This is a genomic window from Sinomonas humi, from assembly GCF_000802235.1.
GTDB lineage: Bacteria > Actinomycetota > Actinomycetes > Actinomycetales > Micrococcaceae > Sinomonas > Sinomonas humi.
Genome location: NZ_JTDL01000087.1, coordinates 56187 through 106252, shown reverse-complemented (window position 1 = coordinate 106252; position 50066 = coordinate 56187). Strand labels below are relative to the sequence as shown.

Here is a 50066-nt window from a genome sequence, read left to right as displayed (position 1 = left end):
CCATGGCCGGGAAGTTGAACGGGCTGATGATGCCGACGACGCCGAGGGGGGCCTTGAGCGAGTGGACGTCTACGCCGGTCGAGACGTTCTCCGAGTGCTCGCCCTTGATCAGGTGCGGGAAGCCCGTGGCGAGCTCGACGACTTCGAGGCCGCGGGCGATCTCCCCGGCGGCGTCGGAGACGACCTTGCCGTGCTCGGAGGTGATGATCTCGGCGAGTTCGCCCTTGCGCTCGTTGAGCAGCTCGCGGATCCGGAACAGGATCTGCTGGCGCTTCGCCATGGACAGGTCGCGCCAGGCGGGGAAGGCCTTCTGCGCCGAGGAGACCGCGGACTCGATGTCCTGCGCGGAGGCGAGGGAGACCCGCTTGGTCTCGACGCCGAGGGCGGGGTCGAACACGGGCGCTGTCCGCTCGCCGGCAGAGGGGTATTCCTTGCCCCCAATCCAATGCGGGACGACGGGCAGGTTATGGGTTGCAGACACGGTGCTCTCTCTTTCCGAAAAGTCGCGCTGGGAGTGTCTCTCACGGTAGGGGAGGCGGCCGACTGTCCGTGATAGACGAATGTCCTTTGAAGGCCAGTTGTTTCGCCATCTGTCACCACCGCTGGCATTGGCTTGCGACCTTAGCCTCAGACCCATGAAACGTCGCGACCTATTTCAGACTCCCGTAGTCTCCCGCTCATCACTTCCTGCCCTGGCCGCTGCCCGTGCGGTCAGCCACACAGGCGAGCACTGCCCCTCGACGGGATGGTGGGCACCCGGACCGCTCGGGTCTGGGGACAGTGCACCCAGGTTCTTCACGCGGGGAAGCATCATGCCGACCTGGGCGGGCGGCCCCTCTGCATGGAGACTTCTTTCGTCTCAGCGGTGACCCGCGCCCGTACGGCAAAAAGGGACTAGACGTGTCCTCGGTCACAGGCTTAGGGTAGAAGGCATCGACAGATTGCCTGACAATCAAACAAGAAACGGCACTTAGGACACAGTCGTCCTCAGCTGCCAGCTATCCCTTCCAGCAGACCGTTCGTCCCTAAAGAGGGTTTAGACCATGACCAGAACCAGCAAGATCGTCCTTGCAGTGCTTGCAGTCCTCGTGCTCTCCGTTGTCGGGGGGTTCCTCGGGAGCGGCTTGCGGGGCAATCCGGCCCAGGCGTCGTCGGGCACTGATGCGTCGCAGGGCTCGTTCATCGACGCTATCAAGAAGCGCGGGGAGCTGCGCGTGGGGGTTGCGATCGCCCCGCCGATGACGGTGCAGAACTCCGACGGCTCGCTCGGGGGCGTGAACCTGATCCCGCTTCAGGACCTCGCGAAGCAGCTAGGGGTCAAGCTCACCCCGGTCCCGGCCCAGTGGAGCAACATCGTCGCCGGCCTGCAGGCAAACCGCTACGACTTCGCGGCCAACCTCGACCACACGGTCGAGCGGTCCCTCGCAATCTCCTTCACCGATCCCGTGTACACCTACCCCGGCGTGCTTGTGGTCAAGGCCGACTCTCCGTACACGAGCGCGGACCAGGTCATCAAGAGCGGCTCGCAGATCGGCGTCTCGCAGGGATCGGCTCTGGAGACGAGCATGAAGGGCCTGACCCAGAACGTGACCTCTATGGACACGTACTCGAACATCCTCTCGGCCCTGAAGGCCGGCCGGGTGGTGGCGGAGTTCACCGACCTGCCAACCGCGGAGTCCCAGGCGCAAGCGGACAAGAGCGTGAAGATCATCGTCCCGAATCCGTCCCTCTACTCCGGCTCCGCCGCCTACGGGGTGCCGGCAAGCATCGACTCCCGCTCACTGCAGATTGTGAACATCGCGATCGAACGCGCCCAGGCGAGCGGCGAGCTGACCCAGGCCTACGCCAAGGTGAACTACTTCGAGGTCGGCAACCTCGGTGACCTCGAGAAGAAGTAAGACCTCCTAGGAGCTGAGGAACCGATGAACTACAACTTCGACTGGGACGCGGTCGCCAAGGCCTTCCCGTCCATGCTCGGCGGGCTCGGGACCACCTTGGAGCTGACCGTCATCACGATCGCGATAAGCATGGTTCTGGCCGTGCCGCTCGCGGTGGCCCGCATGGCCAGGATCGAGGTCATCCGATGGGCAGCGCAGGGCTATATCGAGGTCTTCCGCTGCACCCCGATGCTCGTCCAGCTGTTCTGGATCTTCTACGCCATGCCTGCCCTGACCGGGGTGACGCTGCCTGGGTTCACCTCGGCCGCGATCGCCCTGACGGCGAACCTGACTGCGTTCATGGCCGAGGCCTACCGCAGCGGCTTCCAGGCCGTCCCGGTGGAGCAGGTCGAGGCCGGGCGGATGCTCCAGCTGAGCCGGTTCGAGCAGCTGCGCTACATCATCGTCCCGCAGGCCCTGCGCCAGCAGCTGCCGGTGATCCTGTCGCTGAACATCTCCCTGTTCAAGGACACGGCGCTCGTCTCGACCATCGCGGTCTCGGACCTGATGTTCGTCTCGAACACCAACGCCGCCGCCTCCTACCGGTCGCTGGAGATCTTCACCGCCGCGGCCGTGATCTACTTCGTGATCGCCTTCCCCGCTTCCCTGGTCACCAGCGCCATCGAGCGCAGGATGCAGAACACCGCAGCCCCGAGTCCAAAGAAGAACAGGAGTGTTCTGGCAGGGATGGTCCCCGGATCACGACCGGCGGTGAGCGCATGAGTCATGCAGCAGCCCCTCAGACCCAAACCCGACAGCAGAAGGACAGCGAGATGGCCGAGCCCGCACTCACAGCCGCCTCCGGCCCCACGGAACTTCCTTCCTCCGGCAACGGGCAGGCGCTCGTGGCCGCACGCGGCCTGGAGAAGAGCTTCCACGGACGACTCATCCTCAAGGGCGTGGACTTCGACATGCAGGCCGGTGACATCACCGTGATCATTGGCAAGTCGGGTTCCGGCAAGTCGACCCTCCTGCGTGCCCTGGCCGGGCTGACCGATCCCGACGACGGGCAGATCGCCTTTGATGGCAAGATCGTCTTCGCTGAGAAGAAGCGGACCAGGGAATGGAACACTGTCCGCTCCGAGGTCGGCATGGTCTTCCAGTCCTACACCCTCTGGCCCCACATGAACGTCCTCGAAAATCTGACGCTGGCACCGAAGAAGAAGCTTGGCCTCAAGCCTGCGGAGGCTCGGGACCGGGCCGAGGCTGCCCTGGCGGAGGTCGGCATGGCCCAGCACATCCTCAGCCGCCCGACCCAGCTCTCCGGCGGCGAGCGCCAGCGCGTCGCGATCGCCCGGGCTCTGATGATGAAGCCCAAGCTCCTGCTCTGCGACGAGATCACCTCCGCCCTCGATCCGCCTGTCGCCGCTGAGGTCCTGGACGTCCTGCGCCGTCTGAAGGAAGAGGAAGGGATCGCCGTCGCGCTCGTCACCCATGACATGGCCTTCGCCTCCAAGGCAGCGGACCGCGTCGTGTTCTTCCACAACGGCGAGATCGCGGTGAACACTACTCCCGAGAACGCCTTCGAGAACTGCGACAACCCAGACCTGAAGAAGTTCGTCGACGCCGTCCGCTTCTAAGAGCCTCGGCGGGAGCCGAGAAAGGAATTCAAGTGCACACCGTAGTGATCGGCGGAGGAGTCATCGGCCTCACCCAGGCCTACCACTTGGCCCGCGAGGGCGAGTCCGTCACAGTCCTCGACGCGAGGGGCACTGGTCTCGGAGCGGCCGAGGTGAACGCGGGCTGGATCTGCCCCGCCGAGGCCGCCCCGGTCCCGGGCCCCGGCGTCGTCCTCCAATCGATGAAGTGGATGCTGCGGCCCGACAGCCCGCTCTACATCAGGCCATCCCTTCGGCCTTCATTCGTCAAGTTCATGCTCGCGATGTGGGGCAAGTCGAATGCCAAGGACCAGCGTGCCGGCTTCGAGGGCCATCTGAGTCTCGCCCAAGGATCGATCGAGACCTTCGACGAATACCGGTCCGACGGCATGGATTTCGAGATGCACAGCGAGGGCCTGCTCATGGCGTTCACTGAGAAGGAGAACCTCGAGCATCACCTCGACAACCTCGACCTCGTGCGGTCCTTCAACCTCAACCCCAAGGTGCTCGTGGGCGACGACGTCAGGAACCATGAGCCGCTTCTCACGGACGCGGTCTACGGCGGGATCTACTTCCCACTTGAGCGGCACGTGGACCCCGGGGCGATGATGCGGGCCTTCCACAAGCGGCTGCTCGAACTCGGAGTCGAGATCGTCGAGCACGCTCCGATCGACGGCGTCGAAACGTCCGGGAACAGGGTCACAGCCGTTCGCAGCGGCGGACGGCGGTTCGACGGCGACCGCTTCATTCTCGCCACGGGCGCTTGGAGCGGCCCCGTCTCGAAGCTCTTCAACGAGCCGCTCCCGGTTCGCCCGGGCAAGGGCTACAGCTTGGAGGTGCCGCGCTACGGTCTCCGCAGCGCGGTCAACCTCTCGGATGCCAAGGTCGCCGTGACCCCCTTCAAGGAGCGGCTCCGGCTCGCGGGAACCATGGAGTTCGGCGGACTCGACGAGAACATCAACCAGGTCCGGGTCGACGCGATCCTCCGCGCACCCCAGAAGTATTTCCGGGGATGGGAACCGCCGTCGTCGCCCGTCATCGCTCGGGCAGGTATGCGTCCCATGACTCCGGACGGGATGCCGATCATCGGCCGCCTCGGCCGGCTCGAGAACACCTACGTCTCCACGGGCCACGGGATGTTGGGCGTCACCCTCGCACCGGGCACCGCCCGCGCCCTCACCGACCTCATCCTCCACGGCAGGACAAGCACCGCCTTGCGGCCCTTCTCCCCGTCCCGATTCCGGCGCCGCGGCCTCTGAAATCCGCCGCCTGAAAATTCACAAGCATCGAAAGGAAGAATCGAATGTCTGCACGCAGCAAGAAGGAACTCCGCGGCATCCTGGCCGCGGTCACCACCCCGTTCACCTCGGACGGTGCCGCGATCGACGAGGAGGCATTGCGAGGCCAGGTCGAGCGGCTCATCGCGGCGGGCATCCATGGCCTCGTCCCGACCGGGACCACTGGTGAGTTCACGACTCTCACGCCCGAAGAGTACCGCCGCGTGATCGAGCTCTACGTCGAGAGCGCGGCCGGACGGGTCCCGGTCGTCATCGGCGTCGGTTCCCTCTCCACCCGAGGGGCGATCGAGCTTGCGCAGTATGCCGAGGAGGTCGGCGCCGACGCCGTCATGCTCGTCCCGCCGTTCTACGACCCGCTCGACTTCGCCACACTGAAGGCCTTCCTCTCCGACGTGGCCGCGTCGATCTCGATCCCGATCGTCTACTACAACGTCCCCGGCTGCACTGGGATCAAGCTCGGAGCCTCCGAGATCGCCGAGCTGGGCGACATCGAGGGCGTCGAGTATCTCAAGGACACCTCGGGCGATGCTGTCGCCCTGGCTGATCTCCTCGCGTCTCGCGGCGACCGGATCAAGGCGTTCAACGGCTGGGACACCCTGACGTTCTTCGGCATCGCCAGCGGCGCCGAGGCGTCGGTCTGGGGCACCGCCGGCGTCGTCCCCGAGCTCGCCGTCGAGTTCTGGGAGGCCCTGGCAGAGAAGAAGGACCTCGAGCGCGCACGCGAGCTCTGGAAGCACCTCTGGGCCATCAGCGACTTCCTCGAGTCCGTCAACTATGTGGCGGGAATCAAAGCCGGCCTCGAGCTCATCGGCCAACCGGCCGGCCCCGCCCGGCTCCCGATCCAGCCCCTCCCACAGGAAGAGCGCGAGCGCTTCGCGAAGATCCTCGATGCTGCTGGCGTGCTGTCGGCACCGGCAGCCGCGTGACCTTCCAGAAGAACATGTCTGCCCAGCTCGCCCTCGACGCCATCGAAGTGCATGCCGAGGGCGAGCCCGGCCGGATCCTGACATCCGCCGCCGGGCTCGTCCAGGGTGGCACCATGACTGAGAGGCTCCGCTACTGCAGGGAGAACCTCGATTGGCTGCGCCGGCTCATGCTCCACGAGCCCCGCGGGTACCCTGGCCTCTGCGCGGTGATCCTGACCGCGCCGGTGAATCCAGGCTCGGACTTCGGCATCGTCGTGCTCGAGCAGGGCGGCTTCACCCCGATGTCCGGGTCCAACACCATCTGCGCGGTCACCGCCGCCGTCGAGACCGGGATCGTCCCGGCAGAGGGCCCTGAAACCACCGTGACGATCGACACCGCCGTCGGCACCGTGCAGGCTGTTGCTCATGTCTCGGAGGGCAAGGTCCTCTCGGTGACCGTCGTGAACGTCCCTGCCTTCGTCGTCGAACTTGATTTCCCACTCGAAGTCCCAGAGCTCGGCACCGTGCCCGTGGACATCGTCTTCGGCGGACAGTTCTTCGCGCAGGCCCGTGTCGCGGACGTCGGACTCGAACTCGATCCCGACAAGGGCAGGGAACTCGCCCGGGCCGGGGCGCTAATTAAGATGGCCGCACTCGAGCAGGTGAATGTGGTCCATCCCCTCACGCCCGAGGTCTCAGGCGTGAGCCTCATCATGCTCCATACCGGGGATAGGGAAGCGGGCAAGCAGGACAGGAACACCGTCGTCCTCTCCAACGGAAAGCTCCTTCCCCACGATCCCTCGACGTGGACCGGAGCTCTGGACCGCTCGCCCTGCGGGACTGGCACGAGCGCCCGAATGGCCGCTCTCCATGCACGCGGCCAGCTTGGGATCGGCGAAGACTTCCTCCATCAGAGCATCATCGGCAGCCGCTTCGTCGGGCGCCTCACAGGTACGACGACGGTGGGCGAGAGGCCCGCTGTGCTTCCGACCATCACGGGCCGCGGTTGGGTCACGGGGCGCAGTCAGTGGCTCCTCGACCCGAGCGATCCTTTCCCGGATGGCTACACCCTCGGCGACATCTGGGCCCCGCAAGGTCCCTGACTCGCCCCACCACGACTGAGAAGACTGAAAGCAGGAGCTGTGAGCCAGTTCATCAATGGCAAGGTCTGCGAGAGCACGACGAACGAGAGGTCCAGAGTCATCGACCCGTCCAACGGCGCGACGGTCGCAGAGGTGAGCCTGGCGGGCAGCGACGAGGTCAAGCTCGCCGTCCAGGCCGCCCAGGACGCCTTCCCCGCCTGGTCCCGGGCCACCCCAGCCGAACGCTCGGCGGTCCTGGCCAGGTTCGCCGCCGTCCTCGAGGAGCATGCGGAGGAGCTGGCCCAGCTCGAGACCCGCCAAGCCGGCAAGCCGATCCGCCTCACCCGCGAGTTCGACGTGCCCGGCACGATCGACAACACTGCGTTCTTCGCCGGCGCCGCCCGCAACCTCGAGGGCAAGGCCACCGCGGAGTACTCCGCCGACCACACCTCCTCCATCCGCCGCGAGGCCATCGGCGTCATCGGCTCGATCTCCCCCTGGAACTACCCGCTCCAGATGGCGGCCTGGAAGATCCTCCCGGCCATCGCCGCCGGGAACACCATCGTCCTCAAGCCAGCCGAGATCACCCCTCTGACCAGCGTCGCGTTCGCCGAGGCCGCCACCGAAGCAGGCCTCCCCGACGGCGTGGTGAACGTCATCACGGGCCGCGGCTCCACCGTCGGGGCCGAGCTCATGCGCCACCCCGACGTCGCGATGCTCTCCTTCACCGGATCGACTCGGGTCGGGCGCAGCGTGCTCGAGGCGGCGGCGACCACGGCCAAGCGGGTCCACCTCGAGCTCGGCGGCAAGGCACCGTTCGTCGTGTTCGACGACGCCGACCTGGAAGCCGCGATCCACGGCGCCGTCGCCGGGAGCCTAATCAACTCCGGCCAGGACTGCACCGCAGCGACCCGCGCCATCGTCCACCGATCGCTCTACGAGGACTTCATCGACGGTGTCGCCGAACTCTACGGCAGGGTGCGTCTCGGCCCCACCATGGACCCCGCCACCGACATGGGCCCGCTGGTGTCGATGAAGCACCGGGACGAGGTCGCCGGGATGGTCGAACGCGCCCGCGGCTACGCCCGCGTCATCGGAGGCGGGACTCCCGAAGGCGAGCTCGCCGCCGGCTCCTACTACCGACCCACGCTCGTGGCCGACGCGGCTCCCGAGAGCGAGATCTTCCGCGACGAGGTCTTCGGCCCCGTCCTGGCCGTCACCCCGTTCGAGGACGACGACGAGGCCCTCGCCCTGGCCAACGACACCCCGTACGGGCTCGCCGCCTCGGCCTGGACCAAGGACGTCTACCGCGCCCTGCGCGCCACCCGCGAGATCCGCTCCGGGTGCGTGTGGATCAATGACCACATCCCCATCATCAGCGAGATGCCCCACGGGGGCATGAAGCAGTCCGGCTTCGGCAAGGACATGTCCACGTACTCCTTCGATGAGTACACCGCGGTCAAGCACGTCATGTACGATCTCACCGCCCAGAAGGCCAAGGCCTGGCACCGCACCGTCTTCTCCCTGGAAGGACAGCAATGACCGAATCGTACGGACTCCAGCGGTTCAGTGGCCGGACAGCCCTCGTCACCGGCGCCGGTGGCGGGATCGGCTCGGCTATCGCCCGCCGGCTCGCCTCCGAGGGTGCGCGCGTCCTCGTCTGTGATGTCAATGAGACCGCAGCGAAGCAGGTGGCCGAGGACATCGCGGGTGCAGGACTCCTCGCCGAGCCACTCGTCTTCGACCTCCTCGATGCTGAGGCTTGCGCCAACGCCGTCCAGGATGTCGTCGACCGCCACGGCCGGCTCGACGTGCTGGTGAACAACGCCGGCATCAACCGGCGGGGCGACCTGCTCTCGCTGACCCAGCAGGACTGGGACCTCTCCTTCGCCGTGAACGTCGACGCGCTCTTCCACCTGTGCCGGGCAGTGCTCCCGCACATGATCGAGGCAGGCGGGGGCGCCGTCGTCAATACCGCGTCGCAGTGGGGCATCTACCCTGCGCCGGGCCACATCGCGTACAACGTCTCCAAGGCTGCCGTCGTCGCGTTCACCAAGAACCTCGCCCGCGACTACGCCCCGCACAAGATCCGGGTCAACGCCGTCGCCCCCGGAGAAGTCCACACTCCCATGCTCGAATCCGGTCTAGCCCAGTCGGGCCGCACGGTGGCCGACCTCGACGCGCTCGTCCCGTTCGGACGCATCGGCAAGCCCGAGGAGATCGCCGCGCTCGTGGCGTTCCTGGCATCCGACGAAGCGCCCTACATCTGCGGCTCGGTCGTGGAGATCACCGGCGCGCAGGCGGTGGCCTGATGGCCGACGGAATGCTCGACGGACGCACCGTACTGGTGACGGGTGCCTCGCGTGGGATCGGTCGTGCTACCGCGGTCGTGGCACACCGGGAAGGGGCGCACGTCGTCGTCCACTACGGGTCTGCCAGCTTGGCCGCTGAGCAAACTGCCGCCGAGCTGGGCGATCGGGTGACCCTCGTCCAAGGCGACCTGCGCGACCCCGTCCAGCGGCAGGTTGTCTGGGACGAGGCGGTGCGGGCCACCGGCGGCGTGGACGTGCTCGTCAACAACGCCGGTGCCTGGCTGCCGTCCGAGGTGGACGACGCAGGGCTGTGGGCAAAAGGCTGGGAGGCGAACCTCGAGCTGAACCTTCTGGCGCCGGCTGACCTCTGCCGCGAAGCGATCCTGCACTTCCGCGCCCGGGGAGGGGGCGTCGTCGTCAACGTCGCGAGCCGCTCTGCCCACCGGGGTGACGACGCCGAGCACCTCGCCTACGGCGCCGCCAAGGGCGGCCTCCTCGCGCTCACCAAGGGCATCGCGCGCGGGTTCGGTGCGGAGAATATCCTCGCCTATGCAGTGGCGCCCGGCTGGGTTGCGACCGACATTGCGGCAACTGCCGGCGCGGACGACGACGGCGCAGCGCGCCTTCCGCTGGGCGAGATCACCCCTCCGGAAGACGTCGCCGAAGTGATCGCGTTTCTCGCGTCAGGGCGATCGCGGCACTCGACAGGAGCCACCATCGACATCACCGGTGCCGACTACGTCCGCTGATTCGGTTTTGGGGCCTGGCGCGCGCTTTCGACTCTGACGCGCGCACCACTGCTCTCAGCTAGGGGTGCGTTTACCTCTAGGCAACGCGCCGGAGCCAGCCGTGGCGGTCGGGACGATCCCCGTATTGGATCGCGAGGAGGTGTTCGCGGAGATCGAGCGTGTGCAGCCCGGGGTTGCCGGTGCCGACGGTGATTTCGAATCCGTCGGCGCGCAGGGAAACGATCGGGGTGAGTGCCGCTGCGGTGCCGGTGGCGAAGATCTCGGTGATGGTGCCCGCTGCGCATCTTTCTTGGACCTCTGCCAGCCCGATCCTGCGCTCGACGGGGGTGAGTCCGTGCTCGGGTGCGAGTTTGAGGATGCTGTCGCGGGTGACCCCTTCGAGGATGGTACCGAGGGCGGGGGTGATGAGCTCGCCGTCGGAGGTGGCGATGAAGAGGTTCATGGTGCCGGATTCCTCGAGCCATTCGTGCTCGGCGGCGTCGAGGTAGAGGACTTGGTCGCAGCCGTTCGCGCGGGCTTCGGCCTGCGCGGCGAGTCCGGTGGCGTAGTTCCCGCCGCATTTGGCTGCGCCTGTCCCACCCTCCGCCGCGCGGGTGAGAGTCCTGCTGACCCAGAGGGAGATGCCAGTGGGGCCCTCAGGGAAGTAGGCCCCGGAGGGGGAAGCGATGACGCAGAATTTGGCCTCCATGGCCGCCCGCACGCCGAGGAATGGTTCGGAGGCGAACATGAAGGGGCGGATGTAGAGGCTGTGCTCCTGTCCGTGGCCGGGGACCCAAGCCTTGTCGGCGCGGACGAGTTCGGTGACGGCGTCGAGGAAGAGGTCCTCGTCCAGGACCGGCAGAGCCAGGCGCCGCGCGGAGCGGGCGAAGCGGGCGGCGTTCGCCTCGGGGCGGAATAGCCAGATGCTGCCATCGGCATGGCGGTAGGCCTTGAGCCCTTCGAAGATCTCCTGGGCGTAGTGGAGCACGGAGGCAGCTGGGTGGAGTCGGAAGCCTTCCAGCGGGCCGACCTTGAGGTCGTGCCATCCCCGGTGGCTGGACCAGGAGGCGGTGGCCATGTGGTCGGTGAAGTGTTTTCCGAATCCGGGATCGGTCAGGGCCTCCTCCCGGTCGCGGGCAGCGGGGGTGCAGGAGGGCAAGGTGGTGAAGGCGGTCAAGGCTGGTACTTCTCTTTCGGGTCGGTATGTGGCGGCACGGTGCGGAGCCCACGCAGTGCGTGGGCTCCGCATCGATGCCTCGTCAGAAGGATGCGCCGGCCGGCACAGTGGGGCTGTCCCCGGTTGCCTCCGCTTCGCCAGACGTTGCCTCGGCCCCCTGGAAGAACTTCATAGCCATCCAGCCGTGAGTCAGGCCGCCACCGGCGCGCAGGGCGGAGGCGATCATGACGGTCTCGGCGAGCTCGGCCTCGGTAGCACCGGCGGTGTTGGCGGCCTTGGCGTGCGCCTCGAGGCAGTAGGGGCACTGGGTGGTCAGCGCGACGGCGACGGCGATGAGCTCCGTGTACTTGGCCGGGATCTCACTGGCAGGGTTCTCGAAGACGGCGCTGTCGAGGGCCTGGAAGGCCTCGACGGCGGCTGGGGCGCCGAGCCGGAGATTGCGGAAGAAGCGCTTGTCGGTGTGGTCGTGGTAGCTCATTCGGCGTTTCCTTTTCGGTGGTTGGGATTTCGAGGTGGTCGGGAGGTGAGATCTGGGTTCAGCCGGTGACCGGGTCGGTGAAGAGGTCCTCTTCGTCCGAATGGGACACGTTCCGGCGGCCCCGATCGCGGTAGATGCGGTAGGCGATGAAGACAACCAGGACCCAGGCTGCTGAGATGAGCAGGGAGACCTGCATGTCGGGCAGGATCGCGATGCACACCAGCACCACGGCGACGAACACGAGGGCGATGTAGTCCGCGTATGGGTAGAAGGGTGCCTTGTACTTGATGGCCTCGGCCTGGCCGTTCCGAATACGGAGCCTGCGGAAACGTAGGTGGCTGATGACGATCGAGGACCAGGCACAGATCAGCCCGAAGGTGGTGACCGAGGAGAAGATCTGGAAGACATCGTTGGGTATGGCCGCATTGAGGACGACGCCGGCGAGCATGATCACGAAGACCGTCAGGACAGCCCGGGAGGGGACCTGCTTGCCGTTGACCTTGCCGAGGAAGGCGGGCGCTTTGCCTTGGAGGGAGAGGTTGTAGAAGGTGCGGCTGTTGGTGAAGATGCTGGAGTTCACCGCGGAGAGCACGGCGGTCATCACGACGAGGTTCATGATGGTCGCGGCGGCAGGGATGCCGATCCTGACGAAGACGTCGACGAACGGGCTGCCCTTCCCTGTGAGGGAGGTCCACGGGTAGATAGCGACGAGGATGGTGATGGCGCCGACGTAGAAGAGCAGCAGGCGCCAGAAGGTCGCGTTGACAGCCTTGGGCATCGACTTCTCCACATCCTTCGCTTCTCCCGCCGCGAGCCCGAGGTTCTCGATGCCTCCGAACGCGAAGGCGACCATGACGACGGACAGGACGGATCCGCTGATTCCGTTCGGGAAGAATCCGCCGTGGGCGGTCAGGTTCGCGAACCCGACGGGCTGGCCACCGTTGCCTAGGCCGAAGAAGATCATCGCGAGGCCGAAGACGATCAGGGCGACGATGGCCAGGACCTTGACGATGGCGAACCAGAACTCGGACTCGCCGTAGAACTTCACGCCGACGACGTTGATGGCGAAGAGGACAAAGACGGCGATGGCCGCAGTGACCCAGATCGGCACCCCGGGCGCCCAGTACTGGATGTATTTGCCCAGGGCGTTGAGCTCGGCCGCGCTCGAGGCGAGGAGGAAGATGAAGGCATTCCAGCCGTTGAGGAAGCCCATGAACGGGTGGAAGTATCGGCTGGAGTAGGAGATGTAGCCGCCGGAGACTGGTTCTTCGACAGACATCTCGCCTTGGGCCCGCATGACGAAGTAGATCGCGGCGGCGGCGACGAGGTAGGTCAGGATGATCGCGGGGCCAGCGGTCTGGATGGCCCAGCCGGACCCGTAGAAAAGGCCGGTCCCGATGGCACCTCCAATGGCGATCATTTGGAGGTGCCGGCTTTTCAGGTCCCGCTTTAGGTTCTCTTTCTCATATGCCGGAGTACGGTCTGCAGTGCTCATTCGCGCTCTTCTTCCTTGAAGGGGGCTGATGAATTGAGGAATTCTGGCAGTGCAATTGAGATTTCCGTCGGTGCGAGGGTCGCCAGTCAGCTTGTTTCGGTCGGGAGGTAATAGGTGTTTCCTTACAGGCTGTTGACGGCGTTGGTCAGCCGGTGGATGGCTTCGTCGACAGTGCTGCGGGGGCAGCCGAGGTTCACGCGCATGTAGCCGTGACCCTCGGCGCCGAACTTCTGGCCCTTGTCGAGCCAGAGGCGGGCCTTGGTGAGCATGAACTTGTCCAGCGCTTCGGCGTCCATCCCGAGCCCGCGGCAGTCCATCCATGCGAGGTAGAGGGAGTCCGCGGGGAGGACCCTGACTTGGGGCAAGGTCCCGTTGATGCTCTCGGCGAAGTGGCTGTGGTTGTCGCGGAGGTAGGCGAGCATCTCCTCGAGCCAAGGTTCTCCGTGCGCGTAGGCGGCTTCTGCTGCGACCATGCCCAGGACGTTCACGAGCGGGAACATGTTGCGCTCGTACTGCCGTGCGAGCTCGTCGCGCAGGCGCGGGTTGGGGACGAAGACGTTCGCGCTCTGCAGGCCCGGAAGGTTGAAGGTCTTGCTCGGGGCGGTACAGGTGATGCTGTTCTGGGCGAATTCCTCTCCGAGGGAGGCGAATGGGATGTGCCGCTTGGCCGGGTTGATGATGAGGTCCTGGTGGATCTCGTCCGAGACCACGAGCACACCGTGCCGGGCGCAGATCTCGCCCATCGTACGCAGCTCGTCCTCCGACCAGACGTTCCCGGTCGGGTTGTGCGGGTGGCTGAGGATGAAGAGCTTGGTGTCGGGGCGGATAGCGGCCTCGAAGACGGCCGCGTCGAACCTGTACCCCTCATCGGTGCGGGCTAGCGGCGCAAAGGCGAGGTGTCGGCCGTTGAGCAGGACATCGTTGTGGAAGTGCGCGTAGACCGGGGGCTGGATCAGGACCGAATCGCCCGGGGCGGAGAACGCCTGCACCGCGGTCTTGAGGGTCGTGATGATCCCGGCCGTCTGTAGGATCCATTCCCGCGAAATCTCCCAACCGAAGCGCTTGGCCTGCCATCCGACGACGGCGTCGAGGTAGCTCTTGGGGGCCCCGCCCGGGTAACCGAACACGCCGTGGTCGACGGCCTGGTGGAGGGCCTCCAGCACAGCCTGGGGTGCTTTGAAGTCGGTGTCGGCGACCCACATCGGGAGCGGTTCCGCCGCAGCCTCGTCGGGCGCGAGCAGTTCGTTCTGGAACGCCCACTTCATTGAGTTGGAGGTGCGGCGTTCGACGACCTCGTCGAAGATCGAGGATCCCTGCGTCTCAGTTGGAGCGGCCAGCGTCATTGCGGAGTTGATGCCCACGGATTTGTTCCTTGCGTAGTTGCCGTTCTGCGATGCGTCCACGGTATGGCGAGACGGGTGCAAGGTGTTCGCGGATTCTGTCGCTTCACATCGTACTCATGCTACTTTTTTTCGATATGGACCGCCTTGACCGCGAAATACTTGCATTGCTTCAAGAGGATGGGCGAATTACGTTCACCCAGCTCGCCGAGAAGGTGCGTCTGAGCCTGTCGAGCTGCCAGCGGCGCGTGCGCGATCTGGAGGCAAGCGGGGTCATCCGCGGGTACCGGGCAGTGGTGGATGGTGCCTCGGTCGGATTCGGTTTCGAAGTCGTGGCCTTCGCTACCCTCTCCCGGCCCGACGTGCTCGAGGAATTCGATGCGGCGATCGCGGAAGTTCCCGAGATCGTCGAGGCACAGAGGCTGTTCGGCGAACCGGACTACCTCATCCGCATCGTGGCAGCGGATAGGGACGCGTATCAACGGCTGTACGACAAGGTTCTCAGCCGCCTCCCCGGGGTCCGAGGGCTCAACTCCACGATCGTGATGAAGCAGGTTGTCGCTCCCCGGGCCCTCCCCGTGGTCAGGCACTCCTTCGGCTAGACCGCCGGCCGAGGGAACGATCCGATGCATCTCCGCGGGTGGGGCCCGTTCGAGCGGGCCGTCACCTGGGGCTGATTGCGCGGCTGTTTCGCGTGGCCAGAAGGCCAATGAGCGGAAGAAGGGCCACGATGGCGATCGCTGACAGTGCAGAGAATCCGGTCGCGGCCAAAAGCGGGCCCGCGAGGAACGCGGCCGTCGCGCCGCCGAGATTGGAGAGGGCGTCTACTCCGCCCTGCGCGGATGCACGTCTCTCGGGGGAGACGACGGCGCTGAACAGGGCGGAGCCGGCCACGTTCACGAACGACCAGCCCACGCCCAGCAGGATCATCGATACCGTCATCCAGAGCATCTGGTCCGGTTCGGCGATGCCGGCTGCGAGCGATGCCAGCAGGACCAGGATTCCAATGGCGATCGTGGCGCGGTGCCCGGCCCGGTCGGCGAGCGCGCCGACCAAGGGTGAGAGGGCGTACATGCCCGCGATGTGAAGGCTGATCGTGATTCCGACAACGGTGACCGAGCCGCCGTCGTTCGTCACATGGACCGGGGCCATCGTCATGATGGCGACCATCACGATCTGGGCCGTGACGATGGCGACGACGGCGAGCCTCGCCTGTGGGTTTTCCCGGATCTCGGCAAATATCCGCCTGGCCCCGCCCCGAAGCCGAGCCGTAGCCGGGCGCGGCCCCGTCGTCGTCGTCTTCTCGAGCAGGAGGAGTGGGTCGGGGCGCAGCCAGACGAACACGGCGGTGCCCGCGAGGGCAAGGCAGGCTGCGGCGATGAGGAACGCGCCCGCGTAGACGGTGAGTCCGGTCGCGCTGGTCATGTACTGAGCCGGCACGCCGAGGTTCGGGCCGAGCACATTCCCGATCGTGCCGACCCACACGACGAGGGCCAGAGCCCGTGCCCTGTGGTGCGGTTCAGCGAGGTCGGTGGCCGCGAAGCGCGCCTGCAGGCTCACTGCGGAGCCTGCTCCGATCAGCAGCAGCCCGACGAACAGGCACATGATCTGGTCCCATTGCGCTGCGATGACGAGGAGTGCGCCACCGCCCGCGGCAGCCCACCAGCCGCCCGCGAGGGCGAGCCGCCGGCCGAACCTTGCCGCGAGAGCGCCCAGCGGGAGGCCAAAGAGAGCCGCGCCGAGTGTGCTCGCGGTGCGGGCCAGTCCTGCCCAGGCGGGGTTGGCGGTGACCTCGCCGGCGAGCAGGACGCCGATGGAGGGCGCGACGCCGACCCCGACGGTGCCGACGATCTGCGTGACCGCCAGTACGACCAGCGTGTGTCGCTGAGCGGCCCGAGTGGTCGCGGGCACCGGAAGCGCGGAAGCACCACTGGGCTCCTCATGCTGTCGGATGGCTCGCACGCGAGTGTCCTCCTTCTCGGATCGGGACTGTGGTGGCATTCGTGGACTGTACTTCCTGCGGGCTGAGGAGCCGGACGATGTCCTTCGCGGCGCGGGAGCCGGCCCGGATTGCGCCTTCGATGTGTCCCGCGTAGTCGGTCGCGGTTTCTGTGGAAGCCCATTGCACGCGACCGCCAGCGAAGCCGTTCTGGAACACGGGATGGCCGTAGGTTGCGGTTGAGGCGTAGGGGGAAGGCGCCGCGGGCGAGGTGCGCTCGTCCCGGCTCCAGTCCGCGGTGAGCACCGAGACCGGCTTGCCGGCCTGAGGACCGAACAACCGCGTGAGCTGGCTGCGAAAAGCGGTCTCGAGATCGTCGGACCGTACGAACGCGTCCGAGGCGGCGAACGCAAGCAGCGCGGCGGGCGATCCGCCGGGACCGCTCATGTCGTGGAACTCTCGGAAGGGGCCCTCACTGCTGAAGGCAGTTCCGGAGAGGCCGCGTTGTCTCCAGAAGGGCTCGTCGAAGACGGCGACTGCCTTCACCGTTCCGCCCATCCAGACCGCGGTCTCGAGCGCGACCTGGGCAGTCGGGCCGGGCAGCGGTGGGGTGAACTCGATCGCCTCGACGGCCAGTGCAGGGGTGACGGCGATGATGGCCGAGCGTGCGGCCTGCGTTCCGCTATCAGCAGTTACGACGATCGTGCCGTCATCGAGAGACTCGACTGCCCGCACCGGGTCGGCCAGATGGAGGGCGCCGTGAGGGAGGCGGTCTGCCAATGCGGCGGCGAGGGATTGGGCGCCTCGCGGGAAGCGCAGGCTGGGAGCACCGCCCGTGCCGCCGGCGCGGACAGGGGCTGTGCCCTGCCGGTGGAGCAGTGCGTCCCCGACCGCCTCCTGACGGAAGCCTCCGAGGCCGAGTTCGCGGGCGAGGGCCAGGACGTTGGGCTCGTTCGGCCAGAACCAGGTTGCACCGAGGTCAATCGGGCCGAGGGCGTGCGCGACTGTGTGGGCCCTTCCTCCCACGCGCCCCCGTGCCTCGTGGCACCTCACGGCCAGACCGGAGCGCGTGAGGGCTGTCGTGGCGACCAGGCCAGAGATGCCCCCGCCGATGACGACGACGTCGCAGCGAGGCAGGTCTTCGATCATCGCGCTTCGGTTGCGTCGAGCACGATTCTGAAACGCGGTGCACCGGTCTTGAGGCGGGCGACGGCGTCACCCGCCTTCTCGAGGGGAAGCCTTTCGATCACCGGGCGGACCCCGGTGTTGACGGCGAACTGCATCGCCTCCTCCGTGTCACGGGGACTGCCGGTAAGGTGACCCGTGACCTTGATCCCGTTCAGGACAAGCTGGGATGTCGGGATCGCGACAGAATTGGCGTCTGCGCCGAGGAGGGTGATCTGGCCGTGGACCCTGAGCCCGGCCAGCAGCTCGCTGACCGGCTCTGTAGAGGAGGCCGAATACACGATCAGGTCCGCACCTCCGCGCCGGGCGAGGGCTGCTCCGGGTTCCTCGACGGAGCTGTCGATGTAGTGGTGGGCGCCCAGACGTTCGGCGGCCTCGGCCCGTCCCGCACCGCGCGAGATCGCCGTGGTGTGGTAGCCGAGCCTGGCCGCGAACTGGACCGCCAGGTGCCCGAGGCCGCCGAGGCCGAACACCGCGACTCGCCCTCCGGCGCGGACCCCGGCCTGGCGCACGGCGTTGAAGACCGTCACGCCGGCGCAGCCGAAGGGCGCTGCTTCGAAGAAGTCCAGACCGTCAGGGATCCGCGCGAGGGCATCGGCCGGCACCGTGATCGATTCAGCCCAGCCTCCTGGGTAGGACTGGCCCGGAACTCGACGGTCCGGGCAATGAACGACGTCGCCGTCCCGGCAGAGCACGCAGTGCCCGCAGCTGCCGCCGAACCAGCCCACAGCCACGCGGTCTCCGACCGCCCAGCCCTCCACCCCGTCGCCGAGTTCGGTGATCACGCCTGCGACCTCATGCCCGGGAGTGACGGGGAAGCCGGCTCCGGGATTACGGGCTGCTGCCGTGCCGATGTCGGCGTTGCACACCCCGCTTGCCATGACTCGCACGCGGACCCAAGTCCCAGCGGGCGGCGGCACGTCGATCGTGGACGCCACAAGGTGGCCCCCGGGCTCGTTGACGACGACGGCGGCAGCAGTCAGAGGCACGGCTCTTCTCCGTTCGGGGCTAGCGGGATACCCGGCTTCCCGGCTGATCGCCAGCCTCGGGCTAGCACGAGGCTATCCGCCTTGGTTAGGCGCTGGTAGGCGAGCAGTGTGAATGGACCCATAACCATCGTTTATCTTCGCGAGGACGTCTCGGCCGCGCCGCTTCCGATAATCTGCACATGTGGCCGAGCGCGTGAGCATGGAAGCACTGCGGTATGCGCAGGCTGTAGCCGGGACCGGATCCTTCAGCGCTGCGGCCCGGACCTGCGGGGTGACCCAGCCCGCCCTCTCGAACGGGATTGCCAAGCTCGAGGAGCGCCTCGGTGCTCGGATGTTCGAGCGGTCCCCCCGCGGGGTGCGGCAGACGCCCTTCGGGCAGCAACTGCTGCCGCTGATCGAACAGGCGACCGCGGCCTTGGACCGCATCACGGCCGAGGCTGGACGCCTTAACGGCCACGGGACCGAGAGCATTCGCATCGGAGTGTCGCCACTGATCAACCCGCGCCTGGTCGCCGCCGCGTACAACGCCGTCTGTGCCGGGGGCACCTCAGACCTGCGGCCCCGAGATCTGGTGTTGCGCGAGGCGAACATGCAGGAACTGCAGGATGCGCTCATCGCGGGGGAGTTGGACATCATCCTCGTCCCATCGGTCGTGCCCCTGCCCCGCTTCGCCCACAGGATCGTCGACTCGGAGCCGGTCGTCGTCGTCGGCTCCCACCGTTCGGGGACGGCTCCGGTCCAAGTGGCGGACGTCGCGTCCAACCCGATCATCCTCGTCCCCGACGCATGCGGCCTGACGACCTTCACGCGGGACCTGTTCGACTCCCACGAGCTGCCGGTAAACACCTATCCAGGAGAGGCCTCCAGCTATCGGGTGCTCGAGCAATGGGCCGACCTCGGTCTGGGCACTGCGCTGCTCCCTCAATCGAAACTGACCGTGCAGAGCACCGTGCACCGGGAGCTGATCGATGACGACCACGCTGTGGAGATCTTCTACGAGGCTGTCTGGGATCCCGGGTCTCCGCTGGCCTCGGGCCTAGCGGAACTCGCAGAGCAGCTCGCCGCCATCGGAGCCTGATTTTCCCGAGCACGGGCCGTCCCGAGCCGGCTGCTGCTCGCTGGGTCCCGCCGCCGGGTTGCCCTCGCACCACGGCGGCGGCAACTCCGGCGACGTCAGCGGTGGTGCCGCCTCGACTCAGTGTGTTTCGTAGATGCGGATGTCTGGATCGGCCTTGAGGTATGGCTTCAGGGCGGTGACGACGTCCTGTGTGAAGAGCTCGCTGCTCAGGTAGGACTGGGCGCACTGGACGCTTCCGAACCCGTGCAGCACCTGCACGTCGTCGTCACGCAGCAGCAGCTCCTTGCTCTGCGCCCCCGAGATCGTTTCGAGGAACGGCTTCTTGTACTTCTCGTATACCGCCGCCGCTGAGGGGCGGTCCGAGGGGTCGATGTCGAGGGTGATCTGCAGATAGGCCAAGGGGCTTCCTTCCTCTAAGCAAGCGCATCACAGGCGGGTGCGCGATGCTCCCACCGTATGAATCCGTTCCCCAAACGAGTAGACGAGCGAGCTGAATGCGGCCATACGCGAAGGCTATGGAGCTATGTTGCCGAGGCGATGCGCTAGGCACCGGCGAGCTGCTCCGCCGTCGCTCGGCCGATCGCCTGCCGGACTGCGTCGATGCCGGGGGAATGACCTCCTCCCCGGCGGACTGCGACGGCGATGCGGCGTGCGGGCGCACCCGGGAGGCGATGCGCGCTTACACCGGAAGTGCTACTGGCCGCGAGGGCGAGCCCGGGGACGAGGCCGACGGCGAGACCCGCGGCGATGAGGCGGATGTGGAGCAGTACGTCGGAGGACTCGTGGGCCACGTTGGGCTCGAAGCCCGCATTCCGGCACTCCGCCACCGCCCACCGTCTCGCCTGGGTACCGGTCGGTTCCATGACCCATTCCCGGTCTGCGAGGTCCTCGATTCGTCGGGCCGGGTCCCTGTCCGGCGACAGGAGCCAGAGGGGGTCCCTCCCCACGCTCGTGACCTCGGCCCCTTCGACCGCTGGCAATGGGTGGCCAGGGTACTCCTCCTGAAGCACGAGGTCGAAGTCGCGGGCGAGCATGGCGGGCAAGGCTAGTTCGACGGGGATGTGCGCGACGCTCACGTGCAGGTCGGCATGCGCCGCCCTCAGGGCCAGGAGCGCACGTGGGATCACGGTATGGGCTGCCGTCTGGAACGAGGCCACGCGAACGGTTCCGCGCACGGTCTCCTGCGCGAGGGCGATCTCTGCCTCGGCACTCTCGAGGTGCCGCAGGATGCTCTCGGTGTGCCGAACCAGGATGGCTGCCTCCTCCGTCAGCCTCACGCCCCGCCCGACGGGCTCGAGAAGGGCCACTCCGACCTCTCCTTCGAGGAGTTTCAGCTGGTGGGAGACTGAGGATGGGTTGTAGCCGAGAGCCTCAGCCGCCGCCGCCAGACTGCCTCGGAGGCTTACTTCGCGCAGGATCCGGAGTCGGTTCATGCTGTACAAAGATGCCTCCATCCATGCATAAATTTCATGACTACTCGTTGAAATCATCTTATCGACGTCATCACTTGCGTCTCCGTACTCTCGAAGGAGCGCCGATCCGAGCGCCTAGAAGGAGGAGACAATGACGACCGCGCCCAACCCTCAGACAGAGAAGACCAGACTCCGAATCGACGGGGACCGCCTTTGGGCCTCGCTCGCCGAGCTCGCCGAGATCGGCGCGTACGACGACGCCGCTACCGGCCTCGTCGGCGTCGACCGTCAGTCCCTTACGGACGAGGACGGCGACGGCCGCCGGCTCCTCGTCTCGTGGATGCAGGAGGCGGGCCTTGAGGTGACCGTCGACGGGATGGGCAACATCTTCGGCCGCCGTGAGGGCATCCAGCCCGAGCTCAAGCCCGTGATGGCCGGCTCCCATATCGACACTGTCGCGACTGCCGGTGCATTCGACGGCTGCCTCGGCGTCCTCGGCGCGCTTGAGGTGGTTCGCGCGCTAAACGACGCCGGCATCCAGACCCGGCGCCCGATCGTCGTCGTCGCTTGGACCGAGGAAGAAGGCGTCCGCTTCGGCACCGACATGCTCGGTTCGGCCGTCGCGGCGGGCAGGCTGACTCTCGACTACGCCTACGATCTGGTCGACGAGGCGAGCCTCCGCTTCGGCGACGAGCTCGAGCGCATCGGGTTCAAGGGCATGCGGCCGACGCGGCTCGACCCGCCGCACGCCTACGTCGAATGCCACATCGAGCAGGGACCGATCCTCGCCCAGCGCGGCTACGCCATCGGCGTCGTCACGGGCGTTCAAGCGATCTCCTGGCAGAAGGTCACCCTCCACGGGCGGGCGGCGCATGCAGGGACGACGCCGACCGAGCTGCGCGCCGACGCGGGTTTGGCGGCCGCCCAGATCATCGTCGAGGTCAGGCGGATGGTGAACTCGGGCGAGTACGGCCAGCTGCGGGCGACTGTCGGGCACGTACGCACGTCGCCTGGCCTGCCCAGCGTCGTCCCCGATCTCGCCGAGATCACGGTGGACCTCCGCAACCCGGACGACGCCCTCATGGCCGAAGCCGAGGCCCACCTTGAAGCGTTCCTCGCCGCACTCCCGGAGTCGCAGCCGGGACTTCGCGTCGAGACCAAGCGAATGGCAAAGACCCGTGCCGTGCCCTTCAGCGATGAGATCCAGAACGCGATCGAGGCGTCGGCGAAGGAGCTGGGCTACGACACGATGCGGCTTATGTCCGGCGCGGGGCACGACGCCCAGGAGATGGCAGCTATCGCCCCGACCGCAATGGTTTTCGTCCGCGGCCAGTACGACGGGATCAGCCACAACCCCCGCGAATACTCCACGCCCGAGGACTGCCTCGCCGGCGTCTCCGTGCTCGCTGACACCATTGTGGAGCTGAGCGCGTGAACGCCTCGAGACGTCCGTGGTCCTTCAAGAGCCACGAGCATGAATGGACCTTCCACGGAGAGTTCGCGCCGGCCTGGGAGTTCCATCGCAGCATGCCGGGCTATGCCCCCACGCCGCTTATCGAAGTGCCAGCACTCGCTGAGCGCTGGGGCGTCGCATCCGTGTGGGTCAAGGACGAGTCCAGCCGCTTGGGCCTGCCCGCCTTCAAGGTCCTCGGCGCTTCCTGGGCCGTGAACCGGGCCCTCACCGCTGCGGCGGGACTGCCTCCCGCCCAGACACTGGAGGATCTGAAAGCGGTCGCGGCGGGGAGCGGGGCGACCCTCGTCACCGCCACCGATGGCAACCATGGCAGGGCTCTGGCCCACATGGGCCGCCTGCTCGGCCTTTCCGCCCGGATCTACGTGCCCGGAGGTCTGCCCGAAAGCACCCGGCGGGCCATCCGCGGCGAGGGCGCCGTCGTCGTCGAGACGGGCGTGGTGTACGACGGCGCGGTGGCGCGGGCCGCCGCCGAGGCCACCGAGGGCGACGTCCTCGTCCAGGACACCGCTTGGGATGGCTACGAAGAGATACCCAGCTGGATCATCGAGGGCTACTCGACGTTGTTCGCGGAGATCGACCTGCAGCTTCCCACACCAGCAGGCATCGTGGCGGTCCCTACCGGGGTCGGCTCGCTCCTCCAGTCCGCCCTCGAGCACTACCGTGCCGTGGGCAGGACGACGAGGCCCAGAGTTCTCGCCGTGGAACCAGCGTCCGCCGCCTGCGTGACAGCCTCGCTCGCCACGGGCCATCCTGTCACGGTGGACACCTCGGCACCGACCTCAATGGCGGGCCTGAACTGCGGGACGGTATCCCGCACCGCGTGGCCCGCCATCTGCGAAAGTCTGGACGCCGCAATCGGGGTCACGGACACCGAAGCGGCCGAGGCCCTCGCCTTCCTGCACGAGAAGGGCATTTCGGTCGGTCCCTGCGGGGCGGCTGCACTGGCCGGATTCGAGGCCGCTTGGTGCAGCCGTAACGGACCCGAGATGCTCGGACTCGGCTCGGCGGCGACGGTGGTGCTGCTGAGCACCGAGGGCGCCGCGGCAAACGAAGGAAGGTGATGACGCCCGGGCTCTCCCGGACGCGCCAACCCTGTGCGAGGGTTCCCCCAAGACAAGCGGCCCTCCCCGTTCCCGGGGAGGGCCGCCGCTGAGATTCTCGGACTGAAATTCTCAGTCGTGCTTCTTGAAGGCGTCCTTGACGTCCTCGAAGGCGTCCTTCACCTTTTCTCCGGCCTGCTTGAGGCCTGCGGACGCCTGGTCGCGCTGGCCTTCTCTCGTAAGCTCCGGGTCGTCGCTTGAGCGGCCCAGCGCTTCCTTGGCCTTGCCGCCGAGTTCTTGGGCCTTGTTGCTGGCCTTGTCGTCGAGTCCCATACTGCCCTCCGTTCCAGCAGGCACTTGGCTTGGCCTGCTTCTTCAGGTCGGCGCTCGCGGTGCGACGGGCGCCAGCGCTAGGGATGCGCTGTTCGGCCGTTACCCCGGCGCATCGGATTCAAGCGAACGCTGCGCACGACGACGGCGAACACCCCGATACGGGCTACACCGCGTGGGCCGACTCCCGCTCGCGGACAACGGGTGCCGGCTTGAGTGGCGTGACCGTCAGGGCAACCAGCTGGGCGGTCCCACCCACCGCGTACACCGAGACCCCGGTGCTGGACGGGTCGGGGAAGACCTGTTCCGCAAAAGTCACTTGGCCCCCCTGCGCGAAGACTTCGATCGAACCAGCGTCGAGGTAAATCTCGAGCCGCAAACGGTCGCCGATCAGAGCGACCGGTGCCCGCTCAATGGACGAGAACAGCGGATGGAGTTCTGTGTTCCCGGAGAATCGGCGGTCCAGCGCGAGCTCCCCGCGTTCGACGTCGTAGCACAGTCGTGCGCCTTCCTCAGCCGACCGTCCCTCACCCGACCGCCCCTCGCCCGGCTGCCCCTCGCCCGGCTGCAGGAGCACGAGGCCGAACTCGGAGGCAGAGCCCGCGTCGAACGTCGCCTCAATGAGGCAGGGGATCTCGCGGCACTCCAGGGGGAGAGCGCGGACGCCCTCGGGCACGTCCAGAAGGCCGAGCGAACGGGGCAACCCCGAGGCCTCGAGACCCGGCACGACGCGTTGCTCGAGAACGACCCGACCCGCTCGGGTGCGGAGAGTGGCCTCGCGCGGGAGGGCCATAGACCCGCGCCAGGGGGAGGTCGGCAGGCTCCGTGCATAGTCCCAGTTGTTCATCCAGCCGACGAGGATGCGGCGGTCGTCGGGCGCACTGTTGAACGAGACGGTCGCATAGTAGTCCCGGCCGAAGTCGAGCCACCCGTATTCGGCGGCGGGAGCACCGCCGTCGTCCGCGGATGCGCCCACCCCAACGGAAGCGAACGTGGTGCCGTCGAAGTCGCCCAGGAAGTAGACCCCTGCTGAGCCGCCCTCGCCGTCCTCACGGTGGAGGTTGATGATGAGGACCCACTTCACGTTCTCGGGGTCGCCGTCGACGGCGAGGGGGAACAGATCGGGGCATTCCCAGATCAGCCCCACCTTCGTTGTGGCCTCGAAGTCGCTCAGGTGGGTCCAGTTGCGCAGGTCGTCGGAGCGGTAGAGCACAGCCTTCCGCTCAACCGCCTCCACGGCCACCATCACCCAGTACGAGCCATCCGGCCCCGAATAGCGGAACACCTTCGGATCGCGGAAGTCGCGGGAGCCGCGGTCCAAGACCGGGTTGCCCTCGTGCTTGGTCCACGTCTCCCCGCCGTCGAGGCTGAACGCGAGAGACTGCGCCTGAATCCCGTGATGAGCGGAGTCCTCCGCGTACGCGCTTGTGTAGATCGCGACTAGCGGCGAACTCCCCGGCGCCCCGAAGCCGCTCGTGTTGCCCTCGTCCACCACGATGCTGCCCGAGAAGATCTGCTCCTCGTCGTCGCACAGGATGGCGACCGGCCTGTCATTCCAGTGGACGAGGTCCGTGGAGACGGCGTGTCCCCAGGACATGTTCGCGTGGTTCGTTCCGTACGGATTGTTCTGGAAGAAGAGGTGGTACAGGCCGTCCGCATAGACGAGGCCGTTGGGGTCGTTGATCCACGTCTCGGCGGCCGTGTAGTGGATCTGGGGTCGGTAGGCTTCCTCGCCGAAGGAAACGGGCGAAGGCGATGAGGTCATGGTGTTCTTTCGGATTGGTCAGCGGAACGAGCCCGCGGTGATTCCCTCGACGAAGTAGCGCTGGGCGAGCAGGAAGATGGCAATGCTCGGGATCAGGGCGATGACGACGCCGGCCAGGACGATCGAGACGCTCCCGGTGCCGAAGTTCCCCTGGAGGGAGACGAGGCCGACGGGCAGCGTGAAGTTGTTCGTGGACTGCAGGAAGATGAGCGGGCGGAAGAACTCGTTCCAGTAGGCGGAGAAGTTGAGGACGGCGAGCGTCGCCATCGGCGGGAGCGCGATGGGGGCGTAGATCCGGGCGAAGATCTGGAAGTTCGAGGCTCCGTCAACCCGGGCGGCCTCGGCGAGCTCGCTCGGCATCTGCAGGAAGTACTGCCGCATGAGGAACGTTCCGAAGGCCCCGCCGACCGCCGGGATCACGAGCGACCAGAGGTTGTCCGAGAGGCCGAGGTACCTGATGAGGATGAAGATCGGGATGATCGTGGTCTGCGCCGGGACCATCATGGTCGCGAGGACCATCGCGAACACGGCGCCCTTCCCGCGGAAGCGAACGAGGGCGAACGCGTAGCCACTCATCGTGGAGGTGATGAGCTGGAGGATGACGATCGCGCCGGTCACGAAGACGCTGTTCAGGAAGAACGTCGCGAGCGGGACCTGCTGGAACACGGCCGAGTAGTTCGACCAGACGGGGTTGAGCGGGATCCACTGCGGCGGGTTGTCGAAGGACTGAGCCGGGGTTCGAAGGGAGGTCGAGATCGTCCAGAGGATCGGAAGGACGAAGACCGCCGCGATGACGATCAGGAGGACGAGGCCGAACCCGCGGTACACCTTGCGCCGGCCGGCGTGCGGGATTCGCGCCTTCTGAATGGCCGACGGCGGGGCAGGCTGGGGCTTGATGGCAGTGCTCACGAGTAGAACACCCACTTCCGGGAGATGAGGAACTGCAGCCCGGTCAGGACGAGCAGGAGCACGAACAGGACAACCGAGATGGCCGAGCCGTAGCCGAACTGGATGTTCTGGAATGCGGTGCGGTAGATGAGCATGACGGTCGTGGTGGTCGCGTCGCCCGGACCGCCCTTGGTCATGACGTAGGGCTGGTCGAAGATCTGCATCGCGTTGATGAGGCCGATGACGGCGGCGAAGAAGATCGTCGGGCTGATGAGGGGGAGCTTGATCGAGAAGAACGTCCTGATCGGGCCAGACCCGTCGAGGGAGACGGCCTCGAGGACGTCCTTCGGGAGCGAACCCAGCGCAGCGACGAACAGGATGAAGACGAAGCCGAGCTGCTGCCACACCGCGACGATGACGATCGTCGCCGTCGCCCCGGCCGAGGAGCTGAGCCACGCCACGGCGGGGAGGTGCAGGAGCTGGAGATAGTAGTTGATGACGCCGAAGTGATCATCGAAGAGGTAGCTGAACACGATCGAGATCGACGCCGCCGAGACGAGCAGCGGAAGGAAGAACGCCGTCCGGAAGATCGAGCGGGCCCAGGTGGACTTTCGCTGCTGGACCAGGAGGGCCATGGCGAGGCCGACGACGATCTGCAGCACCACGATGAGCGCGGCCAGCAGGCCGGTCACCCCGAATGAATGGATCACCGATTGATCGGCCGCGAGATGGGTGAAGTTCTGTAGGCCGACGAACTGCGGCGGGCTGATGATGTCCCACGAGAAGAACGAGAGCACGAACGTGAAGACGATCGGCAGGGCCGTGAAGACGAGGATCGAGGCGGCCGAGAGGGAGATCATGAGCCAGCCGAAGGCGCCCTCGCGGCGTGCTGCGCGTTTGCGGTTGCGGACCCTGGCCCCTTCAGGGCCGGAGGCGGCCCTGAGGGATTTGGTGCGGGTGGTGAGAGTGGTCATTGCTAGCTTCCGACTGATGCTGCTGCGGTTTCGAGATCCTGCTGGAGGCCGTCGAGGGCCGACTTGGCGTTACCCGAGGACATGGCCTGGGTGGTGCGCTGGTTGAGGGCGTTCGCCATCGCGTTGTAGTACGGGGGAGCCGGGATGGGGGCAGTGTTGGGGAGCTTGTCGAGGGTGTCGTAGAAGACCTGCCAGTTCTTCGGGCCGGTGGTCGAGTAGCGGTCGGCCGTCATCATGGAGCGGCGTGCCGGCGTCGTCGAGTTCCCCGAGGTGAGGACATCGATCGCCGCCGGTTCGACGAGGGACTTGAGGAATTCCCACGCGAGGTCCTTGTTCTTGGAGGACTCGAAGATGCCGTAGCCGCCCGTGCCGAACAGGTGCCGCTGGACCTTCCACTTGGGGAAGAACTGGACGTCGAACGAACCGTTCTGCATGCCCGCGTTGTGGAGGCCTCCGGCCCAGAAGCCGCCGCCGATGCTCATGCCGATCTTGTTGGACGCGAAGAGGCCCTGGAGCGTCGAGCCGCCGCCGACGTCGGGCTTCGCAGACAGGCCGCTGTTGGCGAGCTCGACCATGTAGTCGAGGGATTCGACGACGGCGTCCGAGTTCGCAGTCGGGGCGCCCCACTTCCAGCCCCCGCCCCGGCCAGCGGCAGCCGGATCGTTGGCGTAGAACTGGCTCCAGAGCCAGTCGCCGCCCGTGTACTTGCCCTCCGTGACGAGGTTGCCGCCGTTGGCGTACATGAATGAGGTCCACGAGCCCCACAGCCGCACGACCCAGTCGAACGGCACAGCGCCCGAATTCGACTTGAGGCTCGTGGCGACGCTGTGGAAGTCGTCCATGGTCCAGGAAGGCGACGGCAGCTGGAGACCGGACTTCTGCAGGAGGTTCGTGTTGAAGTACATGTTGCCGGCATTGAAATCGGTGGGCAGCTCGTACAGGTTGCCCTGGTACATCATGGCCTCGACGAGGCTCGGGTGGACGTCCTTGAAGTACGGGGCGAGCTGGTCCTTGTCCCGCTTGACGTAGTCGTCGAGCGGGTGGGCGAGCTTCTTCTGCGCGAAGAGCTGGACACCCTCGGTCGCGACGCTCACGATGTCCGGCGGGTTGCCCGCCGCGATCTGCGTGAGGACCTTGGTGAAGAAGTCGTTCCAGTCGGTGCCGTTGATCCCGTTGAACTTCACTGTTACGCCGGGATTGGCCTTGATGAATGGCTGCGCGACCTTGGCCGTCGCGTCAGCCGCCTGCTGGGTTCCGAAGTAGGCGACGTTGAGCGTCTTGGAGCCCGACGACGAGGCCCCCGAAGGGCTGCAAGCCGAGAGGCCAGCGGTGCCCAAGAGGGCGGCTCCGCCGATCAGCACTGACCGTCGGCTGACCGGCGACGAAAGGAAGGAAGTCATTATGACCCTCTCTATTCATACGTATGAACGACCTGATGCGAATGAGTGTGACGCACATCTCGGAGGGCTGTCAACCCCGCCATCTGGGGGCGGAGTTTTGAAACGATGGGAAGCGGGTAGGCGCGGAGCTCATCCCGGCGGGTGCAGCCCGCGCCGACCCGCCTGTTGTCCTAGCGCTGAGCCGGTGCGGCCACGGAACCGCGGCGAACTAGCGCCCCAGGGATGGTCGCGCCCTTCGGGGGGCGGCCCGAGTCGAGGGCGTCGAGGAGATGTTCGACGGCGGTGCGTCCCATTTCGTAGTGGGGGATCGTGACCGTCGTGAGCCCGGGCGCAATCTGGTCCGCTAGATCCTCCTGATCGTCGTAGCCGACGATCGAGAGGTCCTCTGGGACGCGCAGGCCCTGCTCGAGCGCCGCCGTGATCGCGCCGACTGCCATGCGGTCATTGCCGCAGACGAGGGCGGTGGGCGAGTCACCGCCGTCGAGGATCTGGCTTGTCAGGAGATGTCCGCTGCTGATCTGGTAGTCGCCCGAAAGGATCCATCGCTCGTTGACTGGAATTCCGGCGTCGGCCATGGCCTTCCGGAAGCCAGCCTCGCGCTCTATGCGCGCCGGGTCGTCCTGCGGGCCGCCAAGGAAGGCGATCCTCTCGTGCCCCGCCTCGATCACAGCGGTGGCAGCCAGCCGGCCGCCTTCCGTCTCGGCCGGAACGATCGCCGGGATCTTGCGCGAGCCTGAGGCCCACGCGTTGACGAGAAGCGACGGGAGCTTCGTGAAGCCTGCCGACGCATCGACCCCCCGCCAGGACATCGCGGCGTACAGCATGCCGTCGACCTGGCGGGCGAGCAGCGTATCCACGGCCGCGGACTCGATCGAGGGATCCTCTTTCGCGTCCACGAGTAGCAGCAGATAGCCGCGTTCCCACGCGAACTCCTCCGCTCCGCGCAGCACCCTGCCGGCGAACGGGGAGGAGGCGATTCGGTCCGTGACCATGCCGATTGTGTGGCTGCGGCGAAGGCGCAGGTTGCGCGCGGTCTCGTTGGGGCGGTAGCCCAGTTCGCGAATTGCCTCACGGACGCGCTTCTCGGTTTCTTCGGGGATCTTCCCGGTCTGGTTCACCACATGGGAGACCGTGCTCTGGGAAACGCCAGCGAGGATTCCGACGTCCCTCATGGTGGGCTTCTCGGATCGGGTTCCATGCGGCGGCATGGCTCTAGGTTAGTGGGGCCGGGAGCAGAGCGACGACGCCGGTAGCGGCGTCGCGAGGCTGCTTGGGGTCCAGAGCGGTGTAGGGCTCGAGTGCAGCCTGCGTTTCGCATTGAGCCTAGTTGAAAATCACCGGGCACGGTGTCGGGGCTGTGATTCGATCACAGCCCGGACACCGTGCGCGGCAGTACTGGGACTTCTATGGCTCGGAGGAGCGCCAGCCGGTCACTTCGCGGGACGGGGCTTGGGGGCGGCGAGGTCTCGGGTGGTCCTGGTCGGGAGCTCGATGGCGGCGGTGACGGCGGCTTTCTCCCGCTCGCTCTGGTGCACTTCGTCGAGGTCCTTGAGGGTGTACTTGCGGGTCTCCTTGGCGGTGAGCGCGGAGGCTCCTGCGAGGACCATGAACCCGAGCGCGACGATCGAGGGGCCGACCCAGCCCTTGAGGTCGGGGCCGGCGAGTGCTGTGGCGAGGACGGGGCCGATGACGCCGGAGACGGCGAAGCCGATCTGGGTGCCGAGGGCGAGCCCGGAGACGCGCAGCCGGCCGGGGAACATCTCTGCGAAGAACGAGGGCCAGGAGGCGTTGACCATCGAGTAGAAGAGGGAGTAGTTGATGATGCCGAAGAGGAAGATCAGGGCCCAGTTGCCGGTCGTGATGGACCAGAGGTAGGGCACCATGGTGATGCCCACGCCGACCGTTCCGGCGAGGAAGGTGGTCTTGCGGCCGATCCTGTCGACGAAGAACCCTGCCAGCGGGGTGATGCCGAGGGCGATCACGGCCGAGACCGTGGTGGTCAGGAGCATGGTGGGCTTGTCCAGCTTGTACCCCGCGGTGCCGAAGGCCACCGAGAAGGTCTGCATCATGTAGCTCGTGCCAGCGATGAGCGCGCAGAAGACGATCCGCAGCACGGCGCGCCAGTGGAAGCGCAGGACGTGCCTGAGCGGGGCGACGTTGACCTTGGCGGCCTGGGCCTCGATGAACTCGGGCGGCTCCTGGACGTGGCGGCGGATCAGGTAGGCGACGACGACAACGATGGCGGAGAACCAGAACGGGAGCCGCCAGCCCCAGCTCAGCAGCTGTGCCGAGGGCATCGCGGCGACCGGGATGAAGAGCAGCAGCGTGAGCAGGGTGCCGGTGGAGGCGCCCAGGGTGGTGAAGCTCGTGATGAATCCGCGGCGGCGCTCGGAGGCGTGCTCCAGGCTCATGGTGATCGCGCTGGGCTGCTCGCCGGAAAGGCACAGTCCCTGGATGACGCGGATCAGCACGAGCAGGATCGGGGCAGCGGCGCCGATCTCGGCGTAGGTCGGCAGGCAGCCGATCAGGAAGGTGCACCCGCCGATGCCGAACAGTGTGAGCATCATGACGAACTTGCGCCCGAAGCGGTCGCCCATCGGCCCCAGGATGAGGGAGCCGAGGGGACGCACCGCATAGCCGACGGCGAAGGTGATCATGGACAGCAGCACGCTGATGCCCTCGGGCAGCTGGGGCGAGAAGAACAGCACGTTCAGGATCAGCGCCGACGAGGTGCCGTACACGGCGAAGTCGTAGTACTCCAGGGTCGTGCCGATCCAGGCCGCGACGGCCGCCCTGACCGGGGTCTTCCTGGGAAGCGTGGTTTCAGTCATTTCGTCTCCATTGGCGAGGGGTGAAAAGCGGCCGGCCGGAATATGAATTTCATAATGGGCTATTTCTGGGGGAATGATTCAATTGAGCCATTTGTCGGATGAGCCTCTAATGACGGTTCGGGTGCTGGGCGAACCGTCCGATAATTCAGCCGACCAATGCAGTGGCACTGCGGTCCGGTCTCGACTCAAATCTAGCGTTTGAGGTTTGGGTCACACAAAGACCCTTTGTGTGTACCGACATAGGCTTCCCTTATGACGGAGTGAATCGTCGGCTGAACCGATTTTCGTCTTCTTGCGAGCGCCCGGAGCCAGGGCTGCGGGCCCCGCGGCACGGCCGCCGCCCGGGGCACCTACTCGCCAAGCCCATCATTCTGCGGTTCACTGGGGTCATGCGGTCGATCTGGAAGGGCGCCATCAGCTTTGGCCTGGTCAGCGTGCCCGTGAAGGTGTACAGCGCCACCGAGGACCATGACCTGAAGCTCCACCAGGTCCACGACAAGGACAAGGGGCGCATCCGGTACCAACGCAAGTGCGAGGTCTGCGGCGAGACCGTCGAGTACGGCGACATCGACAAGGCGTACGAGGAGGGCGGCCGCACCGTGGTCCTCACAGACGAGGACCTCGAGTCGCTGCCGGTTGAGCGGAGCCGCGAGATCGAGGTGGTCGAGTTCGTCCCCGATTCGCAGATCGATCCGATGCTCTTCGAGAAGAGCTACTACCTCGAGCCCGAGAAGATTGGCGCCAAGCCCTACCAGCTCCTCCGCAAGACTCTCGAGCAGACCGAGCTGACCGCCGTCGTGAAGTTCGCCCTCCGCCAGAAGACGCGCCTCGGCGCGCTCCGCGTCCGGGGCGACGTCATGGTGCTGCAGGCCCTGCTCTGGCAGGACGAGGTGCGCGAGGCCCAGTTCCCGATCCTGTCCGAGGACGTGAAGATCTCGGACAAGGAGCTCAAGATGTCGTCCTCGCTCGTCGAGAGCCTCTCGACCGACTTCGACCCCGACCAGTTCACCGACGAGTACCAGCTGCAGTTGCGACAGCTCGTCGAGGCGAAGCTTGAACAGGGCGAGGCCGTGGACACCGAGGCCACGTTCGGCGAGGCGCCCGAAGGTGAGGGCGAGGGCGCCGAGGTTCTCGACCTCATGGAGGCGCTGCGCCGAAGCGTCGAGAGCAGGCGCAAGGCCGCCAAGGGCAGCAAAGAGGGCGAGGAGAAGGAGACGACGGCGGAGAAGCCCGCCGCGAAGAAGCGCACCCGCAGCGCGGGGTGACCCGCCGCCGTCGTCCGCTCCCACCGCCGGGGCTTCACCCCCGCCCAGCCGCTGCGACGTCACGTCCGCGGCGCTGATCCGCGAAACCCACGCCAACCGCCGAAACCCCCGCGTTTTACCGGGGGTTTCGGCGGTTCGTCGGGGTCTCGCTTCCGCTACACCCGGGCCCGCACCTGCACGCGCCCGTCCTGGACCCGCGTCTCGTAGCTTGGCTGTGGTGCGGCGGCGGGGCCGTACACGGGGGCGCCGTCGGTAAGGCGGAACTTGCTGCCATGCCAAGGGCACGTAACGCAGCCGTCCTCGAACGTCCCCTCGTTGAGCGGGCCCCCGGCGTGGGTGCAGACGTTGTCGAGGGCTACGATCTGGCCGCCGTCCCGCATGACGAGTAGCGGGATGTCATCGAGGTTCACGAGCTGCGGTTCGCCGCCGTCGAGCTCGCTCTCGGCAATCGCGTCCTGCCAGTCGGTGGGCCCCTCGTGATAAGCGGTGTGGCTGACCTTGACGCCCTTCGAGTAGGAGAGGTGACCGCCGAGGTAGCCGCTCGCGGTGAGGATGCCGAGCCCGGCGAGGGCGAGCCCGCAGCCTGCTCCGCGGCGTCCCGTGCGGCGCGCCACAAGCGAGGCCGTGTAGAGCCCGAGTGCGGCCGAGTTGAGCCCCGCGTGGACGAGGCCGATCCGGCCTGTTGGCCCAAAGGTGTCCGACCAGTCGTTGAGTCCTGCTGCGGCGGTAGGCACTGCCGCGAGGAGGCCTGCGGCGACGAGCAGATCGGCTGCCGGCTCCGAGGCCTTCCCTCCGCGGAGGTCGAGGAGCGAGGCCATGGTCCAGGCGCCGATCGGGATGTCTGTGAGCACGGGATGCAGTGGGTGTCCCGTGGGAATGCCGCTGAGCAGGTTGCGAATGAGCCGCGGCTTCACGACGGCGTGCGTTGCCTTGCGGACAGGCTCGGCGATCGCATCGAGGAATTGCCAGCGCTCAAGGCGGCTGACGGCGTCGTCCAAAAGATTCATTGTGTCCTCCTGTGCTGCGGACAGAGACATCGGAAGGTTACCCCCGTGGCAATGATTGACCCAGACCCTAGGCGGGTACTGGCCCGACATGAGCGAGAACGACCTGAACAGCGACGAGAACATGGCTCAGAACCAGTACAAGCCGGGCAACCCCGACGACGAGCCCAAGGACTCCGGCGACCAAGCGAACGATATTCGCTTCAGCGAGGAGGAGCAGCTCATTCGCGAACAGGCCCACGGCAACATGCCGCAGAAGGACAACGTTCCTCGGGACATGTCGAACGTTGACCAGGCGATGGCAGGGATCGACGTGCCCGACGCCGACATCAAGGGCGGCGACGCGAGCGACGACCCCGCGCACTACGGCGAAGAGCAGTAGTCAGCCCGCGAGCAGCTCGGCGAGGCTCAGCGGACGGCGGCCGGTGAGACGTTCGACGTCGTCCGTCACCTCGGCCAGTTCGCCAGCCGCAATCGCGGTGTAGGTCGAGACCCAGGCGTCGTACTGCCACGGCGGGGCCGGCCATTTCTTCCGTGATTCGTAGGCTTCGTCGATGGTCTCGTTATGGAAAGCGAATGGACGGCCGCGGATGTCCGAGATGACGTCCGCGGCCTCCGCGAGGGTCAGTGCTTCGGGGCCCGTGAGCGTGTACGCAGTTTGCGCGTGCGCTCTCGGGTCCTGAAGCACCGCTGCGGCTGAACGGGCGACGTCGGCTTGCGCCACAGCGGCGACGCGCCCGCCATCGGCCGGCCCGCGGATGACCCCTTCGGGCCCCCCGAACGGTTCGAGGAAGTCCAGATAGAGGCAGTCCCGGAGGAACGTGAAGCCGAGGCCAGCGGCCTTGATGTGTTCCTCGGTGTGGAAGTGATCGCGCGCGAGGGTGAAGACGGCGTCCGGCGCCGCTCCCATGAACGACGTGTAGACGATCTGCCGCACACCGGCACTCTTCGCCGAATCGATGAACGCCTTGTGCTCCTCCAGCCGGTTCTCGTTCTCGCGGCCGGACACCATGAACAGCGTCTCGACGCCCTCGAGCGAGCGCTCACAGAGTGCGCGGTCGGCGTAGTCGCAAGGAAGGACGACGGCGCCGGGCAGCTCGGGTGCCTTCGACGGCGTCCGTGCCAGGAGCCGGAGTTCGACGCCGGCCTCGGCGAGCTGGCGCGCGACGAGGCCTCCAACGGTACCCGTGACACCGGTGATCGCGAGCGGGGGAGGGGTGCTCATGAGGGGATCGTACGCTCGGTTCTTTGGCAGCTCGAATAGTCGCCTGCCCTATGTTGTGTTGCAGGTTGCAGGTCTACAGTGTGCGCATGACAGAGCAGCGTGACACCCCCAGCGAGCCCGCTGACGACGATGACGAGAGCCGCCCCGAGCGCAAGGACACCGGCCCAGGCGATTCAGGCGACGAAGCCAACGACCTCCGCTTCTCAGAAGAGGAGCAGCTCATCCACGAGCAGATCCGGCGGCACCGCGAGGAACGGGAGCGGCGGGAGCGGATGGAGCGGGAGAAGAAGGGTTAGCCGCGCTAGCCCGCGACCGCGTTGGCCACGGTGAAAACGTCAGTAGGCATCGGCCGGTGAAGGCGCCACGTGATCGCGATCGGACGCTCTCCGTTGTGTTGGACGTAGTCCACTGGTCCAAGACACGTGTATGGAACTCCCATCCCCCAATCGTCCTTTGCAGCGGCCCGCGTGAAGAGAAGTACAGTTGAGCCGCCGCCCAGATACCGACGCCCGGCGGGGGATGCGAGTGAAGTTGTGCTCTGCGACTCCCAATGGAACAGCTCAGGTGAGAGCGCGTAGTCGCGGTACATCGTGGTCGGTGAGTGCTGGGACTCGTCTTTATTGAGCGTGACCAAGAATACGTCCGCTCCTGTCTTCTCGCACCACGCAACCCCTTCGCGGTGGCTTCCGATTCGCGCGTCATCCAAGCCGAGGGCAGCTAGTATTTCGTACCGGTTATAGCTAGCGTGCGTATAGAGCGGGACCTGAGCAAGCCTGAAGTGTGAAGCTCCTGCCGTTTTGAGCATCCGTGGTGCATGGCGGGAATTCTGCACTCCGAGATCGACAATCTGGGAAATCTCCCTGCACACCCAAGGGAAGCTTCGCACGTAGTCCAGCCCGGCGTCGTATGCTTCCTCACCCAGTCCAAACTTTCGCTGCAATTCGAGCGTGAAGAAGATCATGCGTGCGAAGGCCTGATCTCGGACGCCGACCTCTCGGTAGAGTGAGTCGGATGAGTTGAGCAGGGCGGTATACGAGTCGGCACGTTCTCTGTCATCTACGTGGAGGAAACGTCCGATTTTGCGCAGCAGCTCTTGTTCGGCCTTCTCTGCCCCAACCGCAAGGGCAGCGGCAGCGACTTGTTCGAATATGGAGTCTGGACTGATGAGCCTGGCCGTCCTCAGATACCCGGTCCAGGAATCAGCCGTTCCTCGATAGATATCTCGAAGCTCGTTGCCTGATCGTTCGAGGTATTCCGCGAGATCCGTGGTGCCGTAGGAGCGGATATCTTCCGTGATGGCAGGGCGCTGCAGCCGCAATTGGGACCGTACACCCTCAAGTACCGTCCGTTGGGCGACTCGGTCGAGCACCAGTTGGCAGCCTGAAGGCAGCGAAGGAAACTCGTCCTCGATCTCCTGCTCTAGCTGCTTGCGCCCGATCCCGAGCAACGCCCGATACTTGAGGTCGAAGCGGAACTGGCGATGCTGCTGACCGATGAAGTCGAGCACTGTCAGTACTGCCTTGCCCTCTGCCCGTCGCAACCCCCGCCCGAGCTGCTGAAGGAACACAGTCGCGCTCTGGGTTGGTCGGAGCAGCAGCACTGTGTCGATTTCGGGGACGTCAAGACCCTCGTTGAAGAGGTCGACGGCGAAGAGGCAGTTGATCTTACGATCGCGCAGGCGCCGAAGGGCCTCGTCACGCTCTGGCTGTGGCGTGGAGCCTGAGACGGCTGAAGATGGGATCCCGGCCCGAGTGAAGACCTGCGCCATGTATTCGGCGTGCTGAACGGATACGCAGAACCCGATTGCTCGCATCTCCGGAATGTCTAGGACTTTGTCACGTAATTCTGCGATTACTTTTGCCGCGCGTGCCTCGTTTCCCGTGTACAAGGCGGAAAGCTCGCCAGTCTCGTAATTGCCCCGACGCCATTCGAGATTTCGAAGATCGGTCTCGTCGGCAACTCCGAAATAGTGAAAAGGCACCAGGAGATCCTCGCCGAGAGCATCCCATAGTCTGAGCTCGCTCGCGATGCGTCCTTCGAAGAACTCGTCTGCCACACTCTTGCCGTCTCCGCGTTCCGGCGTCGCGGTGAGGCCGAGGAGCTGGGCTGGCGTGAGGTGCTCGAGAAGCCGTCGATAGGTCGGAGCGTCGGCATGGTGGAATTCATCAATCACCACTACGGCGAACCGAGAGGGGTCGATCTTGTCCAGTCTCTCCTGAGTGAGGGACTGCACTGATGCGAAGACGTGAAGCCATTCGCTTGGCAGCTCGCCGCCCCCAAGCAGTTCGCCGAAACTTCCATTGTTGAGGACCCGGCGGTAGGTGTGCAGAGACTGCTCAAGGATTTCACGACGGTGGGCTACGAACAGCAGCGTGGGGAGGCGGCCTGCGCCGTCTGCCAGGCGCTTGTAGTCCAGTGCAGCGACGACGGTTTTTCCGGTGCCGGTTGCTGCTACGAGGAGATTTGACTTGAAGCCCTTTGTGCGCGCTGCATCGAGGTCCTCGAGCATTTCCTCCTGATGAACGAACGGGACAACTTCGAGCCCAGTGGGACCGAATTCTCGGCTGGCAGTCCTGCCGCCTGCTCTGCGCAGAGCATCATCGAGACGTTCGGCGTCAGTCGCCGGATCGTACGGAACGAAGTTTGCCTTTTCCCAGTACGAATCGAATGTGATCTGGAACTTCTGGACGAGCCGCGGCGTGGCAACCCCGGAGAGGCGGACATTCCATTCGAGACCGTCGAGCAAGGCCTGCTGACTGAGGTTCGAACTGCCAACGTATGCAGTGTGGAAACCAGTGTTCCGTCTGAAGAGCCACGCTTTCGCATGGAGCCGTGTTGCGTTGGTCTCATAATTGATTCGGATTTCGGCGTTGTACCGATTGGCGAGTTCATCAAGAGCGTGGCGCTCGGTCGCTCCCATGTAGGTCGTAGTGATGACACGAAGTCGAACGTCTCTTTCGGAAAGCTCCTGGAGAGCCCCCTCGAGGAGGCGGAGACCGCGCCATTTGATGAAGGCGCATAGCAGATCGACTTGATCCGCAGATTCGAGCTCCCGTCGTAGCTCGTGAGCAAGGTTCGGGTCTTCGTGACTCGCAGTCAGCAGAGCTGCATCGCTCAGCGGGGTGGTGGGACGGCGGAGGCTACGGCGGCGGATCTGCTTCGCGTCGTACACCGCGTGCAAGAGCTGAGGTGGGTCGATTATGGTGTCAGCTCGGGCAAGGCTCGACAGTAGCCGATTGGCTAGTTCGAGGCGGCTATGGCTCGGCGCTGAAGCGAGAGCCTGACGCGCTGCCCGCTCGATGTGGCGAGCAAGGGCCTCGGGAGTTTCCTCTTCGGGCAGACCTTGGAATTGGCTAGCTAGTCCTTCACCGAGATGGGTCAGGTACTGTTCCATCCTCTCCGTGCGGAGCGTTTCATAGAGTCCCTGTGGAAGGTCTTCTTTTAGTTCATCCGGCACGGCGGATCCCCCAACAGTCAGTCATTCGTCCAGGCTATTGGCTGACGACGTCCCCTCAGGGATCGGCGCGCGCTTCGAGAGGTGCTCGTACTCCTCGACTATGAATCCCGCATCGAACTCGCTGGCCACGGCTCTGACAAAAGTCATAGGTCCGAAGAGCGTGATGTGATTTTGGATTTGCAGCCCGAGGAGGTGATCGAGGGGTGCGGGGGAGCCGGAAGGATCGCCGATGAGGCATTCCAAAGCATCGGCAGCATGGTTCTTGAGGGCACCAGGACCTTGGGCGGCGCAGAGTGCGTGGATCACCCAAGTAAGTTCACCGTGCAGATGCAGGAATGCTCTTACAGTTTGGCTCTCACCCGCGTACCGCATGACTTCGCCCCCGCCTTGTCACGTTGCCTCCTTCGGTTAGGTTCTGCTGAGGCTAGAGAGGCAGACCGACAAAATAACGTGGGACGAACTTGGCGCCCGCGAATAGGATGAGGCGTGGCCGAATCCCACCTTGAAATCCCCCTCCCCGGCGGCGATGTCACCGAGGGCGTCGTGCGCGTGGGGAACACCGTGCGCCGGCCGCTAGGCCCGCATTCACCGCTCGTCCACGCGGTCCTGCGCCATCTCGAACACCGAGGCTTCGACGGCGCCCCGCGCTTCCTCGGCATCGATGAGCAAGGCCGCGAAACCCTCACCTTCATCCCGGGGGAGGTCGCGAACCGCCCCCATCCGGATTGGCTCGCTGACGAGAGTCGTCTCGTTTCTCTGGCTCGCCTCGTCCGTCGCCTCGACGACGCGATGCTGGGCTTCGCGCCGTCGTCGGACATGCTTCAAGCGGTCGCCGCGCCGGAAATCCCAGGAATGCCCCCCGCCCCGGCGGAAGAGCCCGAGTTCATCGGCCACATGGACATCACGCCGGAAAACGTCGTCTTCCGCGGCGGCCAAGCCATCGCGATCATCGACTTTGACCTCGCCAAACCGGCCACCCGCGTGGACGAGGTGTTCAACCTCTGCATGTGGTGGGCGCCCTTCGCGCCGGACGAGGACCGCAGCGAACCGCTCAAGGGGGTCGACGCCGTCGTCCGCACCCGCCTCATCGCGGACGCCTACGGCCTCGACCAGGAAGCCTGCCAACGCCTGATCCCTACCGCCCTCCGCCGCAGCGAACGCAGCTGGTACCTCATGAAGTACCGCGCGGAGCACGACGGCGGCGGCTGGCTGCGCATGTGGGAGGACGGCGCGGGGGAGCGCATCCAGCGCAGGATCGCGTGGCTCGAAAAGGAGGGGGAGCGGCTGGCGAAGGGGCTTGGCCTCTAGCGAGACCAAGCCCCTTGGGTCACCTCTCGAGGAGGAGAGCGTCGCCTTGCCCGCCGCCGCCGCAGAGGGCAACCGCCGCGCGTCCGGCCCCGCGCCGCACGAGTTCGTGCACCGCCGTCACCACGAGCCGCGCCCCAGAAGCGCCGATCGGATGTCCGAGCGCGATCGCTCCGCCATGAACGTTGACGCGCTCAAGGGGGATTCCGAGGAGCTTGGCGGAGTGTGCGGCGACGGAAGCGAAAGCCTCGTTGATCTCGACCAGATCGAGGTCGCTTTCGCTCCAGCCCTCGCGCCCGAGCGCAACGGCGATGGCGCGTGCGGGCTTGTCGGGAAGGGTCGTGTCCGGTCCCGCGATCTGGCCGTGGGCGCGGAGCACGGCGAGGATCGGCAGGCCGAGGCGTTTAGCGGTCGCTCGCGTCGAGAGGACGACGGCGGCCGCCCCGTCAGTGAGCGGCGAGGCGTTCCCGGCAGTGACAGTCCCCTCGGGCGAGAAGGCGGGGCGCAGCCGGGCAAGGACCTCGCCTGACGTCTCGGGCCGGATGCCCTCGTCCTCGGCGATTTCAACGAGCGGCTCCCTCCGTTGCGGGACCTTGACCGGCACGATCTCCTCGGCCCAGACACCGGCCTGCTTGGCCGCGGCGGCCCGCTGATGCGAGGTGGCAGCGAGGGCGTCCTGCTCCTCCCTGCCAATCCCGAGAGCGGCATTGGCCCTGTCCGTCGCAAGGCCCATGGCCTCGTGGTCGAACGCATCGGTGAGGCCGTCATGGGCGGTCGCGTCAACGAGTTCAAGCGAGCCGTAGGCCTTGCCGTCGCGAGTGCCTCCGACGAGGCGCGGCGCCTGGCTCATCGACTCCTGCCCACCCGCCACGACGATGGAGGCCTCGCCCAGCCGCAGCATGCGGGCCGCCTCGATCACCGCCGAGAGGCCCGAGAGGCACACCTTGTTGACCGTGACGGCGGGCGCGGTGAGCGGGACCCCGGCGGCCACCGCGCTCTGCCGCGCCGGATTCTGGCCCGTCCCAGCTTGGATCACGTGGCCCATGACGACGGCGTCGACTGCCTCAGGTTGGACCCCGGCCTTTGAGAGTGCCCCGGCGATCGCGGCGCCTCCCAGTTCCACAGCTGTCAGAGAGGCGAGCTGGCCGAGGAGCCGACCCTGAGGCGTCCGGGCGGCGCCGAGAATAACGACGTCGGAGCCGCTGCCCGTCACGCCCAAGCCCGTCATGCGGAGACCCTCTCAGTCAGGAGCGGCGTGAGACCGCCCTGCGGATAGTTGGCGCCGAGGACCATGCAGAGGTCGATGTCCTCGGCGCTGCGCGCTGCGCCCTCCTCGAGCATGAGCCGGACTTCCTCAGCCAGCGCGGCCCGGACACGCTCGCGCACGTCTCCCGGGTCGACGTCGTGAGGTTGGGGAAGAAGCTGCCGGACTTCGGGCCGCAGTGTGCCGTCGGCGAGGAGGAACCCCGGAAGGCGGGCCTCGACGACGGCGGTGAGCGAAGCCGGCTCGCGGAACCGATCCGGGAAGGACGCGTGCATGGCAGCGCAGATGTGCGCCTGGACGGCCGGGCCGATGTAGTCGATGAGCGCGAGCGGCGTCATGGGGAGGCCCCACGGGTCCAAGGCGCGGTCGACGCTCAGGGGATCTCCGCCGTCGTCGATCTCTTCCAGCACCTCATCGAAGAGCCGGGTGAGGAGGCGGTTGACGACGAACCCGGGGGAGTCGGCGACGTGCACCGCCGTCTTGCCCAGCCGCTCGGCCAGCCGGGACGCCTCAGCCATCGCCGCATCGGAGGCGAACGGGGTGCGGACGAGCTCGAGCAGCGGAAGGACGGCGACCGGGTTGAAGAAGTGGAACCCGACAACGCGCTCGGGATGCCGCAGTCCCTCTGCCATGGCGGCCACCGAGAGGGACGAGGTGTTGGTCAGGAGGAGCGTCTCGGAATCGACAGCCTCTTCAAGGGTGCGGAAGACGCTTCGCTTGACCTCAAGCTCCTCGAAGACCGCCTCGATGACCGCGGTGCAACCCGCGAAGTCCGAGGGATCGGTGGTGCCGCGGAGAAGCTCGGCTATCTGCTGCGCCTCCGCCGGCTCGAGCCGCCCCTTGGCCGCGTCCCTTTCGAGGCGGGCCCGAATGCCGGTGAGGGCATTGCGAACCCGTTCCTCGGAAAGATCGCTGATGATCACGGGAACCCGGAGCTTGCGAGCGAAGAGGAGCGCGAGCTGGCTGGCCATGAGGCCGGCACCGACCACCCCGATCTTGGCGATTTGTGGCGAATCGGCGCCCGTCACTGGCCGCTCTCCAGGATCGGGGCTTCCCCGTCCGCGAGGGCGGAGTCGGATTCGAGGCCGCGGTCCGCGACGGCGACCCGGCGCCGCTCGTCCTCCAGATCGAGGGAGCGGGTGAGGATCCAGTAGACGACGACGGCGACCACCAGGCCGATGAGCATCGAGATGTCGACGCCGCCCATCGCCTTCGCAATCGGCCCTTCCATGCTTCCGACGACGGCGAACGGCATCATCGAGGCGAAGCCGATCACGTAGGCGAGAAGCCCGCGCCAGTTCCACCGGCCGTACATTCCGCGAGGATTGAAGATTTCACGAATGGAATAGTGGCCTTTCCGCACCACGTAGAAGTCGACGAGGTTGATCGCGGTCCACGGAGTGAACAGGTAGCCGAGCACCGTGAGGAAGTCACCGAACTGGGAGACGAAGCTCTCGCTGGACATGAAGGCGATGATGGTCGAGAGACCCCCGATCACGAGCAGCGTGATGACGCGAGTCCGGACCGTGAGCTTGACCCGCTTGAGCGAGTCCATCATGGACAGCAGCGTGAGGCTGCCGCCGTAGAAGTTGAGCGTCCCGATGGTGATCAGCGGAAGCACCGAGATCACCAGCAGCGCGGTGCCGAAGTGCGGGAAGATCTGGTCGCCGGCAGCGATCACTGCGGGGACGACGTCGTCCTTGGGGAACATGCCGGCAGCCAGCGTGCCGACGAGCATCATCCAGGCGCCACCGACGCCCGCACCGAGGTAAGTCCACCAGAAGGAGGCGCGCACACCGACGTTCGGCGGCAGGTAGCGCGAGTAGTCGGAGACGTAGATCGACCAGGAGAGCTGGTAGACCGCGGCGGTGAAGAACTGGATGAGGAATGGGGTGAGCGCGAACTGGCCGAGGTCGAGTTGCGCGGCGGTGAGCGGGTGCACGGCGATCATGCCGATGCTGAACGTCATGAGCACGACGAACATGAGCATCGTCAGCCAGCGCGAGGCCTTATGGATGACGTCGTAGCCCACCACGGCGAGCACGACGCCGACGACCGCGTACCCGACATAGCTGACCCAGGAGGGCACTGAGGCGAGACTGCTCAGGGTGCTCCCGACGAGGATCTGGTTGAAGCCCGTGTAGCCGACGTAGGTCACGAGCGCGACCACCCACACGAGAAGGGCGCCGAGGAAGCCGAACTGTGGCCGCGACTGGACCATCTGCGGGAGGCCGAGCTGAGGGCCCTGAGTCGAGTGGAACGCCATGAAGAACGAGCCGAAGAACGAGCCCAGCACGACGGCGATCGCCGACCAGATGAGGTTTCCGCCGAGTGAGATGCCGATGACGCCGACGGCGATCGTCGCCAAGTGCGCGTCGCCTGCGAACCACACGGGGAACAGGTGCCAGACCTTGCCGTGGCGTTCTCGGAGCGGAACGTAGTCGATCGAGCGGGCCTCGACGCGCAGGCGATGTCCCTCAGCGTTGGGGGTCACTGTTTGAGGATAAGTGTTGACAGAGTCGACCATGAGAATCTCCTAGAGGAGGCCTGGGGCGGGACGGCGTCAGTGCGGTCCGGCCGCAGGGATGGGTCTTCTTAGCTGGTGCGGTTGAGTACTGCGTACGCGAGCTGCTCGAGCAGCAGCGCGGTGTGGTGCGAGGATTCGGCCGCGGCGTCGATGACCTGCGAGGTCAGGGTCAGCGCGAGCGGGGGTGCTTGGAGCAGTTCGTCGGCGATCTGCAGGGCACGCTTCACATGCATGCCTGCGCTGACCGTCTCGGTGATCAGGCCCCACTGATCTGCGAGGGGCGTGGCGAAGCGACGTCCGCGAAGGATCAGGTCGCGAGTACGGGCGGGACCGATTGTCCTGACTGCTCGGGCCACGCCGCCCGAGGAAGGCAGGATGCCCAGTCCGATCTCAGGAAACCCGAAGACAGCCGTCTCGTCAGCGACACGGAAGTCTGCGGCCATCGCGAGTTCGAGGCCCCCACCGAGGCAGTAGCCTGCGATGGCGGCAATAGTCGGCATCGGCAGGGATGCGAGCTGCTCGTAGACGGCGCCGGAAGAGCGGTAGTAGGCGCTGATGGCCTCCGGCGTCATCTCTCGCAGTTCGGTGATGTCCGCGCCCGCGGAGAACACCTGGTCGCCGCCGGTGATGACGACGGCGCGGCTCGTCGCGACAGCTTCGGACGCGAGCTGCTCGGCGAGCCTGCTCTCCATCCCAGTCGAGAGCGCGTTGCGCTTGCGCTCGCGTCGAAGCGTCACCACGGCGATCTCGCCCTGCCGCGTCACCTCGACGGTGCCGGCGTCCTCCGCGGGCATCGCTCAGGCCTCCGGGCCGCGGAAGGACACGAGCCCGGCGAGGCCGCGCTTCTTGGTCTCGTTGGCGATCACGAGCCGCTGGATCTCCGATGTGCCTTCCCAGATCCGGTCGACGCGCAGCTCGCGCCAGAGGCGCTCGACGGCGTAGTCGCGCATGTAGCCGCGGCCGCCGAAGATCTGCTGAGCCCGGTCGACGACGCGGTTCGACGCCTCGGAAGCGGCGAGCTTGACGGTGGCTGCCTTCGCGTGAAGGGTCTTGCGGACGTTGGGGTCGCTGAGATCCGAGTTGTCGAACTCCCACGCGACCTGGTGCGTGAGGGCGCGGTTCGTGGCGATGTCTGCCACGGAGTCGGCGATCATGCCCTGGATCAGCTGGCGGTCGATGAGCTTCTCGCCACCCTGCTCGCGCTGCTTGGCCCATTCGATCGCGAGGTCGAGGGCCCGCTCGGCCGCGCCGATCGTGCGGGCACCGATCATCAGGCGCTCCTCCGTGAACCAGTCACGCGTGAGCTCGTAGCCATTGCCCACTCCGCCGAGTACGGCGTCCGCACCGACGCGGACATTCGTGAAGTGGAACTCGGGGTGCTCGTAGACGAACGTGTGCGTGTAGCGGGGGACCTTGGCAACCGTGACACCCGGCTGGTCGACGTCGACGAGGAACATCGTGGGTCCCTCGTCAGGAACGTTGGCGAGCACGAGCAGGAAGTCGGCGACGTCGCCGACCGTTACGAACCACTTCTCGCCGTTGATGACGAAGCCCTCGCCGTCGCGGTGCGCCGTCGTCTGGATGCCCGTCGGATCCGAGCCCGCGTCCGCCTCGGTGATCGCCACCGCGTCGCGCCGCTCGCCCCGGGCCTCGGGAATGAGGTACCGCGCGCGCTGTTCCTCGGTCGCGTGGGCCAACGGGTTCGCCGGGCGCCAAACAGCGTCCCAGAGCGCGTTGGTGAGCTTGCCCAGTTCGTCCTGGACGACGACCTGCTCGAGGACCGTCAGGCCCGCGCCGCCGAACTCGGTCGGAGTGTTGATCGCCTGCAGCCCGGCGCTCAGGACGGCTTCCTTGATCACGGCATGCGATTCGGCGGAAAGGCCGTTGTTGGCCTCGCACTCGTCCTCGAACTGCATCATTTTGGTGGTGAGGTCGCGAGCGCGCTGCTTGAGCTCGACGAGCCTCGGGGTGTATCCGAATTCCATGGCTTCTCCTTGATGGTGAGGGTGTTTGCGCCCGGTGCCGGGCACAGGTCTTGTTTGGGTTCGGGGGGAATCTGGGGGTTTCAGCGGGCAAGGACGATGCGGGCGTCCAGGCCCAGCGCCCCCGAAGGGCTCGCGAGCAGCGGGTTGACTTCGAGTTCTGCGATCTCCGGATGGGCCGCCGCGAGCTCGGTGACCCTTGCGATTGCTGCCGCCGCTGCCTCGATGTCGACGGCGGGGCGCCCGCGGACGCCATGGAGGATTGCGGCAGCATGCAGCGACTCCAGCAGCTCGCGCGCCGAATCGGCGTCGATCGGAGCGAGGGCGAACGCGACGTCTTCGAGGACCTCGGTCATGATTCCGCCGAGCCCCACCATGGCGACGGGACCGAATCGCGGATCCGTCTGCACCCCGACGATGAGCTCGACGCCGTCGCTGAGGTCGGCCATCGCTTCGACGCAATAGGCCGGAGCCGCAAGCCGTGTGTCCATGGTGACGAAGGCGGCGCGGAGGGCGACGGCGTCCTTAAGGCCGAGGGCGACCCCACCGGCGTCGGACTTGTGGAGGATGCCCATCGCCTTCAAGACGACCGGGTACCCGGTGCGCTCGGCCGCCGCGACGGCGTCGTCGGCGGAACCCACGAGCTCTGCCGCGGGGTACCGCAGACCTGCGCCGGCGAGCAGCTCCCTCGCCTCCCAATAGCTGTCGCTGAGCGCTGGCGCCGCGGCAGGCACTTCGAGCGGTGGGCGTGGGGCGCTGGCGCCCCGGGAGAGGATCCCGAGCGCCCTGGCCGCATCCTCGACGGCCGAGAAGACCGGAACGCCCTGTTCAACCAGCACCCGCGCCGCGGGCGAGGCGGCCCGCATCGTGTGCACCGCGACGGGCTTCTGATACCGCCGTGCGATCTCGGCCAGCCGGTGCGCCGTCTCGATCTCGCGCCGCGCGAGGCCTTCGCCGTACTCGCCGTAACCGCCGAAGTAGCCGGTCATCAGCACTGCGTCGACGTCGGCGTCGGCGAGCATCGTCTCGAGGACCCGGCCGAAGGAAGTGATGTCCTGTTCCCCCGCGCCAGCAAGGTCGACGGGGTTCGCGACGCCCGCGGAGGGAGGCAGCTCAGCGGTCAGCGCTGCCTGCATCCCCAACGCGAACTCGGGGACGGACAGGCCGGCGGCAGTCGCGACGTCCGAGGCGACGCTCGCGTGCCCACCGCCATCCGCGAGCACGCCGACAGAACGCACCGGGCCTGGCGGGCAGCTCAGCAGCATGGCGACGACGCCGGCCAGCTCACGCGGGCTGCTCACGCGGTAGACGCCCGCCGCGCGGCACGCGGCGTCGATCACGGCCGTATCGGAGGTGAGCGAGCCCGTGTGCGACTGTGCACCGCGCACCGACGCTTCGCTGCCGCCCACCGTCAGCAGGACGACCGGCTTGCCGGCCTCCCGCGCCGCAGCGGCCGCGGCGACGAAGTCACGCCCGTCGCGGAAGTCCTCGCAGTAGACCGCGATGAGCTGCGTGCCCTCGTGGTCGATGCACGAGCGGATCAGGTCCGAGACACCGACGTCAGCCTGATTGCCGAGGGAGGCGAACCGGGCAAACCCGAGGTTGTGTTCGGCGAGGAACTGGCTGAGTTCCAAAGCCATGTTGCCGCTCTGCGACAGGAGCGTCACCGGCCCGGCGGGAAGCGGGTTCGAAGCGAGAGTGAGGCCGACAGTCGAGTCGATGACCCCGAGGCAGTTCGGACCGAGCAGGACGGCGCCCGCCTCACGGACCTTGGCAACGATGCGCTCCTGGGCGGCGCGCCCCTCGACTCCGGTCTCCGCGAAACCTGCAGTCACTCCGACAAGCGCCCGCGCACCGGCGAGGAGCGCGTCGTCGACCGCTGCCTCGAAAGACTGCGCGGGGACGGCAATCACGGCGAGGTCGACAGGTTCTGTGACTTCCGCGAGGCTCCGCACCGTGGGGCGACCGAGGACGGGCTCGCCGCGGCGATTGACCAGATGGACGGTGTGCGTTTCCAGCATGCGAAGGGCCTGGACGCTGAGCCAGTTGCCGTACTTCGTGTGGTCGTTGCTCGCGCCGATGATGGCGACTGATCGGGCATCGAAGAGTGCGTTGATGTCTCGCTGCATGGCCGTCTTCATTGCTGGCCTCCTTCTGGGGCCGGTGCAGCGTGTCCGATGCCCCAGGCATCGGCGCCTCCGTCCACCACAATCGTTGTTCCGGTGATGTAGGAGCCGCCGGGGGAGGCCAGGAAGGCGATCAGCCCGGAGACGTCCTCGGGCGAGCCGAGCCGGCCCATCGGGACCGCCTCCGCCCAGCGGCCGCGGTCCTCGTCTGTGTAATTGTCTCCGAGGCCCTCCGTCGCGATCGTGCCGGGGGCGACGCAGATGCTGCGGATACCGTACTGGCTCCACTCGAGCGCGAGGCCCGCGGCGAGGTTCTCGATGGCGGCGCGTGCGCTCGCGGCGTGGACGAAGCCCGGAATGCCCCGGCGCGGCGAGAACGCGATGAAGAACACGACGCCTGATCGGTTCGGGATCATGGAGCGCGTCGCGACCTCGCGGGTCAATGCCCACGTGGCGTCAACGGCGAGCCGATGGACGGCGCGCCAGCCCTTGAGGGTGATGTCCTCGGCCGCGGCGCTGAACTGGCCGCCCGCGTTGTTGACGAGGATGTCGATGCGGCCGAACTGATCCAGGGCCTGAGTGACGAGCGCAGCGATCTGGTCTTCTTCCCGCACGTCGGTGACGACGGCGAGGCCCCGAGCCCCAAGGGACTCGACCTCGGCGACTACCTTCTCGAGCGGCTCGAGCCGGCGCCCGGCCACGACGACGTCGGCGCCGGCACGGGCGAGGTCGAGCGCCGTCGCCCGACCGATTCCGGTCCCTCCGCCTGTCACGAGGGCGACTTTGCCCCGCAGCGCGTCGGGATGAAGAACTTCGCGTTCTTCGGGTCTTGGTGCAACAGTCATGGCTTGAAAAACCTCCGATCTGACTGGTCAGTCAGTCAACGCTCTTTGGCGAGGGGTGTCAAGGGTTTTGTAGAGGTGGTTTTCGGATCTCAGATCGGTCTATGGGCGCCTATGCCCGGAATCCCGCGGATCCCGCCACTTAGGGGATCTGGCGGGTGCGCTTCCTGCATATCTGACGCTCGCGTCAGATATGGCTCTCCTGACTCTGACGTTGGTAGGCTTTCCCTGTCTGGTCGAAAGGAGACCGCACGTGACTCAGACTGCTCGCGAAGACCGCACCGGCGCCCGGGGGTCCAATGACGAGTTGCGCAAGGCTGCGATCTTGGACGCCGCCGCCCAGCTCATCGCAGAACGCGGATACCACGCGGTGCGCATCGCCGACATCGCGAAGATCGTCGGCAGCAGCACGGGGGCGGTCCACTACTACTTCCCGGGCAAGAGCGACGTCCTCCGCCTCGCGCTCAATCATGCGATAACCCGCGCGTTCGCTAGGCAGAGCGCCGAGCTCAAGAACATCCGCTCGGCGCGCGAGCGGTTGCTCAAGCTGATCGACATGCAGTTGCCCCGCATCGGCCAGGTCCGGGATGAGTGGTCCGTTTGGGTCCAGTTCTGGGCTGAGGCTGCCGTCCGCCCCGAGTTGAGGGCCGAACACAACGAGTTCTATGCGCGGTGGCGAGAGACCGTCGAACGGATCATTGAGCGCGGGCAGCGAGACGGCGAGTTCCGCACCGACATCGATCCGACCTTGGTCGCCATGCAGCTCACGGCGATGACCGACGGTGCGGCGATCCAGGTGCTAACGGGCTCCCCGGGCCTGAACGTCACAGCGATGCGTGAGGTGCTCATCGCCTTCGTCCAGAGCGCACTCATCGCCTGACCGTTCCGCGCGCGGCTCCCAGGCCGCCAATCCGAGGGTCGCTCCAAGGTCGAGTTCCCGCGCGGCGGCTTCCGCGGGGAGCAGCCAGGTCTTGCCTTCGCGGCTGACCACGGTCCGGCTGCCGCCATGGACGACGTCGCACAGGATCTGGTCCCAGTGGCGGTATTGCACAACGTGGCCCTCCCCGGGATAGAGCCGAACGAGGCGCCGCCCGGGAAGCACCTCCTCCCACCGCCGTAGATGCGCGCTCGGCACCACGACGTCGTCGGCGCCCCAGTAGAGGAACGCGGGCGCGTTGAGCCCGGACAGGTCTGGCAGCTCCCCATGTGCGTAGAGCTCCAATGCCTGGCGGAGGCCATCGGGTCCCGAGGATGGGCCGCGTGCGAGCAGGGCGTGGGTTGCCTCCTCGACGGCCGAGGCGGCGAACCCGGGGATGCGGTGAACGGGACTCGATGGGGGGAAGGCCCACCATCCGACAGGATCTGCAAGGACTGCATCAAGCTCGACCTGCAGCGGTGCGCCTGCTCCGCGGTC

47 protein-coding genes (1 of these 47 only partly in view) are annotated in these 50066 nt (G+C 66.6%); 18 read left to right on the top strand and 29 right to left on the bottom strand.

Going from position 1 to position 50066, the window contains the following annotated elements:
• Positions 1-481 (bottom strand): aldehyde dehydrogenase family protein (locus LK10_RS07445; protein WP_231567676.1); only part of this gene is annotated, 481 nt, incomplete at its 3' end.
• Between the two features lie 562 nt (positions 482-1043).
• On the opposite strand from LK10_RS07445, the gene LK10_RS07440 reads away from it, so the two are divergent.
• Genes LK10_RS07440 through LK10_RS07400 form a run of 9 tightly spaced genes read left to right on the top strand, consistent with a single transcriptional unit; the run spans position 1044 to position 9881 of the window.
• Positions 1044-1898: a substrate-binding periplasmic protein gene (locus LK10_RS07440; RefSeq protein ID WP_043121773.1), complete on the top strand. Its 855-nt coding sequence runs from the start codon at positions 1044-1046 to the stop codon at positions 1896-1898.
• 24 nt (positions 1899-1922) lie between these two features.
• Entirely contained in the window at positions 1923-2660 is a 738-nt protein-coding gene (locus LK10_RS07435) for an amino acid ABC transporter permease (protein ID WP_052207074.1), read from the top strand.
• A 50-nt stretch (positions 2661-2710) separates the two neighbouring features.
• Positions 2711-3517, top strand: coding sequence for an amino acid ABC transporter ATP-binding protein (locus tag LK10_RS07430; protein ID WP_052207073.1), 807 nt, complete (start codon positions 2711-2713; stop codon positions 3515-3517).
• A gap of 32 nt (positions 3518-3549) precedes the next feature.
• Complete coding sequence (locus LK10_RS07425) at positions 3550-4794, top strand: NAD(P)/FAD-dependent oxidoreductase (protein WP_043121770.1); 1245 nt, start codon at positions 3550-3552, stop codon at positions 4792-4794.
• Positions 4795-4838: 44 nt separating this feature from the next.
• The gene (locus tag LK10_RS07420; protein WP_043121769.1) at positions 4839-5759 is read left to right on the top strand and encodes a dihydrodipicolinate synthase family protein; all 921 of its coding nucleotides are present in this window, start codon (positions 4839-4841) and stop codon (positions 5757-5759) included.
• Entirely contained in the window at positions 5756-6841 is a 1086-nt protein-coding gene (locus tag LK10_RS07415) for a proline racemase family protein (protein WP_231567675.1), read from the top strand. The genes LK10_RS07420 and LK10_RS07415 overlap by 4 nt, the downstream gene beginning before the upstream one ends.
• A gap of 39 nt (positions 6842-6880) precedes the next feature.
• The gene (locus tag LK10_RS07410) at positions 6881-8362 is read left to right on the top strand and encodes a gamma-aminobutyraldehyde dehydrogenase (RefSeq protein WP_081998364.1); all 1482 of its coding nucleotides are present in this window, start codon (positions 6881-6883) and stop codon (positions 8360-8362) included.
• Positions 8359-9132: an SDR family NAD(P)-dependent oxidoreductase gene (locus tag LK10_RS07405; RefSeq protein WP_043121764.1), complete on the top strand. Its 774-nt coding sequence runs from the start codon at positions 8359-8361 to the stop codon at positions 9130-9132. The genes LK10_RS07410 and LK10_RS07405 overlap by 4 nt, the downstream gene beginning before the upstream one ends.
• Positions 9132-9881 (top strand): SDR family NAD(P)-dependent oxidoreductase, encoded by a 750-nt coding sequence (locus tag LK10_RS07400; protein WP_043121762.1) that lies wholly within the window; start codon positions 9132-9134, stop codon positions 9879-9881. The genes LK10_RS07405 and LK10_RS07400 overlap by 1 nt, the downstream gene beginning before the upstream one ends.
• 76 nt (positions 9882-9957) lie before the next feature.
• Here LK10_RS07400 and LK10_RS07395 read toward each other — a convergent pair whose 3' ends face one another.
• From LK10_RS07395 to LK10_RS07380, 4 genes are all read right to left on the bottom strand, one after another.
• The gene (locus LK10_RS07395; protein WP_052207072.1) at positions 9958-11037 is read right to left on the bottom strand and encodes a branched-chain amino acid aminotransferase; all 1080 of its coding nucleotides are present in this window, start codon (positions 11035-11037) and stop codon (positions 9958-9960) included.
• A gap of 82 nt (positions 11038-11119) precedes the next feature.
• Positions 11120-11515 carry a carboxymuconolactone decarboxylase family protein gene (locus tag LK10_RS07390; RefSeq protein WP_081998362.1) on the bottom strand — a complete coding sequence of 132 codons (396 nt, stop codon included), beginning with the start codon at positions 11513-11515 and terminating at the stop codon, positions 11120-11122.
• Between the two features lie 58 nt (positions 11516-11573).
• Positions 11574-12935, bottom strand: coding sequence for an amino acid permease (locus LK10_RS07385; RefSeq protein WP_197061885.1), 1362 nt, complete (start codon positions 12933-12935; stop codon positions 11574-11576).
• Between the two features lie 197 nt (positions 12936-13132).
• Positions 13133-14371, bottom strand: a complete 1239-nt coding sequence (locus LK10_RS07380) for a MalY/PatB family protein (protein ID WP_197061884.1) — start codon at positions 14369-14371, stop codon at positions 13133-13135.
• Positions 14372-14487: 116 nt separating this feature from the next.
• Here LK10_RS07380 and LK10_RS07375 point away from each other — a divergent pair, with 116 nt between their 5' ends.
• A complete protein-coding gene (locus LK10_RS07375; RefSeq protein ID WP_043121833.1) occupies positions 14488-14952 on the top strand; it encodes an Lrp/AsnC family transcriptional regulator in 465 nt (154 codons plus the stop codon).
• Positions 14953-15013: 61 nt separating this feature from the next.
• Here LK10_RS07375 and LK10_RS07370 read toward each other — a convergent pair whose 3' ends face one another.
• From LK10_RS07370 to LK10_RS07360, 3 genes are read right to left on the bottom strand one after another with little or no spacing between them, the layout of a single operon-like run.
• Positions 15014-16312, bottom strand: a complete 1299-nt coding sequence (locus LK10_RS07370) for an MFS transporter (RefSeq protein WP_231567674.1) — start codon at positions 16310-16312, stop codon at positions 15014-15016.
• Positions 16290-17438, bottom strand: a complete 1149-nt coding sequence (locus LK10_RS07365) for a flavin monoamine oxidase family protein (RefSeq protein ID WP_052207071.1) — start codon at positions 17436-17438, stop codon at positions 16290-16292. Before LK10_RS07365 ends, LK10_RS07370 begins: the two co-directional genes overlap by 23 nt.
• Positions 17435-18463: an alcohol dehydrogenase catalytic domain-containing protein gene (locus tag LK10_RS07360; RefSeq protein ID WP_197061883.1), complete on the bottom strand. Its 1029-nt coding sequence runs from the start codon at positions 18461-18463 to the stop codon at positions 17435-17437. The genes LK10_RS07365 and LK10_RS07360 overlap by 4 nt, the downstream gene beginning before the upstream one ends.
• A 181-nt stretch (positions 18464-18644) precedes the next feature.
• Between LK10_RS07360 and LK10_RS07355 the strand changes: the two genes are divergently transcribed.
• Complete coding sequence (locus tag LK10_RS07355; RefSeq protein WP_043121756.1) at positions 18645-19541, top strand: LysR family transcriptional regulator; 897 nt, start codon at positions 18645-18647, stop codon at positions 19539-19541.
• 117 nt (positions 19542-19658) lie between these two features.
• On the opposite strand, the gene LK10_RS07350 is transcribed toward LK10_RS07355, so the two are convergent.
• Both LK10_RS07350 and LK10_RS07345 read right to left on the bottom strand, forming a co-directional pair.
• Positions 19659-19940 carry a hypothetical protein gene (locus LK10_RS07350; RefSeq protein ID WP_043121753.1) on the bottom strand — a complete coding sequence of 94 codons (282 nt, stop codon included), beginning with the start codon at positions 19938-19940 and terminating at the stop codon, positions 19659-19661.
• Between the two features lie 143 nt (positions 19941-20083).
• Positions 20084-20974, bottom strand: a complete 891-nt coding sequence (locus tag LK10_RS07345; protein WP_231567677.1) for a LysR family transcriptional regulator — start codon at positions 20972-20974, stop codon at positions 20084-20086.
• A 130-nt stretch (positions 20975-21104) separates the two neighbouring features.
• Between LK10_RS07345 and LK10_RS07340 the strand changes: the two genes are divergently transcribed.
• Entirely contained in the window at positions 21105-22388 is a 1284-nt protein-coding gene (locus LK10_RS07340) for a M20 family metallo-hydrolase (protein WP_043121749.1), read from the top strand.
• A complete protein-coding gene (locus LK10_RS07335; RefSeq protein WP_231567673.1) occupies positions 22385-23488 on the top strand; it encodes a diaminopropionate ammonia-lyase in 1104 nt (367 codons plus the stop codon). Before LK10_RS07340 ends, LK10_RS07335 begins: the two co-directional genes overlap by 4 nt.
• Positions 23489-23599: 111 nt before the next feature.
• Here the strand turns inward: LK10_RS07335 and LK10_RS07330 are convergent, their stop codons facing one another.
• The 7 genes from LK10_RS07330 to LK10_RS07300 form a co-directional block, all read right to left on the bottom strand.
• Complete coding sequence (locus tag LK10_RS07330; protein ID WP_043121748.1) at positions 23600-23800, bottom strand: CsbD family protein; 201 nt, start codon at positions 23798-23800, stop codon at positions 23600-23602.
• A gap of 163 nt (positions 23801-23963) precedes the next feature.
• A complete protein-coding gene (locus LK10_RS07325) occupies positions 23964-25562 on the bottom strand; it encodes a glycoside hydrolase family 32 protein (RefSeq protein ID WP_052207070.1) in 1599 nt (532 codons plus the stop codon).
• A gap of 18 nt (positions 25563-25580) precedes the next feature.
• Positions 25581-26471 carry a carbohydrate ABC transporter permease gene (locus tag LK10_RS07320; RefSeq protein WP_231567672.1) on the bottom strand — a complete coding sequence of 297 codons (891 nt, stop codon included), beginning with the start codon at positions 26469-26471 and terminating at the stop codon, positions 25581-25583.
• Positions 26468-27424, bottom strand: coding sequence for a carbohydrate ABC transporter permease (locus LK10_RS07315; protein WP_043121744.1), 957 nt, complete (start codon positions 27422-27424; stop codon positions 26468-26470). Before LK10_RS07315 ends, LK10_RS07320 begins: the two co-directional genes overlap by 4 nt.
• A 2-nt stretch (positions 27425-27426) precedes the next feature.
• A complete protein-coding gene (locus LK10_RS07310) occupies positions 27427-28824 on the bottom strand; it encodes an ABC transporter substrate-binding protein (protein ID WP_052207069.1) in 1398 nt (465 codons plus the stop codon).
• A 170-nt stretch (positions 28825-28994) separates the two neighbouring features.
• A complete protein-coding gene (locus tag LK10_RS07305) occupies positions 28995-29996 on the bottom strand; it encodes a LacI family DNA-binding transcriptional regulator (protein WP_052207068.1) in 1002 nt (333 codons plus the stop codon).
• 258 nt (positions 29997-30254) lie between these two features.
• The gene (locus tag LK10_RS07300) at positions 30255-31655 is read right to left on the bottom strand and encodes an MFS transporter (protein WP_043121736.1); all 1401 of its coding nucleotides are present in this window, start codon (positions 31653-31655) and stop codon (positions 30255-30257) included.
• Positions 31656-32044: 389 nt separating this feature from the next.
• Between LK10_RS07300 and ku the strand changes: the two genes are divergently transcribed.
• Positions 32045-32920 carry a non-homologous end joining protein Ku gene (gene ku, locus LK10_RS07295; RefSeq protein WP_043121732.1) on the top strand — a complete coding sequence of 292 codons (876 nt, stop codon included), beginning with the start codon at positions 32045-32047 and terminating at the stop codon, positions 32918-32920.
• A gap of 155 nt (positions 32921-33075) precedes the next feature.
• On the opposite strand, the gene LK10_RS07290 is transcribed toward ku, so the two are convergent.
• The gene (locus LK10_RS07290; protein ID WP_043121731.1) at positions 33076-33927 is read right to left on the bottom strand and encodes a Rieske (2Fe-2S) protein; all 852 of its coding nucleotides are present in this window, start codon (positions 33925-33927) and stop codon (positions 33076-33078) included.
• An 88-nt stretch (positions 33928-34015) separates the two neighbouring features.
• On the opposite strand from LK10_RS07290, the gene LK10_RS07285 reads away from it, so the two are divergent.
• Positions 34016-34306, top strand: a complete 291-nt coding sequence (locus LK10_RS07285; RefSeq protein WP_043121727.1) for a hypothetical protein — start codon at positions 34016-34018, stop codon at positions 34304-34306.
• On the opposite strand, the gene LK10_RS07280 is transcribed toward LK10_RS07285, so the two are convergent.
• Positions 34307-35149: an SDR family oxidoreductase gene (locus LK10_RS07280; protein ID WP_043121726.1), complete on the bottom strand. Its 843-nt coding sequence runs from the start codon at positions 35147-35149 to the stop codon at positions 34307-34309.
• An 86-nt stretch (positions 35150-35235) separates the two neighbouring features.
• Between LK10_RS07280 and LK10_RS07275 the strand changes: the two genes are divergently transcribed.
• Complete coding sequence (locus LK10_RS07275) at positions 35236-35445, top strand: hypothetical protein (RefSeq protein ID WP_156144084.1); 210 nt, start codon at positions 35236-35238, stop codon at positions 35443-35445.
• Positions 35446-35450: 5 nt separating this feature from the next.
• On the opposite strand, the gene LK10_RS07270 is transcribed toward LK10_RS07275, so the two are convergent.
• Positions 35451-38543 (bottom strand): DUF3427 domain-containing protein, encoded by a 3093-nt coding sequence (locus LK10_RS07270; RefSeq protein WP_052207067.1) that lies wholly within the window; start codon positions 38541-38543, stop codon positions 35451-35453.
• Between the two features lie 84 nt (positions 38544-38627).
• Positions 38628-38753, bottom strand: coding sequence for a hypothetical protein (locus LK10_RS22825; RefSeq protein WP_269429493.1), 126 nt, complete (start codon positions 38751-38753; stop codon positions 38628-38630).
• Positions 38754-39092: 339 nt separating this feature from the next.
• On the opposite strand from LK10_RS22825, the gene LK10_RS07260 reads away from it, so the two are divergent.
• Positions 39093-39914, top strand: coding sequence for a phosphotransferase (locus tag LK10_RS07260; RefSeq protein ID WP_052207066.1), 822 nt, complete (start codon positions 39093-39095; stop codon positions 39912-39914).
• A 19-nt stretch (positions 39915-39933) separates the two neighbouring features.
• On the opposite strand, the gene LK10_RS07255 is transcribed toward LK10_RS07260, so the two are convergent.
• The 7 genes from LK10_RS07255 to LK10_RS07225 form a co-directional block, all read right to left on the bottom strand.
• The gene (locus LK10_RS07255; RefSeq protein WP_043121721.1) at positions 39934-41139 is read right to left on the bottom strand and encodes an acetyl-CoA C-acetyltransferase; all 1206 of its coding nucleotides are present in this window, start codon (positions 41137-41139) and stop codon (positions 39934-39936) included.
• Positions 41136-42203: a 3-hydroxyacyl-CoA dehydrogenase gene (locus LK10_RS07250; protein ID WP_052207065.1), complete on the bottom strand. Its 1068-nt coding sequence runs from the start codon at positions 42201-42203 to the stop codon at positions 41136-41138. The genes LK10_RS07255 and LK10_RS07250 overlap by 4 nt, the downstream gene beginning before the upstream one ends.
• Entirely contained in the window at positions 42200-43669 is a 1470-nt protein-coding gene (locus LK10_RS07245; protein ID WP_197061882.1) for a purine-cytosine permease family protein, read from the bottom strand. Before LK10_RS07245 ends, LK10_RS07250 begins: the two co-directional genes overlap by 4 nt.
• A 101-nt stretch (positions 43670-43770) precedes the next feature.
• A complete protein-coding gene (locus LK10_RS07240; protein WP_043121718.1) occupies positions 43771-44496 on the bottom strand; it encodes an enoyl-CoA hydratase/isomerase family protein in 726 nt (241 codons plus the stop codon).
• A gap of 3 nt (positions 44497-44499) precedes the next feature.
• Positions 44500-45687, bottom strand: a complete 1188-nt coding sequence (locus tag LK10_RS07235; RefSeq protein ID WP_043121717.1) for an acyl-CoA dehydrogenase family protein — start codon at positions 45685-45687, stop codon at positions 44500-44502.
• A gap of 80 nt (positions 45688-45767) precedes the next feature.
• Positions 45768-47825, bottom strand: a complete 2058-nt coding sequence (locus tag LK10_RS07230; protein ID WP_043121714.1) for an acetate--CoA ligase family protein — start codon at positions 47823-47825, stop codon at positions 45768-45770.
• A complete protein-coding gene (locus LK10_RS07225; protein ID WP_043121712.1) occupies positions 47822-48655 on the bottom strand; it encodes an SDR family NAD(P)-dependent oxidoreductase in 834 nt (277 codons plus the stop codon). Before LK10_RS07225 ends, LK10_RS07230 begins: the two co-directional genes overlap by 4 nt.
• Positions 48656-48905: 250 nt before the next feature.
• Here LK10_RS07225 and LK10_RS07220 point away from each other — a divergent pair, with 250 nt between their 5' ends.
• Complete coding sequence (locus LK10_RS07220; RefSeq protein ID WP_052207064.1) at positions 48906-49532, top strand: TetR/AcrR family transcriptional regulator; 627 nt, start codon at positions 48906-48908, stop codon at positions 49530-49532.
• Here LK10_RS07220 and LK10_RS07215 read toward each other — a convergent pair.
• A protein-coding gene (locus tag LK10_RS07215; protein WP_052207063.1) for an alpha/beta fold hydrolase crosses the window boundary here: on the bottom strand, positions 49452-50066 show its 3' portion. The gene runs 456 nt beyond the window's last position; only the last 615 of its 1071 coding nucleotides appear in the window; its start codon lies beyond the right edge, outside the window; the stop codon is at positions 49452-49454. The genes LK10_RS07220 and LK10_RS07215 overlap by 81 nt on opposite strands.

What these genes read in the sequence shown, in the direction of transcription:
- LK10_RS07440 (WP_043121773.1), top strand. Translation starts at nt 1,044, where the DNA reads ATGACCAGAACCAGCAAGATCGTCCTTGCAGTGCTTGCAGTCCTCGTG.
- LK10_RS07435 (WP_052207074.1), top strand. Translation starts at nt 1,923, where the DNA reads ATGAACTACAACTTCGACTGGGACGCGGTCGCCAAGGCCTTCCCGTCC.
- LK10_RS07430 (WP_052207073.1), top strand. Translation starts at nt 2,711, where the DNA reads ATGGCCGAGCCCGCACTCACAGCCGCCTCCGGCCCCACGGAACTTCCT.
- LK10_RS07420 (WP_043121769.1), top strand. Translation starts at nt 4,839, where the DNA reads ATGTCTGCACGCAGCAAGAAGGAACTCCGCGGCATCCTGGCCGCGGTC.
- LK10_RS07405 (WP_043121764.1), top strand. Translation starts at nt 8,359, where the DNA reads ATGACCGAATCGTACGGACTCCAGCGGTTCAGTGGCCGGACAGCCCTC.
- LK10_RS07400 (WP_043121762.1), top strand. Translation starts at nt 9,132, where the DNA reads ATGGCCGACGGAATGCTCGACGGACGCACCGTACTGGTGACGGGTGCC.
- LK10_RS07390 (WP_081998362.1), bottom strand. Translation starts at nt 11,515, where the DNA reads ATGAGCTACCACGACCACACCGACAAGCGCTTCTTCCGCAATCTCCGG.
- LK10_RS07385 (WP_197061885.1), bottom strand. Translation starts at nt 12,935, where the DNA reads ATGATCGCCATTGGAGGTGCCATCGGGACCGGCCTTTTCTACGGGTCC.
- LK10_RS07375 (WP_043121833.1), top strand. Translation starts at nt 14,488, where the DNA reads ATGGACCGCCTTGACCGCGAAATACTTGCATTGCTTCAAGAGGATGGG.
- LK10_RS07365 (WP_052207071.1), bottom strand. Translation starts at nt 17,438, where the DNA reads ATGATCGAAGACCTGCCTCGCTGCGACGTCGTCGTCATCGGCGGGGGC.
- LK10_RS07345 (WP_231567677.1), bottom strand. Translation starts at nt 20,974, where the DNA reads ATGAACCGACTCCGGATCCTGCGCGAAGTAAGCCTCCGAGGCAGTCTG.
- LK10_RS07340 (WP_043121749.1), top strand. Translation starts at nt 21,105, where the DNA reads ATGACGACCGCGCCCAACCCTCAGACAGAGAAGACCAGACTCCGAATC.
- LK10_RS07330 (WP_043121748.1), bottom strand. Translation starts at nt 23,800, where the DNA reads ATGGGACTCGACGACAAGGCCAGCAACAAGGCCCAAGAACTCGGCGGC.
- LK10_RS07325 (WP_052207070.1), bottom strand. Translation starts at nt 25,562, where the DNA reads ATGACCTCATCGCCTTCGCCCGTTTCCTTCGGCGAGGAAGCCTACCGA.
- LK10_RS07315 (WP_043121744.1), bottom strand. Translation starts at nt 27,424, where the DNA reads ATGACCACTCTCACCACCCGCACCAAATCCCTCAGGGCCGCCTCCGGC.
- LK10_RS07310 (WP_052207069.1), bottom strand. Translation starts at nt 28,824, where the DNA reads ATGACTTCCTTCCTTTCGTCGCCGGTCAGCCGACGGTCAGTGCTGATC.
- LK10_RS07305 (WP_052207068.1), bottom strand. Translation starts at nt 29,996, where the DNA reads ATGAGGGACGTCGGAATCCTCGCTGGCGTTTCCCAGAGCACGGTCTCC.
- LK10_RS07300 (WP_043121736.1), bottom strand. Translation starts at nt 31,655, where the DNA reads ATGACTGAAACCACGCTTCCCAGGAAGACCCCGGTCAGGGCGGCCGTC.
- ku (WP_043121732.1), top strand. Translation starts at nt 32,045, where the DNA reads ATGCGGTCGATCTGGAAGGGCGCCATCAGCTTTGGCCTGGTCAGCGTG.
- LK10_RS07290 (WP_043121731.1), bottom strand. Translation starts at nt 33,927, where the DNA reads ATGAATCTTTTGGACGACGCCGTCAGCCGCCTTGAGCGCTGGCAATTC.
- LK10_RS07285 (WP_043121727.1), top strand. Translation starts at nt 34,016, where the DNA reads ATGAGCGAGAACGACCTGAACAGCGACGAGAACATGGCTCAGAACCAG.
- LK10_RS07280 (WP_043121726.1), bottom strand. Translation starts at nt 35,149, where the DNA reads ATGAGCACCCCTCCCCCGCTCGCGATCACCGGTGTCACGGGTACCGTT.
- LK10_RS07275 (WP_156144084.1), top strand. Translation starts at nt 35,236, where the DNA reads ATGACAGAGCAGCGTGACACCCCCAGCGAGCCCGCTGACGACGATGAC.
- LK10_RS07270 (WP_052207067.1), bottom strand. Translation starts at nt 38,543, where the DNA reads ATGGAACAGTACCTGACCCATCTCGGTGAAGGACTAGCTAGCCAATTC.
- LK10_RS22825 (WP_269429493.1), bottom strand. Translation starts at nt 38,753, where the DNA reads ATGACTTTTGTCAGAGCCGTGGCCAGCGAGTTCGATGCGGGATTCATA.
- LK10_RS07255 (WP_043121721.1), bottom strand. Translation starts at nt 41,139, where the DNA reads ATGACGGGCTTGGGCGTGACGGGCAGCGGCTCCGACGTCGTTATTCTC.
- LK10_RS07240 (WP_043121718.1), bottom strand. Translation starts at nt 44,496, where the DNA reads ATGCCCGCGGAGGACGCCGGCACCGTCGAGGTGACGCGGCAGGGCGAG.
- LK10_RS07235 (WP_043121717.1), bottom strand. Translation starts at nt 45,687, where the DNA reads ATGGAATTCGGATACACCCCGAGGCTCGTCGAGCTCAAGCAGCGCGCT.
- LK10_RS07230 (WP_043121714.1), bottom strand. Translation starts at nt 47,825, where the DNA reads ATGAAGACGGCCATGCAGCGAGACATCAACGCACTCTTCGATGCCCGA.
- LK10_RS07225 (WP_043121712.1), bottom strand. Translation starts at nt 48,655, where the DNA reads ATGACTGTTGCACCAAGACCCGAAGAACGCGAAGTTCTTCATCCCGAC.